The organism is Methylocystis suflitae (assembly GCF_024448135.1).
Lineage (GTDB): Bacteria > Pseudomonadota > Alphaproteobacteria > Rhizobiales > Beijerinckiaceae > Methylocystis > Methylocystis suflitae.
The window spans coordinates 1-44,378 of sequence record NZ_JAMRYX010000018.1 but is presented as its reverse complement, the minus strand read 5'-3'; the positions used below and the strand labels follow the sequence as shown (position 1 = coordinate 44,378).

The 44,378-nt window shown below is 61.5% G+C and carries 41 protein-coding genes, 1 tRNA gene and 1 pseudogene; 14 read left to right on the top strand and 29 right to left on the bottom strand.

From position 1 onward, the window contains the following. The 4 genes and pseudogenes from NEI07_RS01530 to NEI07_RS01515 form a co-directional block, all read right to left on the bottom strand. Nucleotides 1-448: pseudogene (locus NEI07_RS01530) on the bottom strand (hypothetical protein); the annotation flags it as partial. Nucleotides 449-716: 268 nt separating this feature from the next. Continuing rightward, entirely contained in the window at nt 717-2,540 is a 1,824-nt protein-coding gene (locus tag NEI07_RS01525) for a cytochrome c (protein ID WP_256032236.1), read from the bottom strand. Continuing rightward, nucleotides 2,531-3,670, bottom strand: coding sequence for a catalase family protein (locus NEI07_RS01520; protein ID WP_256032234.1), 1,140 nt, complete (start codon nt 3,668-3,670; stop codon nt 2,531-2,533). The genes NEI07_RS01525 and NEI07_RS01520 overlap by 10 nt, the downstream gene beginning before the upstream one ends. Nucleotides 3,671-3,698: 28 nt before the next feature. Next, nucleotides 3,699-3,857, bottom strand: a complete 159-nt coding sequence (locus tag NEI07_RS01515; RefSeq protein ID WP_256032233.1) for a hypothetical protein — start codon at nt 3,855-3,857, stop codon at nt 3,699-3,701. Between the two features lie 569 nt (nt 3,858-4,426). Here NEI07_RS01515 and NEI07_RS01510 point away from each other — a divergent pair. Both NEI07_RS01510 and NEI07_RS01505 read left to right on the top strand, forming a co-directional pair. Next, nucleotides 4,427-7,237 carry a cation-translocating P-type ATPase gene (locus tag NEI07_RS01510; RefSeq protein WP_256032232.1) on the top strand — a complete coding sequence of 937 codons (2,811 nt, stop codon included), beginning with the start codon at nt 4,427-4,429 and terminating at the stop codon, nt 7,235-7,237. Further along, nucleotides 7,227-8,408 (top strand): methionine adenosyltransferase, encoded by a 1,182-nt coding sequence (locus tag NEI07_RS01505; protein ID WP_256032230.1) that lies wholly within the window; start codon nt 7,227-7,229, stop codon nt 8,406-8,408. The genes NEI07_RS01510 and NEI07_RS01505 overlap by 11 nt, the downstream gene beginning before the upstream one ends. Nucleotides 8,409-8,410: 2 nt before the next feature. Here NEI07_RS01505 and NEI07_RS01500 read toward each other — a convergent pair whose 3' ends face one another. Beyond that, a complete protein-coding gene (locus NEI07_RS01500; protein WP_256032229.1) occupies nt 8,411-8,854 on the bottom strand; it encodes a hypothetical protein in 444 nt (147 codons plus the stop codon). Further along, nucleotides 8,855-9,223: a DUF5132 domain-containing protein gene (locus NEI07_RS01495; RefSeq protein WP_256032228.1), complete on the bottom strand. Its 369-nt coding sequence runs from the start codon at nt 9,221-9,223 to the stop codon at nt 8,855-8,857. 219 nt (nt 9,224-9,442) lie between these two features. Here NEI07_RS01495 and NEI07_RS01490 point away from each other — a divergent pair, with 219 nt between their 5' ends. Beyond that, on the top strand, nt 9,443-10,456 hold the full coding sequence (locus NEI07_RS01490) for a magnesium transporter (protein WP_256032227.1): 1,014 nt from the start codon (nt 9,443-9,445) through the stop codon (nt 10,454-10,456). A gap of 25 nt (nt 10,457-10,481) precedes the next feature. On the opposite strand, the gene NEI07_RS01485 is transcribed toward NEI07_RS01490, so the two are convergent. After that, a complete protein-coding gene (locus NEI07_RS01485) occupies nt 10,482-12,440 on the bottom strand; it encodes a beta-galactosidase (RefSeq protein WP_256032226.1) in 1,959 nt (652 codons plus the stop codon). Between the two features lie 82 nt (nt 12,441-12,522). Between NEI07_RS01485 and galK the strand changes: the two genes are divergently transcribed. The 7 genes from galK to NEI07_RS01450 all read left to right on the top strand — a co-directional run bounded on the left by galK (nt 12,523) and on the right by NEI07_RS01450 (nt 18,569). Beyond that, nucleotides 12,523-13,686, top strand: coding sequence for a galactokinase (galK, locus tag NEI07_RS01480; RefSeq protein WP_256032225.1), 1,164 nt, complete (start codon nt 12,523-12,525; stop codon nt 13,684-13,686). A gap of 9 nt (nt 13,687-13,695) precedes the next feature. Beyond that, a complete protein-coding gene (locus NEI07_RS01475) occupies nt 13,696-14,745 on the top strand; it encodes a UDP-glucose--hexose-1-phosphate uridylyltransferase (RefSeq protein WP_256032224.1) in 1,050 nt (349 codons plus the stop codon). 15 nt (nt 14,746-14,760) lie between these two features. Then, the gene (locus tag NEI07_RS01470; RefSeq protein ID WP_256032222.1) at nt 14,761-15,417 is read left to right on the top strand and encodes a CoA transferase subunit A; all 657 of its coding nucleotides are present in this window, start codon (nt 14,761-14,763) and stop codon (nt 15,415-15,417) included. Continuing rightward, nucleotides 15,417-16,076, top strand: a complete 660-nt coding sequence (locus NEI07_RS01465) for a 3-oxoacid CoA-transferase subunit B (protein ID WP_256032221.1) — start codon at nt 15,417-15,419, stop codon at nt 16,074-16,076. The genes NEI07_RS01470 and NEI07_RS01465 overlap by 1 nt, the downstream gene beginning before the upstream one ends. A gap of 107 nt (nt 16,077-16,183) precedes the next feature. Then, nucleotides 16,184-16,411, top strand: a complete 228-nt coding sequence (locus tag NEI07_RS01460; protein WP_256032220.1) for a hypothetical protein — start codon at nt 16,184-16,186, stop codon at nt 16,409-16,411. Nucleotides 16,412-16,566: 155 nt separating this feature from the next. Then, the gene (locus NEI07_RS01455) at nt 16,567-17,409 is read left to right on the top strand and encodes a lytic murein transglycosylase (protein ID WP_256032218.1); all 843 of its coding nucleotides are present in this window, start codon (nt 16,567-16,569) and stop codon (nt 17,407-17,409) included. 197 nt (nt 17,410-17,606) lie between these two features. After that, nucleotides 17,607-18,569: an MORN repeat-containing protein gene (locus NEI07_RS01450; protein WP_256032217.1), complete on the top strand. Its 963-nt coding sequence runs from the start codon at nt 17,607-17,609 to the stop codon at nt 18,567-18,569. 156 nt (nt 18,570-18,725) lie between these two features. Here the strand turns inward: NEI07_RS01450 and NEI07_RS01445 are convergent, their stop codons facing one another. The 19 genes from NEI07_RS01445 to NEI07_RS01350 all read right to left on the bottom strand — a co-directional run bounded on the left by NEI07_RS01445 (nt 18,726) and on the right by NEI07_RS01350 (nt 37,394). Further along, complete coding sequence (locus NEI07_RS01445; protein WP_256032216.1) at nt 18,726-19,088, bottom strand: hypothetical protein; 363 nt, start codon at nt 19,086-19,088, stop codon at nt 18,726-18,728. A 149-nt stretch (nt 19,089-19,237) separates the two neighbouring features. Then, complete coding sequence (locus NEI07_RS01440) at nt 19,238-20,797, bottom strand: porin (protein ID WP_256032215.1); 1,560 nt, start codon at nt 20,795-20,797, stop codon at nt 19,238-19,240. A gap of 39 nt (nt 20,798-20,836) precedes the next feature. After that, a complete protein-coding gene (locus tag NEI07_RS01435) occupies nt 20,837-21,418 on the bottom strand; it encodes a hypothetical protein (RefSeq protein ID WP_256032214.1) in 582 nt (193 codons plus the stop codon). 71 nt (nt 21,419-21,489) lie between these two features. Next, nucleotides 21,490-21,759, bottom strand: a complete 270-nt coding sequence (locus NEI07_RS01430) for a hypothetical protein (RefSeq protein WP_256032213.1) — start codon at nt 21,757-21,759, stop codon at nt 21,490-21,492. 94 nt (nt 21,760-21,853) lie between these two features. Next, on the bottom strand, nt 21,854-22,666 hold the full coding sequence (locus NEI07_RS01425) for a hypothetical protein (protein WP_256032212.1): 813 nt from the start codon (nt 22,664-22,666) through the stop codon (nt 21,854-21,856). 1,276 nt (nt 22,667-23,942) lie between these two features. Continuing rightward, nucleotides 23,943-24,083, bottom strand: coding sequence for an antitoxin MazE-like protein (locus NEI07_RS01415; RefSeq protein ID WP_256032238.1), 141 nt, complete (start codon nt 24,081-24,083; stop codon nt 23,943-23,945). Nucleotides 24,084-24,128: 45 nt separating this feature from the next. Beyond that, the gene (locus NEI07_RS01410; protein WP_256032211.1) at nt 24,129-25,448 is read right to left on the bottom strand and encodes a glycosyltransferase family 2 protein; all 1,320 of its coding nucleotides are present in this window, start codon (nt 25,446-25,448) and stop codon (nt 24,129-24,131) included. Nucleotides 25,449-25,580: 132 nt separating this feature from the next. After that, the gene (locus NEI07_RS01405) at nt 25,581-26,471 is read right to left on the bottom strand and encodes an NAD-dependent epimerase/dehydratase family protein (RefSeq protein ID WP_256032210.1); all 891 of its coding nucleotides are present in this window, start codon (nt 26,469-26,471) and stop codon (nt 25,581-25,583) included. A gap of 88 nt (nt 26,472-26,559) precedes the next feature. Continuing rightward, nucleotides 26,560-27,093 carry a dTDP-4-dehydrorhamnose 3,5-epimerase family protein gene (locus tag NEI07_RS01400; protein WP_256032209.1) on the bottom strand — a complete coding sequence of 178 codons (534 nt, stop codon included), beginning with the start codon at nt 27,091-27,093 and terminating at the stop codon, nt 26,560-26,562. Beyond that, entirely contained in the window at nt 27,090-28,328 is a 1,239-nt protein-coding gene (locus NEI07_RS01395) for a class I SAM-dependent methyltransferase (RefSeq protein WP_256032208.1), read from the bottom strand. Before NEI07_RS01395 ends, NEI07_RS01400 begins: the two co-directional genes overlap by 4 nt. Before the next feature lie 4 nt (nt 28,329-28,332). After that, nucleotides 28,333-29,388 (bottom strand): CDP-glucose 4,6-dehydratase, encoded by a 1,056-nt coding sequence (rfbG, locus tag NEI07_RS01390; protein WP_256032206.1) that lies wholly within the window; start codon nt 29,386-29,388, stop codon nt 28,333-28,335. Between the two features lie 60 nt (nt 29,389-29,448). Continuing rightward, nucleotides 29,449-30,222: a glucose-1-phosphate cytidylyltransferase gene (gene rfbF, locus NEI07_RS01385; protein WP_256032204.1), complete on the bottom strand. Its 774-nt coding sequence runs from the start codon at nt 30,220-30,222 to the stop codon at nt 29,449-29,451. 370 nt (nt 30,223-30,592) lie between these two features. Beyond that, the gene (locus tag NEI07_RS01380; RefSeq protein WP_256032202.1) at nt 30,593-32,059 is read right to left on the bottom strand and encodes a hypothetical protein; all 1,467 of its coding nucleotides are present in this window, start codon (nt 32,057-32,059) and stop codon (nt 30,593-30,595) included. Continuing rightward, a complete protein-coding gene (locus tag NEI07_RS01375; RefSeq protein WP_256032199.1) occupies nt 32,056-33,846 on the bottom strand; it encodes a carbamoyltransferase family protein in 1,791 nt (596 codons plus the stop codon). Before NEI07_RS01375 ends, NEI07_RS01380 begins: the two co-directional genes overlap by 4 nt. Nucleotides 33,847-34,260: 414 nt before the next feature. Further along, a tRNA-Lys gene (locus NEI07_RS01370) sits at nt 34,261-34,336 on the bottom strand. 142 nt (nt 34,337-34,478) lie between these two features. Then, entirely contained in the window at nt 34,479-34,715 is a 237-nt protein-coding gene (locus NEI07_RS01365; protein WP_256032197.1) for a DUF1467 family protein, read from the bottom strand. A 4-nt stretch (nt 34,716-34,719) separates the two neighbouring features. Further along, the gene (gene mce / locus NEI07_RS01360; RefSeq protein ID WP_256032196.1) at nt 34,720-35,124 is read right to left on the bottom strand and encodes a methylmalonyl-CoA epimerase; all 405 of its coding nucleotides are present in this window, start codon (nt 35,122-35,124) and stop codon (nt 34,720-34,722) included. A 56-nt stretch (nt 35,125-35,180) separates the two neighbouring features. Further along, entirely contained in the window at nt 35,181-36,491 is a 1,311-nt protein-coding gene (locus NEI07_RS01355) for a winged helix-turn-helix domain-containing protein (protein ID WP_256032195.1), read from the bottom strand. 324 nt (nt 36,492-36,815) lie between these two features. Continuing rightward, the gene (locus tag NEI07_RS01350; protein ID WP_256032194.1) at nt 36,816-37,394 is read right to left on the bottom strand and encodes a hypothetical protein; all 579 of its coding nucleotides are present in this window, start codon (nt 37,392-37,394) and stop codon (nt 36,816-36,818) included. A gap of 143 nt (nt 37,395-37,537) precedes the next feature. On the opposite strand from NEI07_RS01350, the gene NEI07_RS01345 reads away from it, so the two are divergent. Together NEI07_RS01345 and NEI07_RS01340 are read left to right on the top strand one after the other, a co-directional pair. Further along, nucleotides 37,538-37,885: a hypothetical protein gene (locus tag NEI07_RS01345; RefSeq protein WP_256032192.1), complete on the top strand. Its 348-nt coding sequence runs from the start codon at nt 37,538-37,540 to the stop codon at nt 37,883-37,885. Between the two features lie 30 nt (nt 37,886-37,915). After that, nucleotides 37,916-38,491, top strand: coding sequence for an NnrU family protein (locus NEI07_RS01340; RefSeq protein WP_256032191.1), 576 nt, complete (start codon nt 37,916-37,918; stop codon nt 38,489-38,491). An 18-nt stretch (nt 38,492-38,509) separates the two neighbouring features. Here the strand turns inward: NEI07_RS01340 and NEI07_RS01335 are convergent, their stop codons facing one another. After that, nucleotides 38,510-38,935: a DUF1622 domain-containing protein gene (locus NEI07_RS01335; protein WP_256032190.1), complete on the bottom strand. Its 426-nt coding sequence runs from the start codon at nt 38,933-38,935 to the stop codon at nt 38,510-38,512. Further along, nucleotides 38,916-40,268 carry a glutamate--tRNA ligase gene (gene gltX, locus NEI07_RS01330; RefSeq protein ID WP_256032188.1) on the bottom strand — a complete coding sequence of 451 codons (1,353 nt, stop codon included), beginning with the start codon at nt 40,266-40,268 and terminating at the stop codon, nt 38,916-38,918. The genes NEI07_RS01335 and gltX overlap by 20 nt, the downstream gene beginning before the upstream one ends. 245 nt (nt 40,269-40,513) lie before the next feature. Between gltX and NEI07_RS01325 the strand changes: the two genes are divergently transcribed. Further along, nucleotides 40,514-41,656: a ceramide glucosyltransferase gene (locus NEI07_RS01325; protein WP_256032187.1), complete on the top strand. Its 1,143-nt coding sequence runs from the start codon at nt 40,514-40,516 to the stop codon at nt 41,654-41,656. Between the two features lie 19 nt (nt 41,657-41,675). Here the strand turns inward: NEI07_RS01325 and NEI07_RS01320 are convergent, their stop codons facing one another. Then, on the bottom strand, nt 41,676-43,055 hold the full coding sequence (locus tag NEI07_RS01320; protein ID WP_256032186.1) for a class II 3-deoxy-7-phosphoheptulonate synthase: 1,380 nt from the start codon (nt 43,053-43,055) through the stop codon (nt 41,676-41,678). A 193-nt stretch (nt 43,056-43,248) separates the two neighbouring features. On the opposite strand from NEI07_RS01320, the gene NEI07_RS01315 reads away from it, so the two are divergent. Continuing rightward, the coding region (locus NEI07_RS01315) for an acyltransferase family protein (protein WP_256032185.1) at nt 43,249-44,378 on the top strand (1,130 nt) is incomplete at its 3' end.

The following is a 44,378-nucleotide window of genomic DNA, read 5'->3' as shown; positions in this document are numbered from 1 at the left end:
TCGCGGTCAGATCATAGGCGCGCGCCTCGCCGAAGAGTTCGATCAGCGTCGCGCCCACAGTTGCGCAGCGTCCGGCTTCGGCGCCCGCCTGCAGCGCCTCCTTGGCGTCGCGCACGCGAATGAAGGCGACGGCGGCAGGGTCGAGGCCGATGTCGGCGAGGCCCGGCGGATAGGGCGCGCCGGATTCAGCGGTGAGCGCCTCCTGCCGGGCCCAGAGCAGCGGCTTCTCCGCGCCGGCCAGTGCGCGCCTGGCGAGCGCCAGGGCGAAGCCTGTCGCCGCCGGGGCGTCGGCGGCGGTCCCGGCATAGGCCTCATGCAGCGCCGCACGGAGAATGCCGCCGCCAAGCCGCCGATCGAGGCTCGGCGCGCCCAGCGCGATCGTCTCGGCAGCGGCGGCCGGATAGGCGCAAGCCAGGCTTTTCCGCAGCGACGCCAGCGGTTGGGTCATCTCATGAGTTCCTGTTATGTTCTTATAATGACTCCCGATGCGGGAGAGTCAAGCTATGGGGTTAGGGAGAACAATCAGGTGAAAGGGCGACTACACTCGCCCTCATGCTGAGGAGCGCCGAAGGCGCGTCTCGAAGCACGAGGGCGAGGTCCCGAGGGCGGCGCATGAAGGTTTCCTCGTCCTTCGAGACGCGTGCTGCGCACGCTCCTCAGGATGAGGAAACCTTCACCCCATCGACAGGGAAACGGGAAAGCGCCGCCCCCCGGGTTCACTTCGTCTTCAGATATTCGACGATCGCCATGGCGCCGGCGACGTCGTCCGACCAATCGAGCTTCAAGGTCTTGCCGTCCTCGATGACGTCCTTGTCGTGCCCCTTGTTGGAGAGCGCCGGAAAGGCCGTCGTATCGAAACGATAGCCTTCGTCGCGCATCAAGGTCTGAGGAACCTCCCAGGAGAAGCCGACGAGCTTCTTGTCGTAATCGAGCCGGCTCTTGATGAAGACGGCCGGGCGCTCGCGCGGAACGAGAAGATGATAGAGCGTCGGCACTGAGCCGTTGTGCAGATAAGGCGCCTGCGCCCACACGCCGCCAAGCGGCAGCGCATTATAGCCCTCATGCGCCTTCGGATCGGCCATGGAGACGTCGGCGCGGTTCTCCAGCGAAACCCCTTCGAACTTCGCGCAGGGCGCAATCCGGTCGCCAGAGGGCGGCATCTCGACGACTCTCGTCGGCGGACAGATCTTCGTGAAACTGTCGCGGGCGTTTTTCGCAATTATATCGCTAACGACGCGCGCCCGGCCGAGATCCGCGCCGAGGTCGTAGACCTTGCCGTTATGCGGCCGATGACACGCCGCGCAATTTTCTTCAAAGAGCGCCGCGCCCTTTTTTGCGAGCGCGAGATCGACGGGGAAGGGATAGACGGGCGCCGGCAGATCGCGCAGCAGATCCTCGCTGAAAGCGGCGATGCGAATGTCGGTGTCGCGTCCGAGCCCCAGCGTCAGTTCGGCGGCAAGGTTGCGGAAGATCGGAATCGGAATATTGCCGTTCCATTGTCCTCCGCCGTCGACAAGTTGCGTGTGATCCGCGGACCAGCGCGCCAGCCGCTTCTCCTGCTCCCACACGGCCATGAAGTCGGTGATGCCGGGCGTCGGCGGCAGGCTTGTCTTCGGATCAGGATTTTCGCCGCGCGCTTCGGCGGCGGCGTAGACCATCGACGTGCTGACTCCGGTCGCGTCGGCCATGCCGCCGAAGCCCTGGGCCATCTGCTCCTCGAAGCCTTTGTAGTTCTTGTCGATGAGGTCGAGCAGCGAGACATATTCCAGTCCGGCGCGCGTCAGGTATTTGCCGACGATCGCCGGCGCATCCTGCATGAAGAGCTCGATCTGACGCGTTTCATAGGCGGCGTCGAAGCGGCGCCCAGCGAAGGAGTAATTCTTGTAGAAGAAATTTTTGTCTTGGGCATGCGCCTTGTCGAGCGCTGTAAGAATGGCCCGAGTGGCGCGTTCGATCTTTTCCTGTGGCGTCGTCGCGCCGGCGGTGATCTTCTCGATCGTGCTTCTCACTCTGACGCGATATTGCACGAGATTGAACTGCGCGTTCACGCCGCCGTCGAGATACCGAAAACTGCCGTCATCGAGACGCACGCGGCCGATATGGCAGGCGCCGCAACTCAACGCCGCGTAATCGACGGCGCCGTTTGCGTCGTCGCGCGCCAATCCGGTCCAGCCGAAGCCGCGGGCAATGGGGTAGGTGGGATCGCGCTCATCGATGAAGAGGCCGGCGACGTCGAGAAAATTATTCCCGCTTCCCCATTCTTCGGGCGCGAGCTTCGGCAGCAGCTTCAGAATGATGAAGGGCGCGCCATCCGTCAGGCCAAAGGGAAAATCCGCGAACCAACGATAGGCGACCGGCTTGCGGCTGATGTAGGCGTCGAGCGCCTTCGACCGTCTTTCCTGCTCGGCGCGCCACTCGCCGCCGGAAGGAGCCGTTTGCGCGAAAGCCGGCGCGTGGAGGCAGGCGTGTGACGCCAACGCCAAGCAGGCGACGAACGAAACGCGCGCGATTGCGCTTGTGAGACGCGTCATCACGGCCATTTTGGGAATCCCGTCGGCTCTTTGGGTTGGGAGCGAAACTTCGAAGAGGCGATATAGACGTCGCGACGCAGCCGATTGATGCCGCCGATCGGCTGATGCGCCGTGAGCCCGTGCCATGGCGTGAACGCCATGTGCTCGCATTCCGTCACCTGAAACGCATTGTCGAAATCTTGCCGGTCGATCTCGATCGTCGCGACATTTTGCTGCGGCGCCGTCGCCTCCGACCATTCTGCGGTCGCGTCTTCGATCGGCAGCGAGTCGTCATTGCGTAGCTGCACCCTGAAATCGAACACAGCCGGCTTGCCATTGGCGGGATCGAGGCTCTTCTTCATCGCCTCGCGCAGATAATTCATGGTTGGATTTGCGGGCACGGGCGTCTTTTCCGCGCTTCTTGGCGTCGCGCTGAATTTCGCGACCTTGTCGGGGCCATAGAGAAACGGCGCCGCGGAAAAATACGGACTCTCGAGCGGATTGCCGACATTGGTTTGCTTGATCTTCGTGACGACGCCCAGAGTCTTCTTCCGCTCGGGTGACAGCGGCGGCGCCAAAAAGGGTCGAATGTCGTCGTGGTTCGCAAGCTGGATTTTGGTGACTTCCAAATATTCAGAGACATTCGGAAAGGCGAAAGCGGGAAGATTGATCAGCAGGAAATCCTGCGTCTTTGCGCCCGGCTCGTTCAGCAGCGTCTCGCCCTCGACGCCAATGAGCTTGATCGCCATGCCGCGGCTATCGGGACCATTTTTGCCCAGATCAGGCGCGAGAAAGGGCGTGGCGTTGGAGAAGCGAATCCAGGCTGGGTATTTCTTCCCCGGCGTTGCAAATACGCCGGCCCGGTATTGCGCAGGAATGTCGGGATTGACGGTGAACGTCGCTTTGACACAGCCGTGATCTTTTGGATGCACGCCGCGCCGCGCCATGCCTTCAGGATAGCGCATCTGCAGAAGCTGCGTGGTGAGCGAAATGATCTGCCCAATCTGCTCGGCTTCGCCCGCGGGCGCCTTTTCAAACTTGGTGAGCGGGGGCGTCGGCGCAGCGGCTTTCGCCTCTTCGGCGCGGGCGGCTTGGCGCGGGCTCATTGACACGGCCAAAAGCATGGCGGCCGCGACGGACGCGCTCCGTCTCTTCGTCATGATTGTCCTCCCCTCGAGAAAGCGATTTTTAAATTGCGCATTTGAAGAAGTCCGCCGCATTGGCGTTATACGCCCGCTTGAACGTGATGCCTAGAATGGCGTTATCGACGTTGTGAAGAACGTTGAACGGCGCGATGGCGGATGCGGTTGCGGCGAAGCTCGCCGCAGGCAGCGCTCTTAAGAACATTGTTCGCTCTCACCCCGAATCGACGAAACTGAAAACACAATCAGATTTGCAAACCGACAAAGGCGCAATCTAAGCTTGCCGCTCGTGGGAGAACGCCGATCCTTCGCTAAGGTTCCGCCGGCTGTCGAATTTGCAGCGCAGCAGCGCGCGGTTGCGCCTATCCCTTGCGCGCAACTATAGTAGCGATCTCAAACATTGCGGAGTGCGCCCATTGCGCATCGCCGTTTACGATCGGCTGCCGAAGACATAACTCAGAACAGCGGTTTTGCGGAAGCGATTCCGCAGCGCCGAAAAATGTCATCGAACGGTCGTGAAAAGCGGGCTTCGATGCGCGCCAGACAATGTGCTCAATGATCCTGGCTCAAGCGGACTCAGATAACGCGCCTGTAGGTTCACGTCGCTTCGACGTTGAGTCACGTGCGCAATTTGGCGCCGAGCTTATTCATGATGCTTGTTGCGGCCGCGCGCGGATTCGCCATCTGGGTCTTCGCGGCCGCGCAGCGCTCGCGCGGGCCGTCGAGAAGCGGCTTCGACGTCTGCCCGGCGTCCTTTTCGTTCGCGCCAGCGAATTGACGGGTTCGACTCTCATCGAATTTCAGCAGCCCCTCACAAGCGTGCGGCTGATGCAGGCGCTCGAAGCGGCAGTCGCCGAAGAGCCGGCATGGGACGTCGGCGACGGCGCGTCGCTCACGCCGGAAAACGCCGCTCACGCCGAGGCGATCGATGCGCTCGCTGCGCGGCTGGAGACGGATATCGGGCGAGGCTTAACGACAGAGGACGCGTCGGAACGACTGCGGAAATGGGGGCGCAACGAGCTCCGCCGCGTAGAGCCGCGCTCGGCTGCGATTGTTTTCGCTGAGCAGTTGACCAGTCTGCCGATTGTTTTGCTCGGCGCATCGGCGGTGGTGTCGCTGGCCACCGGCGGCGTCGCCGACGCGGTGATGATCGCTGCGGTGGTGCTGGTCAACGCCGGCATTGCCGCCGCCACCGAGCGTCAGGCGGACCGTACGATTTCTGGCCTTGCCTCGGAGGAGCTATCGGACGCCGCCGTGATCCGCAATGGCGCACGATTGCGGGTCGACGCGCGCGATCTCGCGCCGGGCGACCTCCTGCTGATCGAGCGCGGCGCCTTCGTGCCGGCGGACGCGCGTCTGATCGCCAGCGACGATCTGACCGTGAACGAATCGCCGCTCACTGGGGAGGCGCAACCGGCCCCGAAAGACGCAAAGATTGTTTTATCGCCGGACACGGGAGTCCCAGATCGTCGCAATATGGTGTTTCGCGGCACGGCGGTGACCGGCGGATCCGGCGCGGCCATTATCACCGCCGTCGGCGCGCAGACCGAGATCGGCCGCGTGCAGCAGTTGCTCGGCGCGCTGCAGCGGCCCCAGACTCCCATCCAGCGCGAACTTGGCGACGTCGAGCGCGAACTTGTGATCGTCAATGGCGCCATTTGCGCGTGCGTCTTCGCTCTCGGCCTTCTGCGCGGCCACGGGCTTATCCCCACTTTGCGCAGCGCGATTTCGCTTGCCGTCGCCGCCATCCCCGAAGGGCTGCCGGCCGTCGCGACCACGACGCTCGCTTTGGGCGTGCAGGACATGCGCAAGCGCAAGGTGCTGGTGCGCAAGATCGACGCGGTGGAGACGCTTGGGGCGATCGAAACGATCGGACTCGATAAGACGGGCACGCTCACCGAAAACCGCATGGCGGCGGTTCGCGTTCACGTCGACGATGGCGCGTTTGAGCTACAGGAAGGCCGACTGTTGCGCGACGGCGTCGATGCCGACGCCGCAACAGTCGATATTGCGCGTCGCCTCTTCGAAGCGGCGACGCTATGCAGCGACGCCGCCGTCGCGCCCGCGGCGAAAAGTTGGGAGATCGACGGCACGCCGACCGAAACCGCGCTGATCGAAGCGGGCGTGGCGATGGGAGTCGATCCTATCGCGCTTCGGCAATCTACGCCTGTGCGGACGAGTGTGGCGCGCGGCGAGGGCCGCAAGCGCATGAGCACGCTCCACGAAGCGATCGGCGGCGCGCGCCTGCTCTGCGTCAAAGGCGATCCGGTCGAGGTGCTGGCGCGTTGCGCGACCCGCAGCACGGCCGATGGCGCCGCGCCGCTCGATGGCCCGGCGCGGACCGCCATTCTCAGGGCCAATGAACGTATGGCCGGCGATGCGCTGCGCGTCCTCGGCGTCGCGATCGGCGAAGCCGGCGGCGATCCGCGTGACGAGCGGGATCTGATGTGGCTCGGCCTTGCCGGCATGGCGAATCCAATTCGCGCCAGCGTCGGCCCGGCGCTCAGGCAGCTGCATCGCGCCGGCGTGCGCACGGTGATGATCACCGGCGATCAAAGCGCGACCGCCTTCGCCATCGCGCGGCGCCTCGATCTCAATCACGGCGGCGAGTTGCGCGTGCTCGAAGCCGGGCAGATGGCGAAGATGCGACCCGAGATGCTCGAGGCGCTGGCGAGGCAGCCGCATGTCTTCGCGCGCGTCAGCCCCGTCGACAAGCTCAACATCGTTAAGGCGCTGCAAGGCCACGGCCATATCGTGGCGATGACCGGCGACGGCGTCAACGATGGCCCCGCCTTGCGCGCGGCGGACGTCGGAATCGCAATGGGCGGAGAAGGCGCCGATGTCGCCCGTCAGGTCGCCGACATCGTGCTCGCGACCGACGACATGGATGGCGTCGTCGAGGCCATAAGACTCGGCCGCGCCACTTATGCGAATATCCGCAAGGTCCTGCGCTATCTCATATCGACCAACGCGTCCGAGACCATCGCCATGCTCGGCGCCGCGCTTGTCGGCGGCGAGCCGTTGACGCCGATGCAACTGCTCTGGCTCAATCTGGCGACCGACGCGCTGCCGGCGATCGCGCTAGGACTTGAGCCGCCGGAGCCCGACGTGCTCGACAGGCCGCCGCATGATCCGAAAGCGCAGATTCTCGCCGCCTCCGATTTTAGGCGCATTCTTCGCGAGGGTTCGGTCATGGGCGTCGCGGCGTTGATCGGCTATTTCAGCCTCGGCGGCGTCGCAGGCGGCGCGCGCGCCAGCACCGTCACCTTTCACGGCCTCACCTGCGGCCAACTGCTCCACAGTCTGTCCTGCCGTTCGGAGTTACGCGGATTGAGCTGCGAGGTCGGCAGGCCGCCCAATTCGACGCTTTACGGCGCCGTCGGCGCGACCCTGCTGCTGCAGGCGGGCGTGCAACTTTTTCCATTGACCCGGCGCCTTCTCGGCCTGTCGCCGCTTGGCGCCGGCGACCTGTTGCGGATCGGCGCCATCGCCCTCGGCAGTTCGCTCGCCAACGATATCATCGGCAGAATCGCCGATCGCGAAGAGGCGCCGCCGTTCGGCAATGGAGAAAGCGATGTCGCCTGACATGATCTTCACGTCGGAGTCGGTGACTCCGGGTCACCCCGACAAGCTCTGCGATCAGATCAGCGATGCGGCCATTGACGCGCTGCTGCGTGAAGACGATCGCGCGCGCGCAACTGTGGAATGCGCCTTGGCGACGGGCGTCGTCTTTCTCGCCGCGCGATACGCCGCCGACGCGCTCGTCGATTTGCCGGCGCTCGCGCGCACGGTCATGCAGGAGGCCGGCTACGCCGCGGGGAGCTTCGACGCGCGCAATTGCTCGATACTGACGAGCTTCGTCGAATTGCCGCTCGAAGCGCGCGAGCCGCCTTTAGCGGAACTGGACGATGATGCAGCCGTCGGCAGGCGCTTCGCGCATGAGCAAGCCAATGTTTTCGGCTACGCCTGTCGCGACACGCCTGAATTCATGCCGGCGCCGATCAGCCTCGCGCATAAGGTCGCGCGGGCGCTCGACGCCGCTCGGCGCGCCGGATTTTCTGCGCTCTCGCCCGACGCCAAGACGCAAGTCTCGATTGAATATCGCGGCGGTCGCCCCGCACGAATCTATGGGGTTTCGCTGACCGTCGCCTTTGACGGCGCGGCGATGGACGACGCCAAGTTCGACCGGCTGCGCGGGATCGCGCTCGATGCGCTTTCCGCGGGCGACATGAGGCCGGACGCTCACACGACGGTTCACGTCAACGCCGGCGAACCCTTTGAGATCGGCGGACCGGCGCGCCACGCCGGCCTGACCGGGCGCAAGAGCGGCATCGACGCCTATGGCGAGATCGCGCGCCAGAGCGGCTCGGCGCTGTCAGGCAAGGACCCATCGCGCATCGAACGCGCCGGCGCTTACGCGGCGCGGCACGCCGCCAAGAATATCGTCGCGGCGGACCTTGCCGAGCGCTGCGAAGTTCACCTGGCTTACGCGGCGGGGCAGGCGGAGCCCATCAGTCTCTCGGTCGAGACCTTCGGCACTGGCTATCTTGCGGATGACAAAATCGCCAGACGTCTCGCCGCGCTCCTGGATTTCCGGCCTGGCTCGATCGTACGCCGCTTCGGCTTGCGCACGGCCCCCCAGACGTCCGGCCCGGCAGGCTTCTATCTTCCGCTCGCGACCTACGGACATTTCGGCCGCGCCGATCTCGACCTCCCGTGGGAAGCGCTGGATGTCGTGGATGCGCTTAAGGGTTAAGCCTACTCCCCATTCCCGCCGTCGCCATCCAGCGACCAAACGCCGCCCAATCGGCTCGCGTACCACAGCAAGGTGATCGCCGGCGGAAAAACGCTCTCCTTCGACATCTGCCACAGCGCGGCGGCAAAGAGCGCGAGCGCCGCGACGGCTTTCGGGTCGATCGACAATTCCGGCGTCTCGCGCGGGGCGTGAGGCGCTTCGCCGACGACAAAGAGCCGCGCTTCCTGCGCCGCGGCGCCGATGCGCGCCAAGGGTCCGCTGTGCTGAATGAGCACGCTGCCCGTCAGCGGCGCCACTTCGACGTTGCGAACGCCGGCGATCGCCGACAGGCCCTTGGAGACCGAAGCGAAATAAGCGGCGTCGCCGCGGCGGTCGGCGACACGCAGCCGCGCGCGGCCCGGCATGGCGTGGGCCACCTGCGCCAGAGGCAGGATTGCGTCGTTCATTTACGCGCTCTCGCTTGCGGCCCGGGACGTGGGAGCCTCGCTTGCTGGCGCCGCGCTCTCGGGCTTTGACGCCGCTTCGGGCTTCGTTTCGGTCTTTGCTTCGGTTTTGGCTTGCGCGGCCTTGGCCTGGGCGGCGGCCATCGCTGCAGCGAAAATATCGGCTGCGGCCTCGGTTTTCGCTTCGGCGAAGAGATCCTCGGCGGCCTCGGCGAGTTCGGCGCCTTGCACGCGCGCTTCGTGGTAGGCCATCACCGCAGCTTTCATCGCCGCCTTGGCGATCGGGCGCACGCGCTGGGTTCCCTGACGGTTCAGGAGCAAGACGGCGGCGGCGCCCGTCAGGGCGCCCAACGCAAATCCAAAGGGTTTCATCGCTTCGACTCCGGTCCGATTCGCTGAAGGTCGCCAGGGCCAAGCGGCGACGGCCAAAAAATCTAACAAAACATTCTATCATGCAACAATCGACGCGCCCGCAAAAAGAACGCGCGGATGTGGTCACATAACTGTAACGTGGCGCGTTCCTATGCTTGCGGCTGCGCGCTGCTCAATAGGCCCGGACGCCGCTTGTCTCTCAGAACATCATGAGAAGCCATGACCGCAATGTCCCTTATCCCAACGCTAGACCGCCTGCCTCCAGTGGAGACGAACGGCCAGACCGTGGGGCGCTATCTCGTGACCTCCGTGCCTGTGGCCCGCTCGTGCGAGGGCGCCGGCGAGGCTCGGGCGCGGTTGATCGGCCAGCGTTTCGACGACTTCTCGCATGTTTTCGTGCTTGCCGAAGACGGTCGGCTGATTGGCGTCGTCGCCATACGCGATCTGCTTGGGGCGCCGGAGACGACGCCGCTGCATGACATTGCCCGTACGGCCGAAGCCTACAGCGTCCCGCCCGGCGCGGATCGCGAGGAAGCGGCGAGCCGCGCCATTCACGCGGGCCTGTCGATCTTGGCCGTCTGCGACGCCGAAGGACGATTGCTCGGCGCCGTGCCTGCGCGCGCGCTCATGACCATCTTGCGCGACGAGCATCTTGAGGATCTGCATCACATGGTGGGCATCCTCGGCAAGTCGGAGGCTGCGAGAGACGCGTTGACGGCCGCGCCGCATCGTCGCGCGCTCTATCGATTGCCCTGGCTGCTTGTCGGCATGGCGGGCAGCGCCGCGGCGACCGCCATGATGTCGCGCTTCGAAACTGCGCTCAGCGCGCATATCGCCGTCGCCTTCTTTATCCCTGCGATCGTCTATCTCGCGGATTCGGTCGGCACGCAGTCGGAAGTGGTGGTCATCCGCGGCCTCTCCCTGACCGATTCGGCCTTGCTGCCGCTCTTCGCCGGGGAGCTCGGCACCGGGGCGCTGCTTGGCGCGATGCTCGGCTGTCTCGCCTTCCCGGTCGTCTGGTTCTTCTTTTCGAGCGTCGGCCTCGCCGCAACCGTCGGAATTTCGCTGGCGGTCGCGAGCACCATCGCAACGACGTTCGGATTTCTAATGCCCTGGATTTTCGCGAGGCTCGGCTATGACGCAGCGCTCGGCTCCGGCCCGGTCGCGACCGTGGTGCAGGACACGTTTTCTCTCTTGACCTATTTTGTCGTCGCTTCTTGGCTGGTGTTCTGAGCCGCGCGTCTGAAGCGTGCGGCGGTCAGTCGCGACGCCTGAAGGCGGCGACGCCGCAAGGTTTGAGAAGGCGCTCGCCGATCAAGAGAGTCTCTTCGCCGACCAGCGCCGAAATATCCGTCGCCGTCGCGCCGTAATTGAAAATGTAGCGCATCGCGCCATTGTCGCGGACGCGGATATCTTCCGGAAGGTCGAGCGTCGATATGCCGGCGACATGAGCAACATGGCGCAGCATGTTGTTCAGCAATTCTTCGTCCGGCCAACCGGCGAGATAAAAGACGTTGTCGGATCGCGCGAGCGCCGTTTCGCCGTCTTCTGATGTGAACTCGGGCGCGACGCTCTCGCCGAGAGCCAAGAATTCGCGCCACCGCACGAAAGCGCCTTGTCCAGAGAGCGCAATCCGTGCGCCCGGCCGAAAGCTTTCGACTCGTCTGACGCGAATGTCGATGATGCGTCGCAGAACTCCGGGAGGGAGATCAGCCGGTATTTGAAAGTCGGCGGTCTTCGATCCCGCGCGCGGACCAAGCAGTACTGTCCCGCCGCCTTTCGCCAGCGCCTCTGCGAAACCGTCAGACGGCGCAAAAAGCGCGGGAGCGATGATCAGCGTTCGATCTGCGATCGCCGCCGCGGTCGGCGGAACGACGTCGACGGAAAGCCCCGCGCGCCGCAGCGCCCGATAGAAGCACATGACAAGATCGAAATAGGAGAAGTCCTGGCCTTGCGGCTCGATGCGCCACGCCCAGGCGCTTTCATAATCGAAGATCAACGCCACTCGGGCGAGGACTGTTTCGACGCGCGCATCGAGTAAAGAGAGTTCCTTCGAAATGCGCGCGACGTCATGATAGGCTTCATTCGGCGCGGCGTTTGGCAGCAGCAGCGCCTCATGCATCTGCTCTTGCGCGAAAGGCGCCTGCCGCCAGCGAAAATAATTCACTGCCTCGGCGCCGGCGGCGAAAGCCTCGAGGGTCCAGAGTCGCACGGCGCCCTTCGCGGGAGCCGGATTCCAAGGCGCCCAATTCACGGCGCCTGGTTGCTGCTCCATCACCTGCCATCGGCCGCGCCCGCACGCCCGGTAGAGATCGTGATGAAAGGCCTGAAAGTCAGGATCGCCGACGCGCATGTAGCGCAGCTTGAAATCTTCGTCGTGAGAGGAGCGTTCGAGAAAGCCGAGCGGATAGCTGTCCCATGCGGCGATGTCGAGATCGTCTGAGAGCGCATAGTGATCAAAGTCGACGAACGCGCCCATGAAATTGTGGAGGATCGTCGCGTTCGGCGCATGACGCCGGATGATCTGCGCTTGGCGGCAATTGAAGGCGACGACCTGATCGGACGAGAAACGCTGAAAATCCATCAGATGCGATGGATTGGCTTCGGTGACGGTCAGATTCGGCAGCTCAATCTCGTCGAAGCTTCGATATTCCATCGACCAGAACACATTGCCCCAGGCTTCGTTCAGCGTTTCGATGGAGCGATATTTAGCCGCGCACCATCGCCGAAACGCCTGCAGCGCCGCCGGCGAATAGCTCAGCACAGTGTCGTGGCAGCCATATTCATTGTCGGTCTGCCACGCCGCGACGGCGGGATGCCCGCCGAAAGCTCGCGCCAAATGCTCAACGATGCGCTCGCATTCTTGAGCATAGCCTTCGTGGCTGAAACAATAATGGCGGCGTGAACCGAATTTGCGCGGCCGCCCATTGGCGTCGAGTGCCGCCATCTGCGGCATCTTGTCGACGAGCCATTTGGGCGGCGTCGCTGTCGGCGTTCCAAGCACGATCTTGAGGCCGGCGCGATCCAGCGTGTCGATGGCGCGGCTCAGCCATTCGAAACGATAGGCGCCCTCGTGCGGCTCCAGCCGTGACCAGGCGAATTCGCCAATCCGAACAAAGGAAAGACCTATCTCCTTCATCATGGCCGCGTCATCGCTCCAGCGTGACTGAGGCCAATGTTCAGGATAATAGCAAACGCCAAGGCGTTGACGGGTCATGCGCGGACTATCATTTGATCCCCTACGCCGAACCGATGCGGCGTCGCCTTGACGGTTTGATGACAATGGGACTGTGGCCGGAATGGAGTCGAGGATCGAGCAAGATCTGATTGCCGCCTTCCGCCGCAGCTTCGAGCGTGAGCCGCGCCTTTTCCGAGCGCCGGGCCGCATCAATCTCATTGGCGAGCATACCGATTACAACGACGGCTTCGTCATGCCGGCGGCGCTCGACCTCTCGATCTGGGCCGCCATTGCGCCTCGTTCCGATCGCCGCTTGCGCATAGGCTCGCTGGTCATGGACGAAGTCGTCGACTTCGACCTCGACGACGCGCACGCACAGCCGCGCGGCGATTGGACCGATTATGTGCGTGGCGTCGCGATCTTTCTAGAACGCGCCGGCCATAAACTGAATGGCGCCGATCTCGTCCTCGACGGAAATCTGCCCATCGGCGCGGGACTCTCGGCCTCGGCGGCGTTTGAAGTCGCCGCGGGCTTCGCGCTTTTGACGATTTCCGGCTGCGAGGTCGACAGAGTCGAACTGGCCAAAATCTGTCAGCGCGCCGAAAATCAGTTCGTTGGCGTTCGCTGCGGCATTATGGACCAATACATTTCGTGCTGCGCCGTCGCTGGGAGCGCCCTGCTGCTCGACTGCCGCAGTCTCGTTTCGCGGAAGGTTGCGATAGACCCGAACGCGCGTCTTGTCCTTTGCGACACGATGGTGCGCCACCAGCTTGCGAGCGATGAATATAATTTGCGCCGCGCGGACTGCGAGCGCGCGGTCGCGGCTCTCTCGACACTGATCGATGGAATAGCAGCGCTGCGGGACGTGACATTCGCCCAATTGATGCGACACGCCGACGCGATGCCCGCGCTCGTTTTTCGCCGCGCGCGGCATGTCGTTGGCGAGATCGACCGGACGTTGCGCGCCGCCGCGGCGCTGGACGCGGGGGACCTTAAGGAATGCGGCCGTCTCATGTATCTTTCGCATGAAAGTCTGCGCGACGACTATGAGGTGAGCTGCGCCGAACTCGATCTCATGGTCGATATCGCGCGCAGCCTTCCGGGCGTCTATGGCGCACGGATGATGGGCGGCGGATTTGGCGGCTGCACCATCAATCTCGTGGAAGCGAGCCGCGCGGAAGCCTTCGCGCAGGCGATGGCCGACAGATATCGCACAGCGACTGGCGTTACGCCGCCCATCCTCACCTGCGCGCCTGGTCCCGGCGCGGGCCCTGTCGGCGATTAGGAGCGGCTCGTGTCCCTGCTGAACAGCGCTTCGCATCGCCGACTCAATCAGCTCACGGGCGAGTGGGTGCTCGTCTCGCCGCATCGGACCAGCCGGCCATGGCAAGGCCAGGTCGAAAAGACCCACGATCCCGATCGACCTCGATACGATCCGACCTGCTATCTGTGCCCGGGAAATGCGCGGGCGAATGGCGCACGAAATCCCGCCTATGAAGGCGTTTTCGCCTTCGACAATGACTTCGCGGCGCTCACAGCGCAGGCGTCAGCGGAGGAGATTGTTCAAGACGGACTGCTTGTCGCGCAAAACGAGCCCGGCCGATGCCGCGTGCTGTGCTTCTCGCCGCGCCACGATCTGACTTTATCGCGTATGATCGTTCCCGAGATCGTTCCCGTCGTCGAGGCATGGCGCGAAGAGACGATGCGGCTCGGCGCCCTCGATGCGATCAACTATGTGCAAATTTTCGAAAATCGCGGCGCGGCGATGGGCGCCAGCAATCCGCATCCGCATTGCCAGATCTGGGCGACGCACAGCATTCCGAACGAAGCCGTCAAGGAATCGGAGCGCCAAGGCGCGTATCTCGCCCAAAACGGCTCCTGTCTCCTATGCGACTATCTGGCGCTTGAGCAAAGCCTCGGCGAGCGAATCGTTTGCGGCAACGATCATTTCGTTGCGCTCGTGCCGTTCTGGGCGATCTGGCCGTTTGAAACCATGGTGATCGCGACGCGGCATATCGGCTCTTTTGACGAGCTTACCGGAGACGAGGCGAGGGGGCTCGCCGACATCCTTCGGCGGTTGACGATTCGCTATGACAATCTGTTTGAAACCGACTTTCCCTACTCGATGGGATTTCACCAGCGCCCGACGGACGGCGCGCCGCACGCCAATTGGCATTTTCACGCGCATTTTTATCCGCCGCTGCTGCGTTCGGCGAGCGTGCGGAAATTCATGGTGGGCTTCGAGATGCTGGGCGAACCCCAACGCGACATCACGCCGGAAACGGCGGCGGCGCGTCTGCGTGACGTTTCCGAAACGCATTATCTCGACAAGCCTACACGCTAAGCAGGGTTCAGCGAGATGAGGAAAAGCGCGATCGCCGTCGAAGCCGCAGCCGATCTCGTTCCCGATGGAGCGCGCGTCATGATCGGCGGGTTTCTTGGCGTCGGGTCGCCTGATCGATTGATCGACGCGCTCGTCGCGCGTGGCGCGCGCGCATTGACGATCATCGGCAACGACACAGCCTATCCAACCGTCGGCGTCGGTCGGCTGATCGAAGCCGGCTGCGTTGCGCGGGTGGAGGTCTCGCACATCGGCACCAATCCGACCACGCAGCGGTTGATGAGCGCCGGCGCGATCGAAGTGGAGCTCATACCGCAAGGAACGCTCGCCGAACGAATCCGCGCCGGCGGCTCCGGGCTTGGCGGCGTCTTGACGCCGACCGGCGTGGGAACGGTCGTCGCGCAAAGCAAGCAGATGATTGAGATCGACGGCGCAAGTTTTCTCATCGAAAAGCCGCTGCGGGCGGATTTCGCGCTGCTGCGCGCGCATGAGGCCGACTATTACGGCAATCTGACCTATCGGCTCACGGCCGCAAATTTCAACCCGGTCATGGCGTTCGCCGCCGATTGCGTCATCGCCGAACCCGACGAGATTGTCCCGGTTGGAGTCATTCCGCCCGACGCGGTGCGCACGCCGGGCGTGCTCGTCACGCACATCGTGAGCAGGGCGCGCTGATGGACGCCAAGGAAATCATCGCGCGCCGCGTCGCCCTGGAGCTGCGCGACGGCATGCTCGTCAATCTCGGGATCGGCCTGCCGACTCTCGTGGCGCGTTTCATCCCGCGGGGAATGTCCGTCGCCATGCAGAGCGAAAATGGCCTTATCGGCTTCAGCGCGCCGCCGCCGGATGGAATGGAGAATCGCGATCTCATTGACGCCGGCGGCGGACTCATCATGTCGTTGCCGGGCGCCGCGAGCTTCGATAGCGCGACGAGCTTCGCGCTGATTCGAGGCGGCCATGTCGATATGGCGGTGCTCGGCGCGCTGCAGGTCGACGCCGCGGGACGCCTCGCCAGCTGGATGGTTCCGGGAAAGTTCACGCCGGGAATGGGCGGCGCCATGGACCTCGTCGCGGGCGCTAAGCGCGTCATCATAGCGATGCAGCACGTCGCCAAGAGCGAGCCGAAAATCGTCGACACTCTCACCTTGCCGCCGACGGCGGCGCGGCGCGTCAGCCTCATTGTGACTGAGCTCGCGGTCATCGAGCCGACCGATGAAGGGCTGGCGCTACGCGAACGCGCGCCCGGCGTCAGCGTCGCGGATATCGTCGCCTGCACCGGCGCGCGGCTGATCGTGCCGAAAGTTACGCCTGAGATGCCTCTCTGTCGCGATTAGCAGGCAGGCCTCGACACTTGATATCGGCAACGCTCGATACAGGTATCGCTCTGGTCGCGTCGCGCGTTTTGCGCAGCGATCGTTAGCGCTAAACGAAAGAGCAACCGATGAGTAAGCTGTTGATCTTTTCCCTTTCCGCCTTCATTGGCTTCGCCGTATTCAATCCCGCGACAGCCCGGACAATGGACAAGCAGCGCGCGGCCTGCGAACGCGATTCCCACAAGTTCTGCGCGGCGGATGAGCCCAATGCGATCGCCGTCGAAAAGTGCCTGCGCGCGCATATGAACGAGCTTTCAAGCGCCTGCAAACGCCAGTTTAAGGCAAAGCGCCGCTGATTTAGCTTCTCGCGTGAGGAGTGCCGTCGCTAGCGGCGCATTCCGCCGAGGTTGGGCGCGCTGATACGACGACGACGTGTGCTGTCCAGCGCGTCTGTCCGAAGGCGCGCGCTGCTTGATTGCAGCGCCTTCGCAGGCCCACTAAACTGCCGGCCATGAACCGGCTGTCGAAAAGCGCCAAGGCGTGGGGCGTCTTACTTGCCGCCAGCGCGCTGGCTTTGGGCGCTTGCGTCCTATCGGCGCGCGCCGCGTCCTGCGGATCGTCGGCGGCCGGTTTTAGCCAATGGCTCGAGGAGATGAAACGCGACGCTGCGGCGGAAGGCGTTTCGCAACGAACGCTCGACGCTGCGCTGGCCGGCGTAACCTATGATCACGCGGTGATTGGCCGCGACCGCGGACAGCGAATTTTCCACCAAAGTTTCGAGAAGTTTTCGAGTCGCCTGGTGACGCCCGGTCGGTTGAGCAAGGCGCGGGCGCTGCTTCAGCGGCACGCGGCTCTGCTCGCACAGATCGAGGCGCGCTATGGCGTTCCCGGAGCAGTGCTCGTGGCGATCTGGGGACTGGAAACGGGCTTTGGCGCCGACAATGGACGCTTCAGGACGATGCAGGCGTTAGCGACGCTCGCCTATGACTGCAGGCGCTCCGCACAATTTCATGAAGAGCTGAATCATGCGCTGAAGATCGTCGAGCGCGGCGATATGTCCCCGGCTCAGATGCGCGGCGACTGGGCTGGAGAAATCGGCCAGACGCAATTCATGCCGTCCTCCTATCTGAAATATGGCGTCGATTTCGACGGCGACGGCAGACGCGATCTCATACGATCGACGCCGGACGCGCTCGCCTCGACGGCGAATTTCCTCAAGGGCAAAGGCTGGCGCGCTGGCGCGGGCTGGAATGAAGGCGAGCCGAACTTCGCGATTCTGCTCGAGTGGAATCAGGCGCGCGTTTACGTCAAAACGATCGCGCTGCTGGCGACGAAGCTCGCGGGCGCGCAATGAGCGGCGCCGCGCTGTTCGCGCGCATGTCGAATGCTCGCTGAGCGAACCCGCGATCCTAAATTTTAGCAATTCTTCATTGAAAAAGTTCGTTGTTCTAATTTTCGACTAGGCTATAAGGCTCACGGTTCCGTCGCCTCACCAGCGCAGGTTTTGCCATGTCTCACGCCTCAGTCTCAAAATTTCGCCGTGGCATATTCATGCTTGCGCTTTGTGCGGGCGCGTTCGGCGTTCCGCTCTCCGCGTCAGCGGAAAGCAAGCTGCCAAAATGCACCGCGGAAAACATCTCGAAGCAGTGCTTCGGCGTCATAACGGCGCCGGACGGCAACCGTTATATCGGTGAGATGAAGGGCGGCAAAGCCAACGGCAAAGGCGCGCTCATTTTTACGGACGGCAAGAAATACGAGGGTCAATTCCGCGACGGCGCGCCAAACGGCAAGGGAACCATCACGCATCCCGACGGCGAGTCCTACACCGGCAATTTCAAGGACGGGAAGAAAAGCGGGCAGGGCAAATTGGTGTCCGCTGACGGAAAAATCTATGTCGGCCAGTTCAAGGACGACGTTCCCCATGGCGCGGGCGCTGTCACCATGCCCGATGGCAAGAAATTCTCCGGAAATTTCGTTGACGGCGAACTTGCTGTGAAGCCGAAAGCCAGCGGCGCGGCGCAAAGCGAACAGAAGGGGCTGAAAGATGGTCTGCCGCCTTGCGACGTCAGCTTGGCGAAGCCTTGGAAGCGCTGCGTCGGCGGGCTGAAGTTTCCGAACGGCGACGTTTATACGGGCGAGTTCCGCGACGGAAAAGCGACCGGGCGCGGCGCGATCACTTTTGCGTCCGGCGGACGATACGTCGGCGAGTTTCGCGACGGCGTCCGTCACGGCAAAGGCACGTTCACGATCGCCAATGGCGAAAGCTATAGCGGCGAATTCGTCAATGGCCGGATCATCGGCAAGGGCGCTTACACATTTCCCGACGGGAAGAAATATGTGGGCGAATTCAGCGACGGACGCCCGCACGGCAAGGGCATTCTCACTTTGCCGAATGGCGCCTCCTACCGCGGCGAATTCCAGAATGGCGAGCCGGACGGACAGGGAACGATGAGCTTGCCCGATGGGCAATCGCAGGCCGGATTGTTTAAAGCGGGCAAATATCAGCCCCAGTAGGCCGCCTGGGCTCGGCGCCAGCAGGGCGGGGCAAGTCGCTCTGTCGGTGGTCGCCAAGGCCGTCGCCGCGCTGAGGCGAAGTCCTTAAAAACGCAAACCCCAGCCCGCAGGGGCTGGGGTTTATAAAGTCTCGGCCGTCTTTCGTTTCGAAGCGCCTTATTGGATGGGCGTGACGATCGAGGCTTGCGAATTGTTGGAAATGGAGGTGTTGTCAGAGTTCGTCTTGCTGATCGTCGCGCCGTCGGAGTCGATGATGCTGCCGATCGCGAAGGCTTGCTTATCGATGTTCACATTGCTCTGATTCTGGTTCCCCGAACCAAGATCGAGAAGGTTTCCGCCGACCGAGCCGTTCTGAACGACGGCGGCGTTATTATTCACGCCGATCTGTGTGACCGTCGAATAGTTGTTGCCATACGCTTGCGACTGATTCTGATTCTGGTTCTGATTGTTCTGACCTTCGGCGAGGGCCGGTCCGGCCGCCAGCATGCACAAGGATATTGTCGCGATCAGCTTTTTCATGGGTCTGGTCCCTGGAAGTTAGCGTTCAGTGTTCGAATATTGCCTACTGTCACCCTTGCTTTGCAGTGCGCGGCGGTCGATCGTTCCGACCTCGACGAACTGCGATAGAATCCTCGATGTGGCCAAAGCGCCACATGTCTCCCGCCTCGTCAAAACGCCTTCCGCATATAGGTGAGGACGTTCGGGAAATTGACGGCGACCGGCAGGCCGCGTCCGCCGAGGTATTGGCCGTTGGCCTGGCTCCATGTCCAGCCGCCTTCCAGTCCGAACGCCCATCCCTCGCCGGCCCAATATTCGGCGTTGCCGACGACGCGCTGACCTCTGACTTGCGTATTGAAGCCAAAAGCGACGTTGCCGAAGCCAAGGAATTCCGGGGCGGAGCCCATGAAGGTCTGAAACGCCGCTCCGGTGATCGAGGTCTTAAACACGGGAGTCCAAAGATGTTCGTAGGATCCCATGAGCGCCTGACCGGAACTCCTCTGGATCGTTCCAGTCGAGCTGCTCACATAGTCGATCGACATATACGGTATGCCGAGGTACGAGAGCGCGCCTTGCGTCGCGGTCGCCGACAGCATGGCCTTGCCGTACATTTCGCCGCCAATGGGACCAATAAGTCCGCTCCACTTCCAACGATATTCGCCGGCAAGCTGCGCAGCCCAGCCCCAAGTGGAGTATTTCGGCATGAAGGAATTGTAGGCGTTGGCGGAGACATCCCTGATTTCGTGCATAGCTCCCGACGCGTGGATAACGAAGGCGGGCGCGCCGATGCGCAATTGCGCAACAAAGTCCGGGTATCCCATGCCCGTCGGATATCTGGACAGAACTCCGTCCGGATAACGCCTTAGCGTCGGATCTTCAGCCGAGACGCTGATCGAAGCGCCCAGGCGCGGCAGGAGATCTGGGAGAACGTTGATGTTTTCGATTCTGTGGGTGTACGAAACCGCCGGCGTCGTCATGTAGGACGCGTAGCCGGGCATAAAAGTGTAGCCGGTGCGGCTGAAGCTGAATAGCGATGGCTGGAGTCCGACGCGCAGCCCGCCGAATTGAATCCAGGCCTGATCGAAAGCGCCTCTCCAATAATGCCCATTGATCTGGTTCAGGGTGATGCGCGTTTCGCCTTCATAGTTCTTTACCGTCCTGGCGAACAATCCGGCGTTGACGAACACGGAGATCGTTCCGTAATCCGTGTTCCGGAAGGCCAGAAAATTCACCATGCTGTATGTGCCGGTATAAGCGCCGGACGTCGTCTCTTTGACGAGCGGATTTTTCCAATAGTACAGCATCGGCACGGCGGCGCTCAATCCAAGGCCGCTCCATCCGTACCGATATGCAGGAAGCCGCTGCGTCGTGAACGCGATGTCTTCGGTCGCAAAGTCCTTGCCCAGGAAACCGGTAAAGGATCCGTGGACCGCGCCGCAAAAGCCGATGTAGGGAATTTGAAAAAACTGGGTATTGCCGTTCAGATTGCACGGCCCCATCATTTTGAAGACAGGCCGCGGCGCTGCTTTTGCTGCCGGCTGATTGGCGGGACGCTTCTCTTTCACGCGCGTTTTTGACGCGGCGTTGAGTTCCTCGATCGCGCGTGTCGCTTCCAGGATCGATGCATCGACGCCCTTATCGAAGCTTGCCGGCTGCGCGAGCGCAGTCGACGCGCCAGCCATCCCGGCGGCGCAGGCGAAGGATGCGACGATTTTTATGCGCGTTTTCACGGAGCCAGTCCTTTGGACAATCCGGTCAAAAGTTCGTCGTTAGTGCATTCGTCCAAAGCTGTTCGTCGCCGTCAGACCTGGCGGCGTCCAGACCGCCAGGCTCATGCTGTCCGTGGTGAAAAGAGAGAGATAACCTTCCGGGGTTTGATAGGACTGGTAGATCGGACCGTCGGTCGGAATTTGCACCCGAGGCGCTGCGCCATTTCCGACACGGGAGTTTTGCGCGACCGCGGCGACATTCGTGCCCCCCAATTGCGTAATCTGTGAACTGTTATCCATGCCGTTCTGGGTCACGGCCGCGTAATTCTGTCCGCCATAACGCGGACCTTCACCCTGGCTCGTGCTGCCGTTAAACGCACCCGTGGAGTCGCCGACCTGTTGCATCTGCGAATAGTTATTGAGCCCGTTCTGGCTGATCACCGCTTGATTCGCCTGATTGGAGTCCTGAATTCCGTAATAGACGTTCACGAAGCCCGACTGCGAAAGGTCGATGGACGACTGCGATCCGCTGCTGATCCCAATGGCGAAATTGAAAGGCGCGTTTTGCGTCGCCATCTGCGCAAAGGCGGAGTTCATAACGCTCAGGAGGAAGATTGCGGCTAAAAGCGAGGTTCGCGACATCTTCTATTCCCAGCTCTCGAACAATGACGAACAAGCGCGCGAGGCGCTCATTAAAGACTCGGCGCTAAGAACTAGCGCCTGAGAAAAACCGGCTGCCGACAGTCGAAGCGATAGGGGCGATTGTCGCTGCCCGGCACCGGCTCCAAAACCCAGATGTCGTCTCTGAGGTAGTCCTGAGCTTCCGTCTGCGCCAAATAGCCGCCGAGACATGCCGGCGAACTGTCGTCCGCGACAACCGCTACAGGTCGTCGCTGCCTGTGACTCTTGGCGGCGTCGGCGGGAGGCGCAAATACGCAGAACCCGATGAGCGCGATGAGGGCGGCTTGCAGTATCGACTTCATTGGAGTGATCCTTTGAAAGGCGCCCTGCTCACGCCGCCCTCGAAATTCGCGAGCGCCGATTGGCCAAGGAGCCGACCGGCGCTCGTTGCAGTAATTAGTCTTCGATGCTGTTGTGGTTGAGCGTGGCGGCAAAGCCGTCAACCGCAATGGCATTGTCGTTCAGCGAGTCTTCGATCTTGATCGGGTTGAAGGAGTCTTCGATCTTCAGACCGCCAGCGACGCCGCCGTCGTCAGCGATGTTGACGTGGGTGTCGACCGCGATCTTCGACACCGAGGTGTTGTCGATGCGCGTGTTGTTGGAGCCGATGGTGATCATGAAGGCCTTGCCGTCGCCGCCATTGGCGTCGATGCCGTTGCCCACGCCCTGCTGGGTGGATTTGGCGGTCGTGGTCGAATCCTGCGACGAGAGATTGGCCTGAACCGTGGTGAGTTTGGCGGTAGATTCGGATTCGTTGCGGCCGACGCCGACGCCGACGTTAACCGGTTCGATGCTGGCAGATGCCGGGTCCTGGAGCGCAGTGCCCTGAGCGGCGAGAGCGACCGGGATCGCGAGGCCGCCGGCAAGACCGGCCTGATCGGATTCATTGCTCGACAGCGCCACCGCGGCGTTGATCGCCACGACGTTGACGTCGCCGCCGTTGCCGCCATTGCCCGAGTCGACGATGCTGCCGACGCTGAACGCATGCGTGTCCATGTTGAAATCAGCAAAGCGCTGATTGAAAGAGTTGGTCTCCAGATTGATGCCGCCGCCGACGGCGACGTTCTGATTCACAACGCCGACGTTGTTGAGGCCGAGGTTGGTGACGCTGCCGACGTTCACGCCCTGCGAGACGGAGGTGTTGATGCCAACCGGCACCGCCACTTGATCGGCGAAGGCGGGAGCGGCGAGCACGGTGGCGATGGCCACAAGCGAGAGCTTTCTCATGGGGAGGATCCTTCAGTGATTTTGTTTAATTCCGACGACCAGCGCGCCGATCATCGTGGCGCAGAGTTGTCCAAGCGCAGTCGATCCGTCCAGCCACTAAATGTCTTGCTAACCAGTTTTAGCAACAACTGTGGCGAAAGTGCAACATTGTAATGCACTGCGATGTACATGGTCTAAATATCAGAGATATTATCAATAATTTGGACGCTGAATGGAAAAAACGTAGGCATTTGGACCTGTGGAGAAACTTTACCATGGAGGGTTTGACATCGTCGTTGGAGTGAAGATGAGAATTATGGAACGTTTCCAAAATGTGAACATTAAATGACTGCCAAAGACTCTTCTTGTATTCCATGGACGTTCGCTGCATAGCTAATCAACTCGAGCGCTCTACGGTCATGCGAGGGAAAAATGAAGGTATTTCACCGATTTAAGCTGATCTCCGCCGCCTTTATCTCATTGGCCGTTACGAGCCCAACTTCGCTGATGGCTCAAGGAGATATGGGCCCGATCGGCACCGTGGTGCTGGAGAATATGGTTGGCGAGCAAAATCCGCCGAGCTATGGGTCTCAGGTGTCCGGATCACGGCCATCCTATAAGCACAGGGCGTGCAAAACTCATAAAATGCATAGCTGCAGGCGCGAAAATCGCTGGAGTAAAGCCAATTAGCATTCATTGCTCAAGTGACAGGTGAAAGCGTTACATGGGAATCGTTTTGCTAAACCGTGGAATGACTCGCCAGCCAGTGAGAGAGGCATGCGCTGAGGCTGTCTCCAGTGATTTATATTGAATAAGATCGTCGAGTTCGGAGTCGTAAGCCTGAACGTCGCGAGGGAGTCGCGCCGATTTGTGCAAACGGCGCGCGCGCTCCGACCCAACACTTGGTAAGGACTTGCTGATCTTGGCGCCGGCTGGCGCCAAAATCTTGGACGCCAAAGTTTCTGCGTGTCCAAGACGCGCTGCGCGCGAAATGTTCAGGGTTGGCCGCCTGCGCGAGCAAGCCCGCTCCTGTTCAACGAATCGATGTCGAAGCGCGGCTTGCGCGAGTCGGCTCTGCGCCGGCGCGAATTCGCGCCTCTTACTTATCTAAAGATGCGCCAACCACGACTTCGGCCAAGAAATTGCGACAAGCGAATCAGTCATTTTTCGCAGCGACGGAATTCGTCGCGTCAAAACTGTCGTCCTGAAGGATGACGACGGGACGCGGCTTGCCAGCGTAATCCTTCCCGCCAAAAACGGTCCAGATTTCGCCGCCGCCTCATTCATCGCCCCATACGGAGGCTGCGTCGACGAAGGCTTGGTCGTCATGCGCCTGCGCGCTCACAGCGACGGCGAGCGACTGCCGATGCGCCTCCTTGCGAAAGCCTGGGGCGCGCATGTCGGGAACCCAGATTTGAATGACCCGTATGGGGACGGCGTTTGGCGCGCCAAACTTCAGCGCCGATTAGGCGCCGGTAGAACGCTCGCTTTGCGTTGGAAGGCGCGCCGACTCCGCCCGACCTCGCGTCTTGAGGAATTTCAAGAGCAACTCCAGTCGCTTTTGGCGGTAGAAGGAACGTAAGCTCGAATCCTCGGGCGCAAGGCCGGCGATCCATTCGGGCGTCTTGCCCCGATACCCCAGCAGACGCGACGACAGGCGCGTCGCGCCGGCAATGTCCGTCACGCCATAGTTGCTCGCATCGAGAAACAGGCGCTGGGCGTGTATGCCTTCCAAATTGGGGCGATAGCTATCGCGGGGCGACGGGCGCGGCGTAAAATTCTCGATGCGTTTTTGAAACCACGAAACGAGCGCAGGATCGTCGGACAGGGATCGCCGCAATTCCGCTTCCACATAGGGCCACTCGCTAAGGTCGTCGATTGGCGGAGCGAGCAAGAAGCTCTCCACCATCGCCTGGCGATCGAGGCTTATCGGATCGTCGGGAAATAGGTCTTCCTTGGCGCGAAGGAAAGAATCCGCAACGCAAACGAATCCTGAAGGCAGATCGGGAATGAAAGGATGGAGGCGCAGGCCTGCGCCGTCATTTTCGCCGCGAAATGTCTGCGCGATTTGATGTTTGCTGCGTAGAAAACTAAAGGCGATGTGGTTGCTGGATGCGGAGAACCCGCTGATCGATAGCGGCGCCGAGAGCGACAGATATTCTCCCGCCAAATAAGCAACAGCGAAGCTGGAATAGGTATCGCAGTGGAAACTATCGAAAACTTTTCCCGTGGTCGCGCGGACTTGCTCAAGCACTTCGCGCGCCACACAGCCGTGATAGATGTTGGGCAATAGCGTTGCGGGCGCGCGTCCCGCCAGAACGTCCTCCATCGTCTGGCGGCCATTCATCCGCTCGACATTTCGTTTGAGCGGAATCTGCAAATGATTCGCAAGATCGTCGCGGGCGATGTTCGGCCAGGAGTAAAGGGCGCTGTCCCAGCTGATCGCTTTCACATTCTGTTTGGCGAATAAGCCGCGCAGCGTCGAAAAAGCGAACGGCAGGAGCGAGTCGTCGTCGCCTATATAGGTGATATATTTGCCGCGCGTGAGGCTGTATGCGAGATTGTAATTATCGCGCATGCACAAAGTCTCTGGCGCGCGGTGGTAGACAATTCTCGGGGAGCCGATCTCTTCGACGACCTGGCGGGTCGCCGGCGAACTGCAATTGTCGCAAACAACGATCTCATAGGAATCGAAGTCCTGCTCCAGGCATGCTTTGAGCGAGAAGCGCAAAGTTGCGGCGCGTTCACGGGTCGGAATGACCAGACTGAAATCAGGTTCGCTCATAAATGCTAGTCCTTATTCTCGCGACTGGAATGTGGAGCGGGCCGTCCGGCCAAGAACGCCGTTCAACCAAGTCGCTCGGCCAGTGAGCGACATTATCCCCCCAAGCATATGCTTGTTTCGCAATAGCGGCGATCATTGCCGGCCCCCTACCTCTGCGCGCCACCAAGCGTAGGTTTCGGCGAGACCCTCATCGAGCGTTCTCGACGGTCGAAACCCCACTTCGTCACGCAATCGGCGCACATCCGCGACAATGCGCGGCGGCTCATCGGGACGGTCGGGCAGCACGCCGACGCGAATGAGATCCGAGCGACCCGCAATCGCGCCAAGACGCTCGGCGATGGAAGCGACGCTCACGCCCTCGCCGCTTGCAATGTTCACGGCGCCCGTCGTCTCGCTTAGAACGAGCGCTGCGAGCGCAGCGCCAGCGTCGCGGGTATCGAGAAAATCGCGCACTGCAAGCCCCCGCGAAAGCGGCGCGGCTTCCCCGCGGGCAAGTTTCGCCGCGAGGGAAGCTACAAGCCGCGCCTCATGCTCGAAAGGCCCATAAAGATAGAACAGGCGCGCCCACGCAAACGAAATATCGCCAAGCTCCTGCAGCACCCGTCGCGCTGCGTCCTTTGCGACGGCGTAAAGGGTCTGCGGCGCGATTTCAGTGGCGCCTTCTTTACACGTCCCGTCGTCCGGCCAGCGATATTCGAAGCATGTCCCAACGCCGACGAAGCGCTGAACGCCGGCGTCAAGCGCGGCGCGCGCAAGAAGTAGCGTTGCGGCCGTCCAGTCGAGATTGTCTCGGCTGGTCCAAAATGCGCCGTGCTCGACGTTCCACGCCAGATGGAGCACAGTATCAGGCCTAACCCGATTGATCAGCGTGACAGCCGCGCCGGGCCCGCGCAAATCTCCGCCATAGGCGACAACACCGCCGTCGATTTTCTCAGCGTGCTGAGCGTGCGCGTGAACTTCGACGCCCGCGCGAACCAGCGCTCCGATCGTCTGCCTACCGACAAATCCAGAAGCGCCCGTCACCAGAACTCGCAACGCGCCCCCCAAAAAGCGTTTGCATGTGCAACGAACGCATACAGAATAGGGACGCCGGCGGCAAATCCGTGTTGTTTCAGCCGCGCCAGGGCGACGGCCAGGCGAGATCCGCCTCGCCGATCACCGCAGGCAGGGCCGGCCAGCTAATCGCAAATCCCGGATCGTCATAGCGCAGCCCGCGCGCCTGACCGCCCATATAGGGCCGGCTCATCTGATAGAGCACATCCGTATCTGGTTCGAGCGTGAGAAAGCCGTGCGCGCAGCCTTCGGGAATGAACAGCGCATTGGCGCTGTTGGCGTCGAGGCGCCGGGCGATCCAGCGTCGGAATGTCGGGCTTTCGCGGCGAAGGTCGATCACGACGTCATGGATCGCGCCCCGCGTCACGCGCACCAGCTTCGCCTCGGCGTAAGGCGGGTCCTGCCAGTGCATGCCGCGCAGCGTATGTAAACGATCGTTGCGCGACAGATTGATCTGCGTCGATGTGAAGGTAAGGCCGGCGGCCGCAAATTCTTGCGGACAATAGATTCGCGCGAAAAAGCCTCGTGCGTCGGCGCGCGGCTCGGCTGCGATCTCGACGACGCCCGGTATTTCGGTCGGCGCGAATCTCAAGCGTCGAATACTCGGGTTTCAGGGACGGCGGTGACGAACTTGCCGCCCCATTGGCGAATTTCGGCCATCTGGCCCACGATCTCCTCCCGCAGATTCCACGGAAGGATCACCAGATAATCCGGCCGCGTGTCGGCGATCGTCGCGGGCGCGCGGACGGGAATCTGACTCCCCGGCAAAAACTTTCCCTGCTTAGCCGTGCTGCGATCGTAAACGCAGACGATGTCATTCGCATTCACCCCGCAAACATTGAGGAAAGTATTGCCCTTGGCCGCCGCGCCATAGGCGGCGACCGTCTTGCCTTCCGCCTTGGCGCGCGCGAGAAAATTCAAGAAGGACGCTTTCACCGCGTCGACCTTTTCGGCGAATCCCGCATAACCTTCGATCGCATCGAGACGCGCTGCGCGCTCGGCGCCGCGCACCGCCTCCAAACGCGGCGTCGGCGCGCGCGCCGCGCCTTTGCGGCACACGAAAAGGCGCAGCGAGCCGCCATGCGTCGGCAGTTCCTCGACGTCGAAAGCGACAAGGCCGTTCGCGGCCAGAACGCGCTCCACCGCCACGAGCGAGAGATAGGAGAAGTGCTCGTGATAGATCGTGTCGAATTGCAGTTCGCGGATGAGATTCAAGACATGCGGAAATTCGAATGTCGCGACGCCGTGAGGCTTAAGGATTTCCGCAAATCCGGCGACGAAATCGCCGATATCGGGAACATGCGCCAACACATTGTTGGCCGCCGTGAGATCGGCGGCGACGCCGCGCGCCGTCAGCTTGCGCGCGGTCTCCTTGCCGAAAAAGGCGACTTCCGTCGGCACGCCTTTGGCGCGCGCCGCCTCCGCGACATTGGCCGCCGGCTCGACCCCCAGCACAGGCACGCCGCGCGCGATAAAATGCTGCAGCAGATAGCCGTCATTTGACGCGACTTCGATCACGAGCGACTGCGGGCCAAGCTCGAACCGCTCGATCATCGCCTCGGCGTAACGGCGGGCATGCGCGACCCAACTGTCGGAATAGGAGGAAAAATAGGCGTAATCGGAGAAGATCGCCTCAGACGACACCGGCGCATCCACCTGCACCAAGAAGCAGGCGTCGCAAACGCGCGCATGGAGCGGAAAGCTCTTGTCGAGTCCCCGCGCGATCTCTTCCGCCGTGACATAGGAGTTGGCGAGCGGCGTCGAGCCGAGATCGACGAAATCATGTTTCAGCGGAGCGCCGCAGAAGCGGCAGGCTGGCGTTTGCATTGTCTTATCCAGGAAGTTTTTCGAAGGCGTCGATCTGCGCGAGCGTCGTCGCCAGAGGGCTGCTTCCCGCGACGGCGCCGCGGTACCAGTCCGCGGTCCAATTGATCGCCAGCCGGCCGGGCAAGCGGTCCCGCCAGCCGAGAAGCGCCCGGGCGCGCGAGGAGTCGACCGCCAGAACATGCATTTCGCGCGAATCCGCCGGCTGATGTTCGTAGCGCGCATCGAGGCCAAGCGCTTTGAGCATTTCCTCGGTGAGTTCGCCCACCGTGATCGGCGTTGTTGGATCGGGCCCGAAATTGAGCGTGTCGGGAAGGGTCTCGCCGCGTTCAAGCGCGTCGACATAGGTCAGATAGCCATGCAGGCAATCGAGCACATGCTGCCAGGGCCGCGTCGCATGCGGCATGCGCAGCACCGGCCGCTCGTTCCTTGCCGCCGCGCGCACGATGTCGGGAACGATGCGGTCGGCTGCGTAGTCGCCGCCGCCGATGACATTGCCGCCCCGCGCGGTGACGATCTTCACGCTGGCGTCTTTGAAAAAGGACTGCGCGTAAGCGCGGGTGACGAGTTCGGCCGCCGCCTTGGACGCCGAGTAGGGGTCCTTGCCGCCGAGGCGCGCGTCTTCCGCGAAGGCGGCGCCTTGCTCGTCATTCGCATAGACCTTGTCGGAGGTGACGACCAGAATAGTCGAAACGTCGGGCGCGCTGCGCAGGGCCTGCAGCAGATGCGCGGCGCCCATGACATTCGTTGCGAGCGTGCCGAGCGGATCGGCGTGCGACCGGCGCACGATCGCCTGCGCGGCGAGATGTAGAACGATTTGCGGGCGGGCCTTTGCAACGGCGGCCTCGACCGATTCGAGATCGTTCAGGTCGCCGAAAGTCGAATTCAGACGCTTGCCGACCTGCGCCATCTCGTAAAGACTTGCATCGCCTTCAGGCGGCAGCGCAAAACCGTAGACTTCGGCGCCGAGTCGATCAAGCCAGAGCGCAAGCCAAGCGCCCTTGAAACCGGTATGGCCGGTCAAAAGAACGCGCCGGCCGGCTAAGGTCTTCCATTTGTCCACGCTTTATTCCCGCCAGTCCAGCTTCATATTTCCTCGCGCCCGCCGGTCGCATTCGGCGCCTCAGCTCCACACCTTCCATGGCGCGTTACCGCTATCCCACAAGGATTCGAGCCGATTCTTGTCGCGCAGCGTATCCATGGGCTGCCAAAATCCCTCATGCTTATATGCGCGTAATTCTCCTTCGGCCGCCAAACGCTCCAGCGGCCTTTCCTCCCAGGACGTCGCGTCGCCGTCGATATAGTCGATGACGGCGGGATTCAGAACGAAAAATCCGCCATTGATGAAGCTCTGGTCGCCAGGCGGCTTTTCGATGAATTTGGTGACGGCGTCGCCTTCGAGAGACAAGGCTCCATAACGGCCGGGCGGCGTCACAGCGGTGAGAGTGGCTTTGCGCCCGTGTGCGCGATGAAACTTGATCAGCGCGCCGATATCCACGTTGGCCACGCCGTCGCCGTAAGTGAAGCAGAAAGGCTGTCCTTCCTTGAGATAGTCGCGAACTCTTTTGAGCCGTCCGCCGGTCATCGACGATTCGCCGGTGTCGACCAGCGTGATCTTCCAGGATTCGCTTTTCCGACTATGAAACTCAACTTGTCCGGTTTCGCCGTCGACGGTTATGTCCGCGTTATGCATGAAGTAATTCGCGAAATACTCCTTGATCATATAGCCCTTATAGCCGAGGCAGACGACGAAGTTGTTCACGCCATGAGCGTGATAGATTTTCATAATATGCCATAATATTGGGCGACCGCCGATCTCGATCATCGGCTTTGGGCGGAGATAAGATTCCTCGGAAATTCGCGTCCCCATGCCGCCCGCGAGTATGACGACTTGCATTTTTTCTCCCCAAATCGGACTTCCGGGCCGGCGAACAGACAGCAGATTCCCACGCGGGCTTTTGAACGTCCACGTATTCCGCAACTTCCCTGATGCTGCGTTTTTGGCCTGTGCGCATGAGAGGGACGAAAGGCGGCATAAGCGATTTCGCAAAACCTAACAATCACGCCACGCCATGAGCCCCATCGACGACTTCCTGCCCTTCGACTATATCAAGAACACGCCCCATCATTGCATCGCGTATACAAATGGTGACGGCAATTTCGACGGCTCGGGCGTTGTACGTTCGCGAACCGCGATGTCCACCAAATCTCGCCGGTGGCCACGAAGGTATTCCGTTGTTCGAGAGAGTTGCAAACGTGTCGCCTCATCAATTAGGCGGCGGATTCGTTCCTCTTCCTCCGCTTTGATCTGAGAGATCTCTGTTCGGTTCATTAGAGAAGCCTTTCTTGTTTAGGCCACACAATCCCGCGATGACATTTGCGTAGCCTTTACCTACGATCTCGTCGCCGTCAGGGCTGAGATGAACTGTATCGACAAAAAGATAATCATCTTCGCCATACTTCCGGAATTCTTTGTAAAGGTCAACTTTTACAACATCCAACTTTTCTAACTGAAGAGATACTCTCTCAAATAATGGCAGCGCCATCTGAGTCACTTCGGTGAAAGGCGTGTGGCTCTTGAAGGCTTCTACGTTTGCCGATTCCAGCGGATGCAACCTGCCTTTTCCCGCCCAATTCGGCTGCAATCCCCAAATGAATTTGCCCCCATTCGCTTCAACCATCGCCTCCAACTGACGCTTTCGAGAAAAATACTGTCCCAGAACCGCTGGCGCCGCGCACATCGCTCGGAAGGGTGTTTCCGCCTGAGTTTGCTGCAATTGTGACGTTCCGTGAAGGATCTGCGACCAGCCCTCAAGATTATTCTGATACGCGACATTGCCGTCCTTGAGAAGGCGAGGGTCTTGCACCATTCCATAGAGGATATCGTTCCATCCATCATGCCCGACCACGAAATCAGGCTTCAGGTGATAATTGAAAAGCGTATATGTAAGGATTGAATTCATCACGACATGACCATGCTGACCGAAATTCAAAACCGTGAACTTAACGTCCGCCCCTGATTCCAAAGCCTTTTTATTCAACACACATTCGATGACGGCAGGATACATTTGATGAGGAAGCGTATACATGCTGAATCCGGTAGATCCGCCATAGCATAGGATCAACTTATGATTGGCGGCGCGATTCTTGAGGTTTGAAAGGTCGTCGGGCACGCGGAACCCGAATTGATTTAGGGGCCCCATCCCCGGATATCGAAACAAGTAGCCATAAGGGAAGTAATAGAAGCCCCATGCTTCGGGTTTAGAGAGCCTGTTGAAAATATGAGCGTCCATATTCAGCGCGTCTTGATCGTCATATTCGCGCGCAAGCGGCGATAATCGCCCATTCCAGTCTATAATGTAGAATCGGAGCGAGGACACTTGAGGAGAAGCTACGCTTCGGGAACGTAAAAAAGGCCATTTCCACTTCGATGATGCGTTTGACGACGGAGTTACGAACGGAGGAACGTAGAATTTTGTCTCATTGCGAGGAATCGTGAATACAATCGCGTCAAATTCATCAGACTTCAGTACGCTCGGGTCTTGTACGGACACATCCGGCAGATAAGTTTCAATCCAGCGCCGCGCCTCGCTTGGCGCAATTACACTCAGATATTTAACATTCGCGGTGTGAAATCGGAATCCCTCGGCCACTTGCCGGGAATGCGGGATCGCTATGTCCGCCGGTGGGTCGAAGATAACGGCGGTCCGAGCCTCCGTATCCAGCCGAGTCATATATCAAAATCCTTCGATACGACACGGGAACCGATAACCAGATAGTCCAAGCCACTGTATGAAAATGTACGCAGCGCGTCGCTCGGAGTATCGACGATGGGTTCACCCTTCAGATTGAATGACGTGTTCATCAATACTGCTACTCCTCTTAACTCCTTAAATGCTTTGAGTAAGCTATAGAATGCCGGGTTGGACGTGGCGTCAACCACCTGCAATCGTCCGGTTCCATCCGCGTGAGTAATCGCCGGGACCTTGCATCGAGCGGACGGAAGCACGTGATGAACCGCCAACATGAAATATTCTGGGCTCGTGCGGTCTCGAATTGCGGGGCATTCGAAGTAGTTGTGAACCTCTTCGAGGAGTACGGCGGGCGCGAAGGGGCGGAACGGCTCCCTGAACTTAATACGCTCGTTGACGATTTTTTTCATGTCCGCTCTTGTCGGGTCCGCAAGGATGCTGCGATTCCCCAGCGCGCGTGGACCCCATTCGGCATTCCCCTGGAACCACCCAACGACGTTGCCTTCGGCCAAGAGTCGCGCAATCTCTAAAGGAAGTTGATCGTGTGCAAATATCCCGCAGCATTGAAAGCCAGAATCTGCGATGGCGCGATCGATCTCTTCGTCCAAAGGACAATCTGAGCCCAGATAAGCCGAGGTGAGCGGGGCGGAACGCTGCGTTCCCGCCTCCTGATAATGACGCCACAGGGCCGCGCCGATCGCGCTGCCGGAGTCCCCCGCAGCCGGATGCACATAGAGGGAATAGCCCCTTTCGCGCATCAATCGACCGTTTGCGAGAGAATTGAGCGCGACGCCGCCAGCTAAACATACTTCCTTGATGCCTGTTGCTTGAACCGCCGAGTCCACGACGTGAAAAATGACTTCTTCTGTAACCTTCTGAACGCTGGCGGCAATGTCCGCATAACGCTTGCTGGTCTCCAAAATTGCGTCCGCCTCATGCACGGCGATCCCCGACGGCAAATCATCAACGACAGTCGCGAAATCTTGTTTTGGGTCTCGAGGCCGCCCCAGCAATTCAACAAGCGCATCGGTAAATGGAAGATCCTTAGGCGTCAGAAACTCGAAATACATAGGCTCGATTGAAAATCCTCCTCCTTCCTCGAGCCGAAACATCGGCCTTAGAAGGTCGTAATAAATAGGCTCTCCAAACGCCCCCATGCCCATGACCTTGTACTCGCCTTCGTTAACTTCGAAACCTAAGAAGGCTGTCAAGGCGCTGTAAAAGAGCCCTATCGAATTCGGCAGAGAAACCGATCCGAGTTTTTGTATCTCGGTTCCGTTTCCTATCCCCCAAGACGTTGTTTCGTACTCTCCGACGCCATCCATGGTGACGATTGTCGCCGCGTCAAAACCGGAACAATAAAACGCCGCGCTCATGTGAGATAGGTGATGATCTACGTACGAAATCTTTTCCCGGGCCACTCCGAGCTCCTCCGATATCCGATCAATAACTTCGAATTTTCGGTATCGGAGCCACGACGATATGGTCTTGTCCAAATATTCGGGGTTGCGTCCCTGAGCTTGCTCGGAACACCACAAGATCCGATCGAACTTAAGCATCGGAACTTCATAATAAGCGATCGCCTGGAGTGAGGACGACGAAATCCCGGCAGATTGCATGCAAAACTCGACTGCATGACGAGGAAAGCTCGAATCGTGCTTTTTTCGTGAGAATCGCTCTTCGATTCCGGCTGCGACAACAACGCCGTCCTTGATCAGCGCGGCCGCGGAGTCATGGAAATCAAATGAAAGGCCTAAAATATAACCCATTGATATCCCTCCCATTGCTTCGTTTCCTAATGAATTTACTCGTCTCAAATGGTTTCTAACAAATTTAACTCGCCTGGTGGATAAAATCTGACAATTGAGTTCTCGGAGGGATTCTTATCGCTTTTTGCGCGTGCGAGTTTGGGCGATGCGCACGGGAATCTCCATGATGTTGTCGTCAGCCGCAAATGGCCGCTCATGGGGATTCGAACCCTGAAGCAGTGACATTGTCCGATTCCCATCGAAGCAACAAAACGTGCAAGCTATGAGGCGTGAACAGAGTCGCGAAAAATGAAGTTTCCGCGCATTCGTGCGGCGAGAATCGATAAATCACGAATGCGCTCCGAACGGTGGTCACCATTTGGTCACCGAACCGCTTTTTTAAGCCGATCGATAGCAGCAATTATTGGATTTATTTGGTGAGCGCGGTGGGGCTCGAACCCACGACCCCCTGATTAAAAGTCAGGTGCTCTACCGACTGAGCTACGCGCTCGCTCACAGGCGGCTGGCGGCGCCGCCGAAGTCGACTGAGCGGGTCGGTCCGTTCGGCCGTGCGGGATCGTCCATCCCGCGCCTCGCGATCAACTACCGGCGGGCGGCGGGCCGGTCAACCCCCGGCGGGCGACCGCGCCCGCTCACGCCGTGAGCTTGGCGAAAAGCACCAGCAGGCCGAAGAGGACAGCCGAGACCACCGTCGTGATTCCCGCTTTTTTCAAGAGATCAGGCGAGGCTGGGGCGCCGGGGTCGGCGCCCTCAAGGAGATCTTCTTCGGCCTCTTCGGAAGAGCGAACGCCGAGCGGCAGCACGGCGAACAGCACGATCCACCAGATCGTCAGGTAGATCGCCGCCGCCAGCGGCAGGGAAAAGGGCATCGCCTTAAGCCTGCTCGAGTTCGATCAAGGCGCCGCAGAAGTCCTTGGGATGCAGAAACAGCACGGGCTTGCCATGGGCGCCGATCCTGGGCTCCCCATCGCCCAACACGCGCGCGCCCGAGGCCTTGAGCTGTTCGCGGGCCCCGAGAATATCTTCGACCTCATAGCAAATGTGGTGGATGCCGCCGGCCGGATTTTTGGCGACGAACCCTGCAATCGGCGAGTTTTCGCCGTAAGGTTCGAGCAGCTCGATCTTGGTGTTCGGCAATTCGACGAAAACGACCGTTACGCCGTGCTCCGCGAGGCGTTCTGGCGCCGAAACCTTCGCCCCCAGGGCGTCGCGGTAGATGGCGGAAGCCTTTTCGACGCTATCGACAGCGATAGCGACATGGTTCAGACGGCCGATCATTTTTTTCCTTCCGGAAGAACGCTGTGCAGCGCCAATAAGCGCTGACGCGGGCAATTTCAACCGGCGGGACGCGCCTCGGCCTGCTGCGGATGGCCGAATCCGTCGATGGCGCCGCGTAAAGCGACGAAGCGCGGATCGACGCGCGAGAAGGAGCTCCAGGGACAGCCTTCGGAAAGGCCGCGTCGAATCGCTTCGAGGGCCTCGGCGCGCTTGCCCAGAGCGAAAAACGCCGCGCCGAGAAAGCAGGGCGGCGCGTAGAGCTCGCTGTCTTGGACGAGTCTGTCGATGAGCGCTTGCGTTTCCTCGGCGCGTCCGGCGCGGGCGAGCGCATAAGCGAGCACGGTCAATTGCAAGGGATCGTCCGGGCTCGAGGCGACGGCGCGGCGCGCTGCGCTCACCGCCCGTTCGTGAACGCCCTGAAGGCTGTAGGCGATGGACATCACGAGATGCAGAGTCGCGGCGTCGGGCCTCAGCTCGAGCCCGTCGCGCGCATAGCGGCGCGCCCGCTCGAGGTCGCCGGCGCAGAGAATGAGCCACGCGTGCAACGACAGCAGCGCCTGATCATGTGGCGAGTTGGCGAGGCCCTCTTCGCAATCGGCGATGCCCTCGTCGAGACGATCGGCCGCCGCAAGCAGCCAACAGCGGTAGACGCGCGCTTTGCCGTAGAGAGGATCAACGGCGACGGCCTGATCGAGGAGGGCGAGGCCCTCGGCGAGCTTGCCCCTTAGCGCGCCGCGAGCCCAGCCGAGAACGGCCAGCGCCGGCGTATGATCGCGCAGGACGCCGAGCGCCCGGCCAGCGAAGTCTTCGATCATCTCCGCCGCCTGGGCGGGACGGAGAAACCCGCGTACGGCTCGGCCGGCGGCGATGTCGGCGGCGAGCGACCAGACCGCCGGATTGCCGGGGTCGAGCTGGGCGGCGGACGCAATCGCTTCCTGCGCGCGCACGAAGCCCTCTCGCGTGCGGTTGCCGGCAAGCTCGTAGGCGGTCTGCCACAGATCGAGAATATGCGGCTCGCTCAAGGGCGCGAGACGGAGCGTTTGCGCGCCCTCGTCGATGGTTTCGACCGTTCCGCGGAGCAACAGCCCACGGCCGTAGGCGGTGGCGATCAGCTCCTCGCCGCCGGCGTCGCGCAGCGGCTTCCGCAAAAGATAGGCGCAGCGGTCGATGGAATCGTCGGACGCGGCGCGATCCGGCCACAGCCGCGCGGCAATCTCGCCCTTGGTGACCAGGACGCCGGGCGACTCCAGAAGCATTTCAAGAAGTTGGCGCGCCTGCGGGCCCAGATGAATGCGCTTGCCGTCGCGCTGCAATCCGCCCTGTGCGCTGTAACTGAATCCTGAAAATCGCCTCACCAACTCGCCCATTGCAGCCCCCAGCCAGCCGCGATGATGGCAAGATGGCGCGGCTTCGGCAAGGGGCAGTATATGGTTAAGTATTCAAAATCACATTGTTTTTTTGAATTTCAGGCTCTTCCCGGCGGCTGTTGGCCCTCCAAAATAAAAAACGCCGGACGTACCTCCGGCCCGGCGTTTGAGCCTTCCTGTACGCAGAACGTTCGGAAGGCTCGGCGCAGTCTATGCGCGTCCAAATTGACGGCCGCGTGACGCTGTCTTCCGCCGAGAGCAGGTTCCGAAAAAGTTAAAAGACTTTTTCGATGAGAACCTGCTCCAACATATCGATAAGCGTCTCTATGCGCGGCGCGCGCTCTGGTCATCCTTTCCCCAAACGAAAAGCACGAGAGCCAGAACGCCGGCGGCCGCAAAAAGAAAGTAAGGCGTCCGCGCGAACAGCGGCCGGCCGCCAACGGTGAAGGGGAACCGCGACACCCAATGCTCGCCGTTTGGACCGTCGACCGTGACGATCCCCACGAATTGGCCGGTCTCGTTGAAGACATGTTCAAAGTTCAGCGTGCCGGCCGGATAGACCTTTGGCGGCAGATAGGCCACCGTGACGGCGTCGAGGCGCTCCTGCGGCTCCTTGTCGCCGATGTCGCGGATGATGCGAAAGTCCGTCGACATCTCCCGCATCTCGTCCTGAGCATAATCGAGGACGAAAATCGTCGGGCCAATCGTGGGAATGTCCTCGCAGAACCTGTTGCGCGACGCCGCAGGCTGATAGCCGGAGAAATACATGAAATCCGGGCCGATTTTCAGCATGCAGGCGCTCTGCTGGCGCTGCATCGCGCCATGCGCGAAAGCGAGCGATAGAGGCGCGCAGACGAGCGCCGCCATCATCAGCAACCAAAAAGGACTAAGAGGCTTCGACATGCCGTCCTCCCTGTTCAAAGGCTGGACGACGCTGCTCTGAAACTCAGCTTGCGCGTCATCCCTTCGTCGAATAGCGGTTCGGTGCGTCGCCCACGCGCATGCGATAGGCTGTCCAAGGAAAGAACCCGGCAGGAACGAAAAAGATGCGCCCGGTATCGAAATTCCTCATTGTCGCGCTGCTTCCGCTTCCGGCCGCTTGGGCGCGGGCGGCGGATCTCAACGACTATCCGACCTCCGCGCGCGCCGATTACGTCTTCGGCTGCATGAAGGCGAACGGCGATACGCGCCTCTCCTTGGACCAGTGCTCTTGCTCCATAGACGTCATCGCGACCATTCTGCCTTATGAGCGGTATGTCACGGCCGAGACTGTCGCGAGCGTCAATCAGCAGGCGGGGCAGGTGGGCGCGCTGATGCGCAATACGGATGCGGCCCGCGATATGCTTCAAGAGTTGCGCCGCGCTCAGGCCGAGGCGCAGGTGCGGTGCTTTTAGACGCGAATTGATGTGGAAGGCGGAGAGGCCATGCTTATTCTCATTCTCGGAATCGTGATTTTTCTCGGGGTCCATACGCTTACGGCGTTTCGCGAGACGCGCGCCAGCCTGATCGAGCGCTACGGCCTTCAAACCTATAAGGCCGCCTACGGGCTCGTCGCCGCCATCGGCCTCGGGCTCATCGTCTATGGGTTCATTCGGTATCGTGCAGAGGGCCTGATTTATGTCTGGACGCCGCCGTCATGGGGCCGCCATGTCGCCATGCCGCTCGTCTGGTTCGCCTTCGTCGCGATCGTGAGCCGTCGCGCGCCGCCGGGCCGCATTCGCGGCGCGCTGCGCCATCCGACGCTTGTCGCGGTGAAAAGCTGGGCGCTCGCGCATCTTCTCGTCAATGGCGATCTCGGCGGCATGATCCTGTTCGGGTCTTTTCTCGCCTGGGGCGTCTTCGACCGCATCGCGGTGAAAAAGCGGGGGGACGGGGGCGCGCCGCGGATTTCGCAGTTCACGCGCGGCGACGCGATCGCGCTCGGCGTCGGAACGGCGCTGTTCCTCATCGTGCTCTACCTGCACCCCTGGCTGTTCGGCGTTGCGGTGCTGCCGGCGTGAGCAACGCTCGACTTCATCCTATGACGGCGCGGATTCATCTTCGCTTGGCGCCGCCGTCTCCAGGCTTCGGCCCTGCCATGGCCAGCGGCCTTCGAGCTCCGCCTCCATCGTAAAGCTCATCGCCGTGCGGATCATCACGATCAGGCCGAGCACGAAGACGTTTTCGAGGCTTGGATGTTCGACGGAGACGGTCCGAATGATGTCGCCGCCGACCAGGAACTCCAACCCGAGCAGGATCGAGCGGCCGACATTCTTTCGGTAGCCGCGATAGGTGAGGGAGTGCGCTCTCCAGGGCGTCAGAAAAGCGAGCGTCGAAAGCACGGCGCCGGTGACGATGATCAGCACGCCGACGACGTCGAGCGCCAGACCCGCGAAGTTGATGATCTCGTGGATGCTCGCCAGGTAGGTCACGAGCGCTTCGCTTTCATTCGCGGGCGTCGACAAGTCGCGCGAGCGCCGTGGCGTGGCCGATGAGCGGCAGCAGCGCGGCGAGCTCCGGGCCGCTCTCGGCGCCGGTCAGCGCCAAACGCAGCGGATGAAACAGCGCCTTGCCCTTCCTTCCGGTCGCCGTCTTGATGTCGCTCGTCCAAGCCGCCCATGTGGTCTCGTCCCAAGGCTCCGACGGCAAAAGCTGAGCCGCGTCTTTCAGGAATGATTCATCCTCGCGGATCGGCTCGATCTCCGCGTCCACGACGCGCCACCATGTCAGAATATCGTCGAAACGCGCAAGATTGCCACGCGCCGCGCGCCACAAGGGCTCCGCCTTGCGGCCGACGATCGTCAAGGCTTCGAGCCGCTCGCGCACGTCATCATATTCGTAGAGCGCGAGAGTCCGATGCGTCAGAGTTTCAAGATCGGCGGGGTCGAAACGCGCCGGATTGCGCGAGACATGCGACAGATTGAAACTCTGCGCGAGTTCGCCGAGCGAGCGCACGGCGTGGACATTATCGGAGGAGCCGGTCAGCGTCGCGAGCGCGGCGACGGCGAGGGGCTCATAGCCTTCTTCGCGCAGCGAGGCGATGGAGAGCGATCCGGTGCGCTTTGACAGCGCCTCGCCGCCCGCGCCGATGAGAAGATTGTGATGCGCGAAAATCGGCGCCGGCGCATGAGGCGCGAGCGCGCGGATGAGCTGCAACTGCACGGCCGTATTGGTGACGTGGTCTTCGCCGCGAATGACATGGGTGATCCCCATGTCGATATCGTCGACGACCGATGGCAGCGTGTATAGAAAACTGCCGTCCTCGCGGATCAGGACCGGGTCCGACAGGGCCGAACAGTCGATATGCGCCGGACCGCGCACAAGATCATTCCATTCGGCGACGCCCGGCTCGAGCATGAATCGCCAGTGCGGCTGTCGGCCCTCGGCTTCGAGCGCGGCGCGATCAGACGCGCTCAGACGCAGCGCCGCGCGATCGTAAACGGGGGGCAGCCCGCGCGCCTGCTGCATCTTGCGGCGCTTGTCCAATTCGTCCTGGGTTTCATAGCAAGGGTAGAGGCGGCCGGATCGCCGCAGGCGATCGGCGGCGTCCTCATAGAGCGCGACGCGCGCCGACTGGCGGAAAACCGCGTCCGGAACGACGCCCAGCCAGGCGAGATCAATCTCGATTGCGCGCGCGAATTCCTCGCTGGATCTAGCAAAATCAGTGTCATCGAACCGTAGCGCGAATCGTCCAAAGTTGGCGGCGGCGAACAGAAAATTGAACAGCGCGACGCGCGCGTTGCCGATGTGAATGCGGCCGGTCGGCGAGGGCGCGAAACGAACGATCGGAGAGGTCATGAGGAAGCTTCGTCAGGAGTTTCAACAAGGGATACAGCAGCAGGGTTTTCAGCGGGAATTTTCAACAGCCGCGCGTCGGGAGAAGATTCTCGCGCCACCATCCTTTTGCCAAGACCCCGCGTCTTTGTCAGGCGGAATTTCGAAATGGCCGCGCCCCGGCGTTGCGCGCCGGAAGCCGAGCCACTCCGCTGGCGTCCGGCGTTGCGATTCTCTCCGTTACGACTCTTAAGCAAAAAGCGCCGTTCATGATCCTGGCCTATATCTGCGCCGGCTGGTGCGCCGTCATTCTCATCCTCAATTTCACAAGCATAGCGCTGATGTCCCGAAAATGTCGGGCGCGCGAGCGCACTCAGCCGCCGCCGGACAATGCGCCGCCGGTCAGCATTGTGCGGCCCTTGCGCGGGCTGGAGCCTTTCAGCGAGGAGACGCTCGGCGCGACCTTCGATCTCGACTATCCCGATTATGAGATCATATTCTGCGTGCAATCGCCGAGCGATCCCGTCATTCCGCTGGTCGAACGGATGATCGCGGCGCATCCCGAGCGCGAGGCGCGGCTGCTCGTCGGCGACGATTATGTCAGCGCCAATCCCAAGCTCAACAACTGCGTCAAGGGGTGGGACGCGGCGCGGCATCATCATGTGATTCTCGCCGACTCCAATGCCCTGCCGCCGCGCGACTATATCCAGACCATGCTTGCCGCGTTCCGCGACAATACAGCGATGAGCGTGTCGATGCCGATCGGTTCGCGTCCGAAAGGCTTCTGGGCGATGGTCGAATGCGCGATCCTCAATACGTTTCAGGCGCGCTGGCAATATGGCGCCGAGGCGATCGGCGCGGCCTTCGCTCAGGGCAAGAATATGATGTGGCGGCGCGACGTGCTCGACAGAGCTGGCGGCATTCGCGCTCTGGCGGGCGAAATCGCCGAGGACGCCGCCTCGACCAAGGTCATCCGCGCTCAAGGCATGGATGTGCGACTCGTCGACATGCCTTTCGAGCAGCCGCTCGGCCAACGCACCGCCCGCGAAGTCTATTCGCGGCATGTGCGCTGGGCGCGGCTGCGGCGCGCGACCTTCCCCGCGCATTACGCCCCGGAATTCATGAACGGCAGTTTTGCGGCGATCGTGCTCGGCGCCTATGCCGCGGTGCAGCTCGACGGCGGGATTTCGACAGTGGCGCTGGTCACGGCGCTCATCGTCTTTTCGCTGCACGGCGGCGAGATCTGGCTGGCGCGCATCTGCGGCTTCCCGCTCGACTGGCGCACGCCTTTCGCGCTGATCGTGCGCGATTTGATGCTGCCGGTGATGTTCATCGACGCGCTGCTCTACGACGATTTCGTCTGGCACGGCGCCGAGATGACGGTCCGCGAGGCGGAGGAGACGACGGGCTAGCCAGCTCGCGCGTTTTGCCTCACTCCGCGGCGTGCTGCTCCCGCACGCCGCGAGCGACGCGTTCCGCCTTCAAAAGCTCGGCCACCAGGAATGCGACTTCGATCGCCTGTTCGGCGTTGAGGCGCGGATCGCAATAGGTGTGATAGCGGTCGCGCAGATCGCTCTCGGAAATCGCCCGCGCGCCGCCCATGCATTCGGTGACGTCCTTGCCGGTCATCTCGAGATGGATGCCGCCGGCGTAGGAGCCTTCCGCCTGATGCACGGCGAAGAAGTTGCGAATTTCCGACATGATCCGATCGAAAGGCCGTGTCTTGTAGCCTCCGGCGCTGACCGTGTTGCCATGCATCGGATCGCAGGACCAGACGATGTTGCGGCCTTCGCGCGTCACCGCCCGCACCAGCGCAGGCAGCGAATCCTCGATCTTGTCCGCGCCGAAACGGCAGATCAGCGTGAGCCTGCCGGGCTCGTTCTCGGGATCGAGCGCGTCGATGAGGCGCAGCAGCGCGTCGGGCTTCAAGCTCGGACCGCATTTCAGCCCGAGCGGATTCTTGACGCCGCGCACGAATTCGATATGCGCGCCGTCCTCCTGACGGGTGCGGTCGCCGACCCAGAGCATGTGGCCGGAGGTCGCGTAATAGTCGCCTGTCGTCGAGTCGATGCGGGTCAGCGCCTGTTCGTAGCAGAGCAGCAGCGCCTCATGCGACGTGTAGAAGTCGGTGCCGCGCAACTCCGGATGATGCTCCGGATCGAGACCGATCGCGCGCATGAAGCTTAAGGTCTCGGTGATCTGATCGGCGAGCTTCTGATAGCGCTCGGACTGCGGGCTGCTTTTGACGAAGCCGAGCATCCAGCGATGGACGTTTTCGAGATTGGCGAAGCCGCCCGCCGCAAAGGCGCGGATGAGGTTCAGCGTCGCCGCGGATTGCCGATAGGCGAGCAGCTGGCGCTGCGGATCGGGTTCGCGCGCCTGCGGGTTGAACGCGAGGTCGTTGATGATGTCGCCGCGATAGCTCGGCAGCTCGAGGCCGCCTTGCTTTTCGAGCGGCGAGGAGCGCGGCTTGGCGAACTGGCCGGCGATGCGTCCGACCTTCACCACGGGCGAGGCGGCGGCATAGGTCAGCACGACGGCCATTTGCAGAAAGACGCGGAAAAAGTCGCGGATATTGTCCGCCGAATGTTCCGAGAAACTCTCGGCGCAGTCCCCGCCCTGCAGCAGGAACGCCTTGCCGGCGGCGACCTCGGCCAAGTGGCGCTTCAGATTGCGGGCTTCACCGGCGAAAACGAGCGGCGGGAACCCGGCGAGCTGGCGCTCCACGTCGGCGAGCGCCGCCTGGTCCTGATAGACCGGCGTCTGCTCGATCGGTAGATTCCTCCAACTGCCCGGCGACCAACGTTCCACTTCGCAAAACTCCGCAAAATCAGGCCCGATAGGCGCTGGGGTCGTTCTCGCAGCGACGCCAGCGGCGCTTATAGAGGATTCTCGGCTCCAAAGCGACCCTCCGCTTGGCGGCGGCGATTTGGCGAAGCCCGGGGAGACCCGCTATAAAGCCGGGGCGCGAGCGCGGCCGAGAGCGAGGGGGCGAACCGGGGCGATGCCGTTCATTCTATCGCAGTTCATCGAGGCGAGCCGCTGGCTCGGCGCGCTCGTGGTGCTGGCCGTCCATACGTCCAACCTCTTCATCAACAACGCCGACATCATGAGCGCGCCGCACGCGCCGCTCGCCTATGTCTGGTGGTTCTATGCCACCTTCGAACTCGGCCATCAGGCGGTTCTCGCCTTCTTCGTGATGTCGGGCTATCTCGTCGGCGGCGCGGTGCTGGCGCATCTGCGCAAGAACCAGAACTTCCTGCGCGAATATTTCATCCATCGCGTCTCGCGAATCTATCTCGTGGTCGGGCCCGCCGTCGTGCTCACGCTCGTCCTCGATTCCCTCGGCGGATGGCTCTTCGCCAGCAGCGGCGTCTATGACTGGCCGCTGTTCAAGGGCCATTTTTCGGCGCTTCTGTTCCTTACAAGCTTTCTCAATCTTCAAGGCATCGGCTTCGACTATTTCGGCACCAACGGGCCGCTATGGTCGCTCGCCTGCGAGTTCTGGTACTACATCACCTTCCCGCTGCTGCTGCTGCCCTTCGCGCGCAATTATCCGCTGGCGCTGCGCCTGCTGGGTTTCGCGCTCGGCGCGGCGCTCTTCGCCGCGATTTCCACGCCGCCGAGCTGGTTCAAATTCGGCTATATTCTCTGGGCCGGCGGCGCCTTCGCCACGCTGATTCCCCGGCCGATCATCAGCTCGCGCTGGGCGGCGCTGCTCCTTTACGCCGCCGTGGTCGTGATTATCCGCTTGGTCGTACGCGGCCATCTTGTCGAGGAACATCCCTGGGCGGCCGACGCGGCGGACCTCCTCGGCTCAGCCCTTTTCATCATCGTGCTGCTCGCCTTCCGCTATGGGCCCTCCGAGGGCTTCTCGCTGCTTCGTTTCAAATTCCACAAGACGCTCGCCGATTTTTCCTTCTCGCTTTACAGCATCCATATGCCGATCCTGATCTTCGCGCGCGCGGCGGTCGGCGGCACATTGGGGAATGACTGGGCGACGCAGCTCGCCACCCCGCAGAATTATGCTGTGGCCTTCTCGGTGATGGGGGTCGCCATCGTCGCCGGCTATTTCTTCTCCCGGGTGACCGAGGCGAAGACGGGCGCGGCGCGGCGCAAGCTTCGCGCCCTTCT

Bases quoted from the DNA above. Each gene is read 5' to 3' on its own strand.
- NEI07_RS01350 (WP_256032194.1), bottom strand. From the start codon at position 37,394: ATGTCGAAGCCTCTTAGTCCTTTTTGGTTGCTGATGATGGCGGCGCTC.
- NEI07_RS01380 (WP_256032202.1), bottom strand. From the start codon at position 32,059: ATGACTCGGCTGGATACGGAGGCTCGGACCGCCGTTATCTTCGACCCA.
- gltX (WP_256032188.1), bottom strand. From the start codon at position 40,268: ATGACCTCTCCGATCGTTCGTTTCGCGCCCTCGCCGACCGGCCGCATT.
- NEI07_RS01340 (WP_256032191.1), top strand. From the start codon at position 37,916: ATGCTTATTCTCATTCTCGGAATCGTGATTTTTCTCGGGGTCCATACG.
- NEI07_RS01505 (WP_256032230.1), top strand. From the start codon at position 7,227: ATGTCGCCTGACATGATCTTCACGTCGGAGTCGGTGACTCCGGGTCAC.
- NEI07_RS01465 (WP_256032221.1), top strand. From the start codon at position 15,417: ATGGACGCCAAGGAAATCATCGCGCGCCGCGTCGCCCTGGAGCTGCGC.
- NEI07_RS01485 (WP_256032226.1), bottom strand. From the start codon at position 12,440: ATGACCCGTCAACGCCTTGGCGTTTGCTATTATCCTGAACATTGGCCT.
- galK (WP_256032225.1), top strand. From the start codon at position 12,523: ATGGAGTCGAGGATCGAGCAAGATCTGATTGCCGCCTTCCGCCGCAGC.
- NEI07_RS01450 (WP_256032217.1), top strand. From the start codon at position 17,607: ATGCTTGCGCTTTGTGCGGGCGCGTTCGGCGTTCCGCTCTCCGCGTCA.
- NEI07_RS01455 (WP_256032218.1), top strand. From the start codon at position 16,567: ATGAACCGGCTGTCGAAAAGCGCCAAGGCGTGGGGCGTCTTACTTGCC.
- NEI07_RS01445 (WP_256032216.1), bottom strand. From the start codon at position 19,088: ATGAAAAAGCTGATCGCGACAATATCCTTGTGCATGCTGGCGGCCGGA.
- NEI07_RS01525 (WP_256032236.1), bottom strand. From the start codon at position 2,540: ATGGCCGTGATGACGCGTCTCACAAGCGCAATCGCGCGCGTTTCGTTC.
- NEI07_RS01470 (WP_256032222.1), top strand. From the start codon at position 14,761: ATGAGGAAAAGCGCGATCGCCGTCGAAGCCGCAGCCGATCTCGTTCCC.
- NEI07_RS01435 (WP_256032214.1), bottom strand. From the start codon at position 21,418: ATGTCGCGAACCTCGCTTTTAGCCGCAATCTTCCTCCTGAGCGTTATG.
- NEI07_RS01345 (WP_256032192.1), top strand. From the start codon at position 37,538: ATGCGCCCGGTATCGAAATTCCTCATTGTCGCGCTGCTTCCGCTTCCG.
- NEI07_RS01515 (WP_256032233.1), bottom strand. From the start codon at position 3,857: ATGTTCTTAAGAGCGCTGCCTGCGGCGAGCTTCGCCGCAACCGCATCC.
- NEI07_RS01375 (WP_256032199.1), bottom strand. From the start codon at position 33,846: ATGGGTTATATTTTAGGCCTTTCATTTGATTTCCATGACTCCGCGGCC.
- rfbF (WP_256032204.1), bottom strand. From the start codon at position 30,222: ATGCAAGTCGTCATACTCGCGGGCGGCATGGGGACGCGAATTTCCGAG.
- NEI07_RS01460 (WP_256032220.1), top strand. From the start codon at position 16,184: ATGAGTAAGCTGTTGATCTTTTCCCTTTCCGCCTTCATTGGCTTCGCC.
- NEI07_RS01355 (WP_256032195.1), bottom strand. From the start codon at position 36,491: ATGGGCGAGTTGGTGAGGCGATTTTCAGGATTCAGTTACAGCGCACAG.
- NEI07_RS01500 (WP_256032229.1), bottom strand. From the start codon at position 8,854: ATGAACGACGCAATCCTGCCTCTGGCGCAGGTGGCCCACGCCATGCCG.
- NEI07_RS01365 (WP_256032197.1), bottom strand. From the start codon at position 34,715: ATGCCCTTTTCCCTGCCGCTGGCGGCGGCGATCTACCTGACGATCTGG.
- mce (WP_256032196.1), bottom strand. From the start codon at position 35,124: ATGATCGGCCGTCTGAACCATGTCGCTATCGCTGTCGATAGCGTCGAA.
- NEI07_RS01495 (WP_256032228.1), bottom strand. From the start codon at position 9,223: ATGAAACCCTTTGGATTTGCGTTGGGCGCCCTGACGGGCGCCGCCGCC.
- NEI07_RS01325 (WP_256032187.1), top strand. From the start codon at position 40,514: ATGATCCTGGCCTATATCTGCGCCGGCTGGTGCGCCGTCATTCTCATC.
- NEI07_RS01430 (WP_256032213.1), bottom strand. From the start codon at position 21,759: ATGAAGTCGATACTGCAAGCCGCCCTCATCGCGCTCATCGGGTTCTGC.
- NEI07_RS01520 (WP_256032234.1), bottom strand. From the start codon at position 3,670: ATGACGAAGAGACGGAGCGCGTCCGTCGCGGCCGCCATGCTTTTGGCC.
- NEI07_RS01410 (WP_256032211.1), bottom strand. From the start codon at position 25,448: ATGAGCGAACCTGATTTCAGTCTGGTCATTCCGACCCGTGAACGCGCC.
- NEI07_RS01395 (WP_256032208.1), bottom strand. From the start codon at position 28,328: ATGCAAACGCCAGCCTGCCGCTTCTGCGGCGCTCCGCTGAAACATGAT.
- NEI07_RS01490 (WP_256032227.1), top strand. From the start codon at position 9,443: ATGACCGCAATGTCCCTTATCCCAACGCTAGACCGCCTGCCTCCAGTG.